This window comes from Amycolatopsis dendrobii, from assembly GCF_014145675.1.
Classification (GTDB): domain Bacteria; phylum Actinomycetota; class Actinomycetes; order Mycobacteriales; family Pseudonocardiaceae; genus Amycolatopsis; species Amycolatopsis dendrobii.
In genome coordinates this window covers 511,336-559,575 of the sequence record NZ_JACGZW010000006.1, presented here as the reverse complement: position 1 = coordinate 559,575, position 48,240 = coordinate 511,336, and the positions used below count along the sequence as shown (strand labels likewise).

Sequence of the window (48,240 nt, the reverse complement as noted above, 5' to 3'; positions counted from 1 at the left end):
ATCGGGGGCGGGGGAGGTGTGGGTGCTTCGAGGGGTGGGTGCTTCGGTGCGGTTTGCGGTGGGGCTAGCGCTCCACTGGGCGGTTTGCAGTGGATTCGCTGAGGCGGTGTTGAGAGTCGGCAGGTTGGAAGGGGGCGCGGTTCTCTCCCTTGCGGGCTTGGGATCGCGCGTGGGCACTCCGCGTGCTCGGGGGTGCGCGGCTTCGCTCCCGTGCGGGCCTTGGCATCGCGAGCGTCGGGTACTCGCGCGATGCTGAGAAAACCCCGGTGGGCGGGCCGGATTCGTGGCTGGATGTGCGTGCGGGGAACCCTGTGGGAAGCAGAGTTCCTCAGGGTTCCCCGTACGGCTGGTGCTAGCCGCGTTCGATGAGGTGGCCTACTACTTCTGGGCCTGGGTGGGCGTGGCCCGAGCCGTCTCGCCGGAGGTCGATTTCCGGGAGTTCCACTGGGTCGCCGGTGCGGCTCGCGCCTGCTGGGCGGGGGCCCACCCAGGCGACCTGGACTTCGGTTTCTCCCTTGAGGAAGCGGTGGGTTCGCACGCCGCCGGTGGCGCGGCCCTTGGCGGGGTATTCGCTGAAGGGCGTGACCTTGACGCTCTGACCCGTTGCCGTCACGACCATCGGTTCGCCGTGTTCTTCGTCGTCGGTGCGGATGGCTCCGAAGAAGACAGCCTTGGCGTTCGCGGACAGTTTCACGCCTGCCATGCCGCCGCTCTTGGTGCCTTGCGGGCGGATCAGGCTCGCGGCGAAGCGGAGCAGGGACGAGTCGGACGAGATGAACGCCAGGGTTTCGTTTCCGTCGGTCAGCCAAGTCGCGCCGACGACCTCGTCGCCGGGCTTGAGGCTGATGACTTCGAATTCGTCCGAGCGCACTGGCCAGTCGGGAGCGCACACCTTCACTACGCCGCCGCGGGTGCCGATGGCCAAGCCTGGCGAGTTGCCTGCTTGTTCGCCCAGCGGGGCGATGCCTACGACGCGTTCACCCTTTTCCAGCGGTACCAGCTCTTTCGCTGCCATGCCGCCGCGCAAGGAGACAGTGCCTGCTTGTTCCGGCAGCACGGGCAGGGGCAGCACGTCTGTCTTGAACGCGCGGCCCCGGCTGGTCACCAGCAGCACCTGGCCGCGTGCGGTGGTGTGCACGACGGCTGACACGGCATCGTGTTTTACCCGGCCGTTTCGGCGGCGGACTTCCGACGCTTCTTCGGATTCCGCTGCGGTGCGGGCGACCAGGCCGGTCGCCGACAGGATCACCTGGCACGGGTCGTCCGCTACTTCCAGCGGGCCGGACGGCTTCGACGCGGCCAGGACTTCCTTCAGGTCGCCGTCGATGAGGCGGGTGCGGCGTTCGGTCGGGAAGTCCTTGGCGATCTTCGCCAGTTCCGTCGACACGAGCTTCTTCAGGACCGACTCGTCCTCGAGGATCGTGGTCAGCTCGGCGATTTCCGCGCGCAGCTTGTCCTGCTCGTTTTCCAGTTCCAGGCGGTCGTACTTCGTGAGGCGGCGCAGCGGGGTGTCCAGGATGTACGTCGCCTGGATCTCGGACAGCTTGAACTTCGTCATCAGGCCGTCCTTCGCGGCGGCCGCGTTTTCGCTTTCGCGGATCAGCCGGATGACCTTGTCGATGTTCAGCAGCGCGATCAGCAGACCGTCGACCAGGTGCAGGCGTTCCTCGCGCTTGCGGCGCCGGTAGCGCGTGCGCCGCGTGACGACCTCGTAGCGGTGCCGCAGGAAGACTTCCAGCAGCGCCTTCAGGCCGAGCGTTTGCGGCTGTCCGTCGACCAGCACCAGGTTGTTGATGCCGAACGACTGCTCCAGCGGCGTAAGGCGATAAAGATCCGCAAGCAGCGCCTGCGGATTGACGCCCACCTTGCACTCGATGACGAGCCGGGTGCCGTTCTCGCGGTCGGTGAGGTCCTTGACGTCCGCGATTCCGGTGAGCCGCTTGGACTTGTTGACCTCGTCGGTGATCTTCTCGATCACCTTTTCCGGGCCGACGCCGTACGGCAGCTCGGTGACCGTGATGGCCTGCCTGCCGCGGCTGCCTTCCAGCGGGCCGGTCTCGACGTTCGCGCGCATGCGGACCACGCCGCGGCCGGTTTCGTAGGCCTTGCGGACCTCGTCCAGGCCCAGCAGGCTGCCGCCGGTGGGCAGATCCGGGCCCGGGACGTACTCCATCAGCTTGTCGAGCGTGGCGTTCGGATGGTTGATCAGCCACCGCGCGGCGCCGATCACCTCGCCGAGGTTGTGCGGGATCATGTTGGTCGCCATGCCGACCGCGATCCCGGACGTGCCGTTGACCAGCAGATTCGGGTACGCGGCCGGCAGCACCGAAGGTTCCTCAAGCGAACCGTCGTAGTTCGGCCGGAAGTCGACGGTGTCCTCGCCGAGTTCGCCGACGAGCAGCATCGCCTCGTTCGACATCCGGGCTTCCGTATAACGCGAAGCGGCCGGTCCATCGTCTGGACTGCCGAAGTTTCCGTGCCCGTCGATCAGCGGGGCGTTCATCGAGAAGTCCTGCGCCAGCCGGACCATCGAATCGTAAATCGCGACGTCGCCGTGCGGGTGGTACTTGCCCATGCAGTTGTGGACGACGAAACCCTCGGCGGCGAATTCGTGGTCCTCGGTGCCCACCTGGATGTCGTAGGTGACCTCGGGCTCGACCCGTTCGACGGAAACGACTTCGAGGAACGAGAACCCGTTCAGTGCGTCGAGCCGGTCCGCGAGCGGGGATCCTATCCGGCGCAGCTTCTCGATCCAGCCGTCCTGACGCGCCCGGGAAAGCCGGAACGAGCGGTCGGCCAGCGCGGTGCCGTGCCGATCCTTTCCGTAGCGGACGGCGGCACCGGTCTCCGCCGACAGTGATGCCCGGAACGCGGATCCGGCGGTGTCGCGGAACCAGCCTCCGCCGCGATGCGCGGCGGAGAACTCGGCCATGATCCCCTTATTGGGCAGCCGGTCGTTCCCTTGCTTTCCGCCGTACTCGTAAGCGATCTCGGTGAGCTTTTCGAGACTGCTCTTCTTGTAACCGATGGTGGTCCACGGCAGCATGACGCGGGCCAGCACCGCGGCATCGGATCCGCTGACGGACAAGCCCAAAAGCGTCTTGTGACCGTTTTCCTTGGGGTTGCTCCAGTGGTGGCCGTGGATGCCGAGATCCGCGAGCATCGAGTAGACCTGCCGCACGAGTTTTTCGCTCGTGCTGACGTAGACGATCTCCCGGTGGTTCTTCCGGATGTAGCCGTCGCCGTCGAAAAGACCGGCGAGGTACGGGGCCCACGAGGCCCGGTCCGAGAGGACTTCCGCTGGGACGTGCTTCGCGTCGCTGAGCGGCTCGCCTGCCGCGAGCAGTCCGTCATGCCGGGCGAAGGTCAGGATGTGCTGGTCGCGCCATTCCGGTTTGGCCGCGACGCGAGTCCCGCGCGACACCCGCACGCCGTTGGCCGTCGCCCACTCGTGCACGGCGTCGAGGGGTTCGATGTCGCACATGTGGATCCGGACGCGTCCGTCCGCGGGGCGATTCCGGTCGACGGCGAATCCTTCGGCCGTGATCAAGCCGAGCAGATAGCTGTACCGGTCACCGCCTTGCGGCAGGCTTTCCCGGCGGCCGCTCCCGTAGGCGACGGTCAGCCGCCCGGTGAGATCGCGGGCGGGCGTCCAGTCCAGGGTCGAGTCTTCGGCCACCGTGCGGAACCGCTGCCCCGGGGTGACAGTCATGGTGTGGCCGTTCGACCAGGTGACGCGGACGAGTTCGTCCGGCGGGTTCTCGTAGACCTCGGCGACGGGCACGGCGTTGCCGTGGCTGTCGAGCACCTGGTCGCCGATCTCGATGGATTCGATCGGCCGGAGACCGCCCGGGGTCGACACCAGCGCGCCGCGCACGAAACAGTCCCCGACCACGCGCGACGACTTCACGTACGCGTGCGTCGGGCGGTAGCCGTTCTCGTTCATCGAGAACAGGATCCGGCGGTGCACCGGCTTCAGGCCGTCCCGCGCGTCCGGGAGGGCGCGCGAGTGGATCACCGAGTACGCGTATTCCAGGTACGAGTCTTCGATCTCCGTCTTCAGCGGGTTGTCGAAGACCTGCGCGCCCGGCGAGTCGAACGCGCTCGGGTCGACCCGGGTCACCGGGCTCTTGCTACGGCGAGCCATGGCTCACAACTCCTTGGGAACGAACGGAAAACTCAGACGTCGATGGCGTCGCGGTCGACGCGGTCGGACGATTCGACCAGCCAGTTGCGCCGTGGCTCGACCTTTTCGCCCATCAGCAGTTCCAGCGCCAGCTCCGCGGCCTCGACGTCCTGGAGCGTGATCCGCCGGACCGAGCGCGTCGCCGGGTTCATCGTGGTTTCCCACAGCTCGTCGGCGTCCATCTCGCCGAGGCCCTTGAACCGCGGCACTGGCGTGACGACCGTCTTGCCCGCCGCTTCGAGTTCGGCGACCTTTTGCTCCATCTCGCGCTGGGTGAAGGTGAAGATGGTCTCCGAACCGCGGCCCTTCGTGGTGATCTTGTGCAGCGGCGGCATGGCCGCGTACAGCCTGCCGTCCTCGATCACCGGGCGCATGTACTTCGCGAACAGCGTGATCAGCAGCGTGCGGATGTGCGAACCGTCGACATCCGCGTCCGCCATCAGGATCACGCGGCCGTAGCGCATCGTCGAGAGGTCGAATGTGCGGCCGGTGCCCGCGCCGAGCACCTGCACGATCGAGGCGATCTCGGCGTTCTTCAGCGTGTCGCCGAGAGACGCCTTCTGCACGTTGAGGATCTTGCCGCGCAACGGCAGCAGCGCCTGGTACTCCGACACTCGCGCCATGCGCGCCGAGCCGAGCGCGCTGTCGCCCTCCACCAGGAACAGTTCGCTGCGCGAGACGCCGGTGGTGCGGCAGTCGACCAGCTTCGGCGGCATCGCCGCGCCCTCGAGCGCGGTTTTGCGCCGGGCGGCGTCCTTCTGCTGTTTCTGGGTGAGCCGCACGCGCGCCGCGTCGACCACCTTCTGCAGCACGATCTTGGCCTCGGACTTGGTTTTCCGGTCCTCGGTCCAGGCGCGCACCTGCTTGTCGACGATGCCCTGGAGGACGCGCGTGATGCCCGCCGTCGACAGTTCGTCCTTGGTCTGCGAGGTGAACTGCGGTTCCGGCAGCCGGACGTGGATCACCGCGGTCATGCCCTCCAGCACGTCCTCGGTGGTCGGCGGGTCCTCCTTTGCCTTGAGCAGCCCGCGCGTCTTGCCGATCACGTCCTGCAGCGCACGGGTGACCGCGCGGTCGAAGCCGCGCCGGTGCGTGCCGCCGTGCACGTTGCGGATCGTGTTGGTGAAGCACTCCACGGTGCGCTCGTAGCCGGTGCCCCAGCGCAGCGCGACCTCGACCTCGGCGTGTCGCTCCACATTGGACTGCATGACGCCGTTGGCGTCCGCCGCGTTCTCCTTGTACGTGCCCTCGCCGGTGATCATCAGCGTGCCGCAGACGGGTTTTTCGCTGTCCGGGGCGAGGAAGTCGACCATGTCCGCCAGCCCGTTCGGGAAGTGGAAGGTCTCCTCGTTGATGGTGTCCTCGAACGTGGTGCGCAGCACGTACGTGACGCCCGGCACGAGGAACGCGGTGTTGCGCAGCTTCGTGCGCACGCCCTCGACGTCCAGCGCCGCGCCGGTTTCGAAGTACCGCGCGTCGTACCAGTAGCGGATCGACGTGCCGCTGCGCTCGCCGCGCTTCATCTTGCCGACGAGGTTGAGCCCGGAGCGGCGAGTGAACTTCGCCTTCGGGCCGGGGCCGTCGAACACGCCGGGCACGCCGTGCGCGAACGACATCTGGTGCACCTTGCCGTCCTGCTTCACCGTGACGTCGAAGCGGTGCGACAGCGCGTTCACCGCCGAGGCGCCGACGCCGTGCAGGCCGCCGGACGTCTTGTACCCGGAACCGCCGAACTTGCCGCCGGCGTGCAGCCGGGTCAGCACCAGTTCGACGCCGGAAAGGCCGGATTTGGCGTGGACGCCGGTGGGGATGCCGCGGCCGTCGTCGTCCACCTGGACGCTGCCGTCGGCGTGCAGTGTGACGACGATGCGCGAGGCGTGGCCCGCCACGCCCTCGTCGGTGGAGTTGTCGACGACCTCGGAGAAGAGGTGGTTGATGCCTCGGCTGTCGGTGGAGCCGATGTACATCCCGGGGCGCTTGCGGACCGCCTCGAGTCCTTCGAGGTGGGTCAGGTCGTCGGCCCCGTACAGAGTCTCAGCGGTCACGAGGTCGTTCTCCCGGATCGAGGCGTGCTGTTCGGTGGGCAAACAGGCGGCCGGAGCAGGGGCCCCGGGCCGTCACCGTACTGCAGGATATCCGCACCCCCTGACAGGAACTGGCCGCTGCGCCCCGGACGGTGTCCGGCAGCGTGTCCCAGGTCACCGGTATAGTCCCGTAGGAATACATCTTCCACGCGAGTAGTTGTGCCGACAAGCAAGGTAGGAAGCAACCGGCTAGGGAGCGGTCATGCAGTTCGGAATCTTCTCGGTGGGCGACGTCACGACCGACCCCACCACGGGCGTTACGCCCTCGGAGCACGAGCGCATCAAGGCGATGGTCAAGATCGCGCTCAAGGCCGAAGAGGTCGGTCTCGACGTCTTCGCCGTCGGAGAGCACCACAACCCGCCGTTCGCCGCGCCGGCGAACCCCACGGTGCTGCTTTCGAACATCGCGGCGCGGACGGAGAAGATCGTCCTCTCGACGTCGACCACCCTCATCACCACCAACGACCCGGTGCGCCTGGCCGAGGACTACGCCATGCTGCAGCACCTGGCCGACGGGCGGCTCGACCTGATGATGGGCCGCGGCAACACCGGCCCGGTCTACCCGTGGTTCGGCAAGGACATCCGCGAGGGCATCCCGCTGGCCGTCGAGAACTACGCGCTGCTGCACCAGCTCTGGCGCGAGGAGGTCGTCGACTGGCAGGGCAAGTTCCGCACCCCGCTGCAGGGCTTCACCTCGACGCCGCGCCCGCTCGACGGCGTGCCGCCGTTCGTGTGGCACGGCTCGATCCGCAGCCCGGAGATCGCCGAACAGGCCGCCTACTACGGCGACGGGTTCTTCGCGAACCACATCTTCTGGCCGACCTCGCACTTCCAGCAGTTGATCGCGTTCTACCGGCAGCGCTTCGAGCACTACGGGCACGGCAAGGCCGACCAGGCCATCGTCGGGCTCGGCGGGCAGGCGTTCATCCGGCCGAAGTCGCAGGACGCGTGGAACGAGTTCCGGCCCTACTTCGACAACGCGCCGGTGTACGGGCACGGCCCGTCGCTGGAGGACTTCACCGAGCAGACGCCGCTGACTGTCGGCAGCCCGCAGGAGGTCATCGACAAGACGCTGACCTTCCGCGAGCACTTCGGCGACTACCAGCGCCAGCTGTTCCTGATGGACCACGCGGGCCTGCCGCTGAAGACCGTGCTGGAGCAGCTCGACCTGCTCGGCGAGGAGGTCGTGCCGGTGCTGCGCAAGGAACTGGACGCGAAGCGGCCGGCGCACGTGCCGGACGCCCCGACGCACGAATCGCTCAAGGCCGCTCGCGAAGCGCAGGCCGTCACCGCTTGACCTGGGTTTCGCCGGACTTAGTGGAGAGGTCATGACTGCACGCACTATCGCCGTGGTCACCGCGGGTTTGAGCCAGCCGTCGTCGACGCGGCTGCTGGCCGACCGGCTGGCCGAGGCCACCCGCGCCGCACTGGTCGACGAGGACGTGACGGTGAAGGTGTTCGAACTCCGCGACATCGCGGTGGACGTCACCAACAACATGCTCACCGGGTTTCCCAGCCCGCAGCTGCGGGAAGTGATCGACACCGTGACGCGCGCGGACGGCCTGATCGCCGTGACGCCGGTGTTCACCGCTTCCTATAGCGGGCTGTTCAAATCGTTCTTCGACGTGCTGGACAAGGAAGCGCTCGACGGCAAGCCGGTGCTGCTCGCCGCGACGGGCGGTACGGAACGGCATTCGCTCGCGCTCGACTTCGCGCTGCGGCCGCTCTTCGCCTACCTTCGCGCGACCGTGGTTGCGACAGGCGTGTACGCGGCGTCGTCGGACTGGGGCAGCGCCGAGGCGACAGGTGCGTTGCAGCAGCGCGTGGAGCGGGCTGGTCGCGAGCTGGCGCAGCTGGTCGCGGCGGCGCCTGAGGCGAAGCCGGACGACGAATACGCGTCGGTGTCGTTCGAGCAGTTGCTGGCTGGTCACTAACGGCGGCTCCTAGCGGTCAAGAGTGCCTGCGGCGCCGGGGTTTCCGGGTTGAGGAGCAGTTCGGCCTCGACGGTGAACCCGGCGTCTCGCAGCCATGTCGTCATGCGTTCTCGTGGGCGGCGGTGCACCTGGACCTTCATCGGGTGGCCGCCGTAGCCCTCGGTTTTGAGCCGGGTCTCGTCGCCGACGTGGAAGAGCAACTGAAGCAATCCGTTCGGACGCAGTGCCTGGCGGAAGTTCGCGAGGACGGCCGGGAGCAGGTCGTCGGGCAGGTGGATGACCGACTGCCACGCCACGATCCCGGCCAGCGCCGCGGCAGGCAGCGGATCGGTCATCGACCCGACCTCGAACCGCAGAGCCGGATAGTCGCGCCGGGCGACCTCGATCATGCCGGGGGAGAGGTCGACGCCGTACGCGGCTACGCCGAGGTCGTTGAGGTGGGCGGTCACCTGGCCGGGCCCGCAACCGACGTCGGCGACTGGGCCGTCGTCGACTTGTTCGGCGAATAACCGCAGTGCGGCAAGCAGATACGGCTGCTTGCCGAGCGCGTCGCGGACGAACGTGGCGTAGTCCTCCGCCACTGCGTCGTAGGACGTTCGGGTGTCGGTGAGCCATTCCATGTCAGCCCGCCGGACTCTGGGCGATGAGGACGGTGGCGCGCGTGCTCCAGCCCAGCGCCGAATACAGCTGGCGCCCGTCCGCTGTGGCGATGAGGATGCCGGTGGTCGCGCCGTGTGCCATGACGTTTTCCGCGAGCGAACTCATCACCACGCTGCCGAGACCGCGGCGGCGATGCTCGGGGACGGTTTCGATTCGGTCCGCGATCGCGTCGGCGCCGACCACGGCCATGGTCCCTCGTGCCGCGACGCCCGAGCCGGGATGTCGCAGCACGGTTTCGCACACCGCCCCGTTCATGGTGGTCGCCCCTGTGTAGGGCGGCGGGGCTGGACGCGGTGGATGTCGGCGCAGGGGAATGGTCATGAGCGCTTCGCGTGCGTCCCGCAGCTTCAGCCCAGCCTCGCGCACGATCGCCGCGACTTCCTCCGGCCGGTTCGTGGGCACGGTCAGCCAGGTCGGGCGTTCTGCTGCGGCGACCTCTTCGGCAAGACCGCGCAGGATGTCGGGTTCGGCGGACAACGCGATGACCTCGCGGTGCCGATCCGGTTGTTCGAGCAGGACGTGCAGCCCGCCGCGCGTTTCTCCGGCGGGCCGGAATCCTCGGGACGTGCCCCATCCCGCCTGCCAGCGGCGGATGAGGTCAGGCAGTGATTCGACCACGCTGAGCAGCTAACCACCCGGCACCGACAAAAACGTCCCGCTCCGCTGCCGGGGTCCAGTATGGACAGTCCGGCTGGCAGTACCGCGAGCCCGGCGGCACACTGGCCCGATGGGATTGGGCAAGCCAGTGCGCCGGGTGCTCCTTTCGGTCGTCGGCGGGGCGCTGGTGATCGTCGGAGTCGTGCTCCTCGTGCTGCCGGGGCCGGGGTTGCTGCTGGTGCTCGCCGGGCTGCTGGTGCTGGCGTCGGAGTTCCCGGCGCTGCAGCGATTTGTCGACCCGGTGCGGACGCGGGCGATGCGAGCCGCGGAGGAAAGCGTGTCCTCGCCGCTGCGCATCGCCGGCTCGGTGCTGGCCGGGCTGGCGCTGCTGGCCGCGGGGATCGTGTGGGGGACGGTGCGGTCGTTGCCGTTGAGCGGGTGGAGCACTGGGACCAGTTTGATCTTGTCCAGCTTGATCTTGTTCGCGTTGCTGATCTGGAGTTATCGGCGGGTGCGGGCGAAGCGGGAAGAGCCGTGAAGGACTCCTCGAGGGAATCTAATTCCCTCAAGGAGTCCTTCACGGAGGTCAGGACGCGTAGAGCTTTGCCACCTCAGCAGCGGACAGCGCCCGGTCGTACAGATGCACTTGGTCCACTGCCCCGTTCAGGAAGTCGACCGGGTTCCCGCCGTACTTCCCGCGGCCGATCACGGTGTGGCCAGTGGACGCCTCGCCGAGACAGACGCTCTTCGACGCCGCCAGCTGACCGTCCACGTATAGCGCCAGCTGCCCAGTAGCGGCATCCCGAACCCCGACCAGGTGGTACCAGCGTCCTGCTTCCGGAGTGATCGGCGCGAGCGCCCGCGTACCCACGAAGCTGAACGCCAGCTTGTGGTCCGCGCCGGAATACTGCAGGAAGAACGCGCTGTGGTCGTTCCCGTCCTGGCTCACCACGGTCTGGAAACCGTCGCCGACCGCGTTGAACTTGACCCAGGCGGCGACGCTGTAGCTGAGGTCGGTCTTCACCAGCGGTGCACCGGCGTCCGCATACTGGCCGGAGCCGTTCACCGCAAGGGCCGAACCGCTGTGGCCAGCGGTCCAGGAAGCGCCGCCGACGAGGGTGGCGTCGTGGTGGCCCACGGTGTCCGCCGCGGTGGTGCCGCCGTTCTCGTCGAACGGGTAGGCGGCGATTCCGTCGATGCCCGGGGTGCCTGGCGGGATCACCGGACCCTGTTGTGGCGAGCCGTCGACGCCGTTGATCACCGACAGATTCGCGGCCCGGACGGCGGCGAAGTCCATCTTCTTCACCTGACGGTCGTAGGTGAAGAACCCGTTGACCTCCTTCTCCACGTCGGTGGTCTGCGTGTACACGCCTGCCGACACGCCGCATTGCCGTCCGGCGAGCAAGAGGCGTTGCTGGAGTTCGGCGTAGCGGCGGGTGAGCGTGGCGCTGTCTGGTTCCATCTCGTAGGCGAAGCTGCCTGCCGGGTCGAACTGGTGTCCGTCGACCTTCAGGCCCAGGCCGCCGTATTCGCCGTCGACCGCGGCGCGGTTCCCGTCCGGCACGGGGGTTCCGGGACCGGTGTAGGTGTGGTCGTCGTAGAGATCGCCGCGGCCGCTGTCCGGTTCGGAGCGACAGCAGTTGACGCCGGATTCCGCGTCCACGAGCCGGGTCGGGTCCCAGGCCTTGACCTGGTCGGCGATCCGGCCGACGGCGTAGTCGCCCCAGCCTTCGTTGAACGGGACCCAGGTGACGATCGACGGGAAGCTGCGGTGCTGGTCGATCATCCGGTGCAGTTCGGATTCGAAATTCGCCTGGGACGCGGGTGTCGCCTCGATGTCGTCCTTCATCGCGGGCATGTCCTGCCACACCAGCAGGCCGAGTTTGTCCGCGTAGTAGTACCAGCGGTCCGGTTCGACCTTGATGTGCTTGCGCACCATGTTGAATCCGAGCGCCTTTTCCTGTTCCAGGTCGAACTTCAGCGCCGCGTCGGTGGGCGCGGTGTAGATGCCGTCCGGCCAGAAACCCTGGTCCAGCGGGCCGAGTTGCATCACGAACTTGCCGTTGAGCAGCATCCGCTGCTTGCCGTCGGCGGTCTTGCCGATGGAAACCGAACGCAGGCCGAAGTACGAACTGACGCTGTCCCCGGACGTCAGTGACACGCGCAGGTCGTACAGGAACGGATCGTCCGGCGTCCACAGGTGCGGCTTGTTCACCTTGAGCTTCAACGGGGTGTTCGCCGGCCCGGACGCGAAGCCGACGACGCGGCCGTGGTCGTAGGCGACGGCTTGCACGCGTTGTTTCGCCGGCCCGCCCACCACGGCGTTGACGGTGACCGATCCGCTGGCGACATCGGGAGTGGTGTCCACTCGCGAGATGTAGGCCGGGGTCACCGGTTCCATCCAGACGGTTTGCCAGATGCCGGACGTCGGGGTGTAGAAGATTCCGTCGCCGGGTTTGCGTTGTTTGCCGAGCGGTTGCCCGCCCGCGTCATTGGGATCCGTGACGCCGACGACGACTTCCTGGTCTTTCCCGGTGGTCAGCGCGTTGGTGACGTCCGCGGAAAACGCGTCGTAGCCGCCGGTGTGGCGGGCGACCTGATGGCCGTTGACCCACACCGTGGTGTCGTAGTCGACCGCCTGGAAGTGCAGGATCAGCCGCTGGTCCCGGCCGCCGACGTGCCAGTTCTTCGGCACCTGGAACGTCCGCCGGTACCACATCGACGTTTCGTGCCGCATGATTCCGGACAACGCCGATTCGACCGGGTACGGCACGAGGACGCGTTCGTCGAGACTGCGGTTGATCGGCGGGGAATCACCGGGTTTGGCGGCGGAGAATTCCCAGACGCCGTTGAGGTTTTGCCAGTTGTCGCGGGTCAGCTGCGGCCGCGGGTATTCGGGAAGGGCGTTGTCCGGCGAAACCTGGTTGGTCCACGGGGTGGTCAGGGGAGGGGTGAGGCGATGCCACTGCGGCGGATCGGCCGCGGCGGCGGGGACACTCGACAACCCGGACACGGCCACAGCGAGCGCGGCGGCCACCGTGGCCAAACGGCCGGGTCTGCGGGCAGGACGGACCATCGTCGAACCTCCTAGTGACAGGTGGATCAGTACGAAGGGGGAACTGCGCGGGTCAGGATCGGCGGGAACGGGCCAGCAGTCGCTGGATCACGACGACGACCAGCAGGAACGCGCCGCTGACCACCGTCTGGTAGTTGGAATCGAGAGTGCCGACCTGGTTGATGACGTTCTGGATCAGCGTCTTCAGCAGCACGCCGACGAGCGTGCCGATGACGGTTCCCGCGCCGCCGGTGAGCAGCGTTCCGCCGATGACCACGACGGAAATCGCGTCCAGTTCCGTGCCGACGCCGAGCACGGTGACGCCCGATTGCAGGTACGCCGCGGTGAGCACGCCGGCGAATCCGGCGAGCGTGCCGCTGAGCGCGTAGAGGGCGATTTTGGTGCGGGCCACCGGAAGACCCATCAGCAACGCGGACTGTTCCGAGCCGCCGAGCGCGAATACCGACTGGCCGAACCGGGTCCGGCGCAGCAGCACTCCGCCGAGTCCGAAAAGGACCAAAGCGAGATACACCGGTACGCCGATGCCGAAGATCTTGCCTTGCCCCAGCCAGAGCAACGCCGAACCTGGCTCCACTTTGTACGTTGTCGCGCCCTCGTTGGTCAAGGCCAGCAAGAGCCCGCGAGCGAACAGCAGCGAGGCGAGCGTGACGATGAACGGCGCCATCTTCGTACGGGCGATGAGGAGCCCGTTGACGAATCCGATCAGCCCGCAAACGACCAATGGCAGCAGGATCGCGACGACCAGGCCGTACCGGGAACCGTACGCGGCCAGCACGCCGCCGAGCGCGTACACCGAGCCGACGGACAGATCGATCCCGCCGGAAATGATCACGAACGTCATGCCCAGCGCGATCACGGCCAGAAAAGAACTTTGCAAGGCGAGATCGCGCAGGTTGTCCGCGGATCCGAAGCGCGGGAAGGCGAACCACGCGGCGGCCACGCCGAGCACGAGCACTACGGCCGCGCCTTGGCGTTGCAGGACTGCCGCGAACGCCGCGCCGCGTTCCGACGGCGGGGCGGCGGTGGTCGCGATCATCGCGTGCTCCGTTCCCGGGCGACGTACACCGCGGCGACGATGATGGCGGCCTGCACCATTTGCGCGGCGGAATCGGGCAGGTTGTGCTTGATCAGCGTGGCGTGCACCAGTTGCATGAGCAGCGCGCCGAACACCGTGCCGAGCACGCGCACGCGGCCGCCGGTGAGCGGAGTGCCGCCGACTACCACCGCTGTGATCGCCGAAAGTTCCATCAGCAGGCCGAGATCGTTGGGATCGCTCGCGGCGAGCCGTGCGGTGGACAGCACGCCAGCGATGGCCGCCAGCGCGCCGGACATGGCGTACACGCCGATCAGGACGCGTTTCACCGGCAGTCCGGCGAGCGTCGCAGCGGGACGGTTGCCGCCGACCGCGACCAAGTGCCGGCCGAAGGTGGTGCGCCGCACCAGCAATCCGGCCAGCACCGAGAGAACAGCGGCTACCAGGACCATGATCGGCACGCCGAGCACGTCGCCGGTGCCGAGCGCGAGGAAGTCCGGGTTGTGCAGCTGAACCAGTTGTCCGTGCGCGATCACGAGCGCCAGCCCGCGACCGCCGACGAGCAAGGCCAGTGTCGCGATGATCGGCTGAATACCGAGTTGAGCCACCAGGAATCCGCTGAACAGCCCGGAAGCGACCCCGGCGATCAGCGCGACCACGATCACCATCACCGGCCCGGCACCGAGATACAGCGGGACGAGCGCCGCGGCGACCGACATCACTGAGCCCACCGACAGGTCGATGCCCTCGGTGCCGATCACCAGCGCCATGCCGAGCGCGACGATGCACACCGGCGCGGCCTGCACCAGCTGCGTGCGGAAGTTGGCTGCGGACAGGAAGTTCTGCGTGAACGCGATGTTGAACAGCAGCAGCACGACCACGGCCAGGTACACGCCGTAGTTCTGCAGCCAGCTCGTGACGCGAGCTCGGTCAGGTCTCGTCAGTGTCGCGGTCGACATCGTTGTCACCCCCTGCGGCTATCGCCGCCAGCACGTTGTCTTCGGTCACCGCGTCGCCGGCCAGTTCGGTGGCGACGCTGCCGTCGCGCAGGACGACCACCCGGTCCGCGCCGTCGAGAATCTCTTCCAGCTCGGACGAAATCAGCAGCACGCCGAGCCCGTCCTGCGCCAGTTCGTCGATGAGCGCCTGCACCTCGGCTTTGGCCCCGACGTCGATGCCGCGGGTTGGCTCGTCCAGCAGCAGCACTTTCGGCCCGGTGGCGAGCCAACGCGCCAGCAAGACCTTCTGCTGGTTGCCGCCGGACAGCTCGGACACCTTCTGCTCCGGACTGGACGCCTTGATCCGCAACCGTTCCATGAACGTCTTCACCACCCGGTCCTGTTTGGCCCGGCTGACAAAGCCGAAAGTGGACAGTCTCGGCAGTGCGGCGAGCACGATGTTCTCCCGCACGGACAGATTGGGAATGATCCCGTCCGCCTTGCGATCCTCGGCCAGCAGAGCGATCCCGGCCCGCATCGCGGCGGAGATCTTCCCGCGCTTCAACGGCTTTCCGGCCAGCAGGACAGTACCGCCGTCGAGCGGGAACGCTCCGACCACAGCCCGCGCGGTCTCGCTCCGGCCGGACCCGAGCAGCCCGGCCAGCCCGACGACCTCGCCCGGCCGCACGCTCACCGAAACGTCGTGCAGCTTGTTCCCGCCGGACAGATTCGAGGCCTGCAGCAACGGTTCCTTCTCCGCGTGATGCTCCTCGCCGAACGCGGTGACGCCCTCAGCGCGGATCTGCCGGATCTCCCGGCCGAGCATCATCGACACCAGTTCGATGCGCGGCAATGGCTTCAGCGGTCCACTGTGGACAAGGCGGCCGTCGCGCAACACCGTGACGCTGTCGCACACCCGGTACAGCTCGTCCATCCGGTGGCTCACATAGAGCACCGCGATGTCGTCGGCGTGCAGCCGGGCCAGCACCTCGAACAGGGTGTCCACTTCGCGCGGTTCGAGCGACGACGTCGGCTCGTCCATCACGACCACGCCAGCCTTCGCCGACACCGCGCGGGCCAGCGCGACCATCTGCTGCGCACCGACCGCGAGCGTGTGCAGCGGACGCCGTACGTCGGTGTCGATTCCGTACCCGCTGAGCAGTTCGCGCGCCTGCTCGTTCATCGCGGACCAGTCGATCAATCCGGTGCGGGTGCGCGGTTCCCGGCCGAGGAAGACGTTGCTCGCCACGCTCATCAGCGGGACGAGGTTCACCTCCTGGTAGATGGTGGAGATCCCGGCGCGCTGCGCGTCGATCGGCCTGCGGAACTCGACCGGTTCGCCGAGGTGGCGCACCTGGCCCTCGTCCGGCCGGTACACGCCGGTGAGGACCTTGATCAAAGTGGACTTGCCCGCGCCGTTTTCCCCGACCAGCGCATGGACTTCGCCGCGCCGCAGGCTGAAGGAGACGTCGTCGAGGGCCACGGTGCCGGGGAACCGTTTGGTCACCCCGGTCACCTCGAGCACCGGTGCGGTCATGGTCGCCACCTGGGTGTCGGCCGTGCTCGTCATCAGTACGCGTTCCCGACCTTCTGGGCCGCGTTCGATTCGTCGTAGGAGTCGTCGGTGATGACGATGCTCGGCGGGATCGGCTTGCCGTCCTCGAACTGCTGCAGCGTCTGGAAGGCCAGCTGCCCGAACCGCGGGTTGGACTCGACGACCGCGTTGTAGCTGCCGTCGACGATCAGCTGCACCGCGTTGCGGGTGCCGTCGACCGACACGACCTTCACGTCCTTGCCGGGGTTCTTGCCCGCGGTCTTGAGCGCGTTGACCGCGCCGATGCCCATCTCGTCGTTCTCCGCGTACACCGCGGTGAGGTCCGGATGGCTCTGGATCAGCTGCTCCATCACCGACTGGCCCTTGGACCGGTCGAACTCGCCGGTCTGCTCGGCGACCACGGTGAGGCCGGGCGTCTTCGCGAGTTCGTCCTTGAACCCCTTGGTGCGGTCGGTGGTCACGTTGTTGCCCGAGGAGCCGAGCAGGATCGCGACCTTGCCGTTTCCGCCGGTGGACTTGGCCAGCGCGGCGGCCGCGCGGTGGCCCTGTTCGATGAAGTTCGACCCGATGAAGGTGAGGTAATCGGTGCACGGCTTCGACGTCACCTGCCGGTCGATGGTGACGACCGGGACCTTCTTCGCCTTCGCCGCGTCGAGCGCGGGCTGCAGGCCGTCGGAGTTCAGCGGGGCCACGATGAGCAGCTGCGCACCCCGGTCCAGCAGCGATTTGATGTCCGAGATCTGCTTGTTGAGGTCACTCTGCGCGTTCGTGGTGAGCAGGTGGTCGGCCGGGATGCCGAGCTTGCCCGCCTCGGTGCGGATGGACTGCGTCTCGGCGATCCGGAACGGATTCGCCTCCTTCTCCGACTGGGAGAAGCCGACGATCGCGGTCTTCGGGTCGAGTTTCGGGTAGCCGGTCTTGCCGATGGTGCAGCCGTCGGCGCTCGGCGCGGCGGACGCGGCCGAGGCGGCCGGACCGGAGCCATTGCTTTGCGCGGCAGGGGTTTCCTCGCGGCTGGTGCACCCGGCGAGCACGAGTGCCGTGGCGGCGCCGGCGACCAGAGCGAAGCGGGCAGGGACGGACGGGGACACGGCGGACTCCTCGCAGCCGACGACTGGGGCAACCCGCTCGGCGGAGTGACGACCGTCACCCCGCTGAGCTCCGGCTATTTTTACATCGTTGGAACAACGTTGTAAACAGGCAAAACGTCGCTACACTACGTGGTCGTCGGGGCTGGTGCCGAGAGCCTCGCGGGCTCGTGATGGGCTCTGGGCGGACGAGATGAGGAGTCGGCGTGGCCGTGACCCTGAAGGACGTCGCGACGCTGGCGGGCGTTTCGGTGAAAACCGTGTCGAACGTGGTGAACGGCTACGCGTTCGTGAAGCCCGAGAACCGGCGGCGCGTCGAAGAGGCACTGGCCGCGACCGGGTACCGGCCGAACGTCGGCGCGCGCAACCTGCGGCGCGGGCGGACCGGGTTCCTGGCGTTGATGGTGCCGGAGCTGAGCATTCCGTACTTCGGCGAAATGGCCGGCCTGGTGATCACCGCCGCGCAGCGCCGCGGCTGGAGCGTGCTGATCGAGCAGACCCAAGGCACTCGCGACCGGGAGCGGGCCACGGTGGACTCGCTGGGCCCGCATCTGGTCGACGGCGCCCTGGTGCATCCCGAAGCGCTCGAAGCGGACGATTTCCCTGACGCGGAAGGGAAAATCCCGCTGGTGCTGCTGGGCGAACACGCGGTGGACGTCGCACTGGACCGGGTGGCGATCGACAACGTGCGGGCCGCGCACGTCGCGGTGTCGCATCTGGTGTCGCTCGGCCGTCGCCGGATCGCGGCGATCGGCGCGAACCCCAAGCGCGGGACGTCGTCGCTGCGGCTCGCCGGTTATCGGGCCGCGTTGGCGGACGCTGGTCTGCCGTCAGCGGATTCTTTGGTGGAGCCGGTGGCGAAGTACCACCGCGCCGAGGGTGCGGCGGCGATGAAACGCTTGCTGGCACAGGAAGAACCGCCGGACGCGGTGTTCTGCTTCAACGACCTGCTGGCTGTCGGCGCGTTGCGTTCGGCGGCGGAACACGGGCTCCGGGTGCCCGGCGACGTCGCGATCGTCGGTTTCGACAACACCGAGGAGAGCGCGTTCAGCCTGCCCGCGCTCACCACGATCTCGCCGGACAAAGCGGCTATCGCCGAGGCCGCGATCGACCTCATCCACCGCCGCCTCGCCGGTACCGAGAGCGCTGCGCCGCGTTCGGTGCAGCCGCCGTTTTCCTTGGAGGTAAGGGAAAGCACGGTCGTTTCTTAGCCGGCTCAGCCTTCGGCTTTCACGAGTTCGCGGTACGCCCGCCGTTCGGTGAGCAGCGGGACGAAGTCGCGGACACGGGCGTCGTCGAAGGTGCGATAGCTGTCGCCGACCACGTCGGCGATGTGCCCGGCCGGATGGACGGCGGAGAACTTCGCGGTCAGCCGCTGAACGACCAGCCGGATTTCGAGGCGTTCACGGGGAGAACTGCGGGCGGGCATGATCCGGGCTCCTTCGGTGCGGGCAGTGGCCTCACCCTCAATCGTAGACACTGTCTACCTCGGGGAACGTGGGCTTGTGCCCCGGCGGCAGAGACTTTCGTCGTCAGCCGCCAAGGGCGAAAGGCTTCTCGATCGGCCCTCCGGCGCCCTGGTTCCGGCGCGAACGGATCCGGGATTCTGAGCGCGTGACGAAGGCACCACCCGGCAACGGACCCTCCACGGTCACCGAAGAAATCCAGCACCTGTTCGCCGTGCTCGCCGACGCCGAGTCCTACTGGGCGGAACGAGTCAGCGAAGTCGCCCCCGCCCATGCCGACGGCGCACGCAACCTCGCCCACTACTGGGCCGTGCGCCAGTTGGACCTGCGTGACCTCCAAGCTCGCCTGGCCGAGCAGGGCCTGTCCTCCCTGGGGCGCAGCGAACCGCACGTACGCGCCAGCCTGGAAGCCATCGCTTCGGCCGCCGCTGCCCTGGCCGGCACCGATACTCGCGAACGTCTGTCTCGCCAAGATTTCGCCACCGGCCCGCGCAGTCTCAACAGCAACTGCACGGCCTTGCTCGGTCCCGAACCCGCGCGGCGACGCACGCGCATCATGGTCACCTTGCCCACCGAAGCCGCACACGACCCCACGCTGACCCGCGCACTCGTCCGCGCGGGCATGGACCTCGCCCGGATCAACTGCGCCCACGACGGACCTTCGGAATGGGCGGCCATGGCAGCCCACGTCCGCGCCGCTGCCGAGGACGCCGGGCGGCGCTGCCTGATCGCCATGGATCTCGGCGGCCCGAAACTGCGCACCGGTCCGCTGGCCGACGGTCCGCGTGTCGTCAAACTCCGGCCGCGCCGCGACGAACTGGGCCGTCCGACCGCGCGGGCCTGGTGCTGGCTCACCAGCACCGCGACCCCGCCGCCGCGGCCGGATGCCAAGCTGATTCCAGTCCACGCCACGGGACTCGGCGCGCTGCGCCCCGGCCAGAACCTGAGCTTCCGAGACACCCGGGGCTCCCGCCGTCGCCTCGTGGTGGCGTCCGCGAGCCCGGCCGGTGTGCTGGCCTCTGCTCGCCGCACCGCCTATCTCGCCACCGGAACCGTGCTGCGCGCGCAGGACGGCACCGAGGCCGAAGTCGGTGCACTGCCTCCGGTCGAGCAGTTCCTCACCTTGTACGAGGGCGACCTGCTCACCCTGACTCGCGACTGCACCCCGGTGGAAATCCAGCGGCCGCCCCGAATCGGTTGCACCCTTCCCGCTGTCTTCGCCGCGGCAGTGCCAGGCGACCCAGTCCTGTTCGACGACGGCCGGATCGGCGGCACTGTCGTCAAGACCGGTGAAGACGCCCTCACCGTCCGGATCACCAGCGCGCGCGACGGCGGTTCCCGGTTGCGCGCGGGCAAGGGCATCAACTTGCCGGAGACCGCGTTGCCGGTGCCCGCGCTGACCGAGGCCGATCGAGCCTGTCTGCCGTTCGTGCGCACGCATGCCGACCTGGTGCAGTTGTCGTTCGTCCGGACCGCGGGCGATGTCGAGGACCTGCTCGCCGAACTCGGCGGGCAGGACGAACTGGGGGTGGTCCTCAAAATCGAGACCAGGCAGGCCTTCGAGAACCTGCCCGAGCTTTTGCTGACCGCGATGCGCCGCCCGCGCACCGGCGTGATGATCGCCCGCGGCGACCTCGCGGTCGAATGCGGTTACGAACGGCTCGCCGAGTTGCAGGAGGAAATCCTCTGGCTGTGCGAAGCCGCGCACCTGCCGGTCATCTGGGCCACCCAGGTCCTCGATCAGCTGGCCCGCACCGGCCGCCCTTCCCGCGCCGAAATCACCGACGCGGCCATGGGCGTCCGCGCCGAATGCGTGATGCTCAACAAAGGACCGCACATCGTGGCCGCGGTGCTCACCCTCGACGACATCCTCCGGCGGATGGCCGACCACCACTACAAGAAGACCGCGCTGCTCCGGCCTTTGCGGTCGTGGCGGCCGTCTGATTGATCAGAGCAGCCGCACCGCCAGCACGAGGATCACCACGCTGGACAGCAGAGCGGTGCCGAGCCGTCCGCGCGGACCGGTGAGGCCGCGTCCGAGCAACGCTCCGCCGACGGCAAGCAGCAGTTGCCAACTGGCCGAAGCGGCGAACGCGGCGGCCGTGAAGACGGTGCCGTTGGCCGGTCGGTCGCCGAGGACGAGCGCGGTGAAGTAGATGATGGTGGACGGGTTGAGCAGGGTCAGGCCGAGCAGGGTCGCGTATGCCCGCAGCGGGTGCGGTTGCGTTGCCGGCAAAGGCGTTTCCGGGGCTCGATAACGCCGGATCGCCCGGATCGCGGTCCACGCGGCGAGCAGGAACAGCGCGGCGGCCGAGGTCAGCCGGAGCGGCGTGGTGATCGGGGCGAGCAACGGGGCCAGCGCGGCGCCGCCGGTGGTGGCGAGAACGGCGTAGACACCGTCCGCGGTGGCCACCCCCATCGCCGCGGCCGCCCCGACCCGCCACGACGTGCGGGCGGTGAGTTCGACCAGGTAGACGCCGATCGCACCGACCGGCATGGCGATCCCGTACCCGGCGACGAGCCCCGCGACCAGCGCGGCGCTCATCGCACGGCCTGGGCGGTCCCTTTCTGCGCCGTCTGCTGCTTGCCGCGCGCGGCGAGACAGTCGGACGGGCGGTGGCGGGCGGGTTCGGTGGTCATGGCCGGAATACTCGGCTGTCCGGCCAGGACTGGGCAACTGGATTTCCGCCGTGCCAGGATGGGCGGACGCCGGTTGAACTGCCTGTCTCGTTTGTGGTCCGGTACCGGGCGGCGGACCGGGAAACGGCGGGATCCGCGCTGGTGGACACTCCGCGCCACCTCGACGCCCTCGCCGAGGACATCGCGCGGCACGGAATCCGGACGCCGTTGCGGCTCGGGTTCTGCGAGGAGTTCGGCACGATCGAGGGCAATCACCGGATCGCCGTCGCACTGCGGCTCGGCCTGACCACGGTGCCGGTCACCGTGGTCAGGGAGCCGAACACTCCGCGTCCCGCGCACGCGCGACCGGGGCGGGCAGCCGATTTCGCGGTGCTCGCGGCCGCAGCGGGGAAGTAGCCGCTACTTGCCGCGCGCCGCCACCTTGTCGATCACCGCGGCCACCGCCTCCGGCTGGGACAGCAGCGGATAGTGGCTGGCCGTCAGTTCGACGCAGTCCGCCCCAGCCCGCTCCGCGAGCCAGCGCTGCAGGTCCGGGTGGAGAATTCGGTCCTCTGTGGACACTGCGTAAGCAGTCGGCAGGTCGCGCCAGGCTCCAGGACCCGCGGGTACGGCGAAGCATTCGGCGCGAGCGCGGCGTTGCACCGAGGCCAGCGCGGCGGCCCGTTCGGGAGCCACATCGGCGGCGAAGGCGTAGTGGAAGCGGTCCGGGTCGATCGACGACCAGCCGTCCTCGCGGAACACCATCGCGTCGTTGCCGGGCGAGGCGGGGAACTTGCCGTTCAGCGAAGGCACGTTCTCGCCTTCGTCCGGGACATACGCCGCGAAGTAAGCCAGCGCGCTGACCTGCGGATTGTCCTTCGCCGCACCGGAAATCACCGCGCCGCCATAGGAATGGCCAGCCAGCACGACCGGGCCGTCGAAAGCCGCGATCTCCCGGCGAACCTCGGCGATGTCGTCCGCGAGCGAGGTCATCGGCAGGTTCGCCGCACGGACCCGATGTCCTTGCCGATGCAGCGCTGGGATCACCCCCAGCCACACCGACCCGTCGCCCCAAGCGCCGTGAACCAGAACGATCTCCGCCATGAATGCCTCCCCTTCGTCTGAAGGCAAGCCAACCACCGGCGGTGCCCGGGGATTCCCCGTCCCCGCGAAAAGAGGAGGATTCCGACCGCGACCAGGGCCCGAACGGCGCTATCTGACAACGAAGCCTTGACCGGCGAAGCGGCGGCCGGGACGCACCCGGCCGCCGCCCGCTCAGCTGTGCGTCAGCCGACCGGCGAGTGGTCGTAAATCCGCTGCTGCGGTCCGGAGACCGCGCTGAGCCCGTTGGCCCACAGCCGCTGCACCCGGGACGCTTCCTGCGAGTTCGGGTTGGCGTTGTGGCAGGACGGGCCGGGGCCGCCGCCCGACATCAGTTCGGAGCACGGGCCCGAGTAGTGGTCCGGCAAGCCGAGCGCGTGGCCGGTCTCGTGCGCGGTGATCCGCGTGTTGTCGTACTGGCGGGCCTGGGTGTAGTCGATGAAGATGGTGCCGTGGCCGTGCCCGTCGGTCTGCGCGTACGAGCCGCGCGGGTCGTTGCCCTCGACGTACCGCAGCGTGGCTCCGGACGAACGCTCGACCAGCTTCACGTTGGTCACCGCGCGGTTCCAGTTCGCCGCGCCCGCGTTGATCGCGGCCCGGAACGACGGTGCGCCGGACGTCGAGTAATAGACCGTGGCGGACGCGACGGCGGACGGAGCCGGAGCGGCGACCGCTACGGCGCCCGAGAGCGGGGCGGCGGCCAGCGCGAGCGCGACCGCGCCGGACAGCACGAACTTCCTGGACATAAGAAAGCTCCTGGGGGGATGGGGGGAGTTTGCCGGGTTTGCGCGCGCTCAACCCAAAGTAGGCAGAAGCTCCCGTTATGTGACCCCCCATTCGTACGGTCCGGCAAATGGTGATTTCCCAGCACTAACGACGGGTTGACAACCCGGTCACCACGGCTGCATTTCGTCGTCGTCCTCGCCCGCGGCGCGCCTGCGGTGCGGACCGGACGTCGGCCGCGGCGGTTCGGGAGCCGGCGCAGGGGGCGGCGGGGTGGTGCCGGGAGGCGGCATCGGCGGACGGCTGTGCGTCGCGCCGCCCGGCGGGGGCATCGGGCGTCCGTAGGCCGCGCTTCCCGGCGGCGTGGTGCTGCCCGGCGGAGGTCCCGCGTAGCGGGCGGGGGGTTCGGACCGCGGCGGCTCCGGGGCGGGTTCCGGCTCTTCCTCGGGCTCCGGCAGATACGACTTGACCACGTTCATCATCTCGCTGTCGCCCGCGATCGGCTCGAACGCGTCGATGACGTCGCGCGACACCTGGCGCTGCGCCTTCCCGTAGGCGTCCATGATCGACGCGGTCAGCCGGGCGCCGCCGTGCCGCAGGGCGCGGTCGTCGATCTCGAGGTTCTTGAGCGCGCCGTTCGGGGCGACCGAAACCGACACCAACCCGTCGCCCGATTTGGCGCGGCCCTCCGCGGTGCTCAATGTCTCTTGCAGGGCAGCGCTTTTCGCCTGCATTTCGTCAATCCGCCGCTGGAAGTCGTCCAGCCACCCCTGATCGTCCACCGGCGAACGCTATCGACCGCCCTCGCCCAGCTGGTGAACCTCGGATGGCTGACGGGCTACGAAACGATCGACATCCGCGGCGGGCCGGAGCGGTGCGGGGCAACGCGAGCGGTAACAATGGGCAAGTGTCCGAAGAAGTCCAGGCCCGCACGCGCAACCGCTGGGGCGAGGGCGAGCGGCTGCGCGGGGAAATCCTCGCCGCGGCCAGCAGGCTCCTGTCGGAACTCGACGGCGAGGACGCGCTCACCATCCGCGGGGTCGCGCGTGCCGTCGGCATCGCCCCGGCCAGCATCTACCAGCACTTCAGCGACCGGGCCGCGCTCGTCACCGGGCTCGCCGAGCACGAGTTCGGCCGGTTGCGGCTCGCGATGGAAGCCGCCGAATCCCGGGTTCCCGCCGACGACGCGGTGGGCAGGCTGCGTGCGCTGCTGCACGCGTACTGCCGGTTCGCGATGGACAACCCCGGCCATTACCGGCTGATGACCGCGAACGGGTCGAGCCGCACGTCGCCGGACGTCCGGCCGGAGGGTCCGACGATCGATTTCGTCGACCGGATCTCCGCCGCGTTCGCCCGCTGCGCCGAGTCCGGGGCGGAGCTCCGGGTGCCCGCCGAACGGGCCGGGGTGATCGCGTTCGTCGGCGCGCACGGCCGCGTCGCGCTGTTCCATTCGTCTGGAAGGCAGCCGGGCGAGGACGCCGTGGTGAACTTCGCCGACGAGCTGCTGTCGCTCATTTTCGCTTGAGCCACGGGCGTTTTCTCCCGTTTGCCATCCTCGTCCACGGCCATCCCGGTGATCTTTGGACCCGGGTCTGGGCAATCGTTCACCAAATCGCCTAACATGTGTTCGGTAAGTATCCGAACACTCGTTTGGTGACTTCTCCAGGAGGCTGTGATGGCCGACGCCCGGCCCGTAGAGCAGTTCCCGATGTCGCGCGGGCGCTGCCCGTTCGACCCGCCGCCCGACCTCGACCGCAAGCTGCGCGACGACCCGGTGTCGCGCGTACGGATCTGGGACGGCAGCGAACCGTGGCTGATCACCCGCTACGAAGACGTCCGCGCGATGCTCACCGACCCGCGGGTGAGCGCCGATCCCACCCGCGCCGGCTATCCGTCGCAGACGCCCGGGGTCAAGGCGCGGCGCAGCCGGTTCCGGTCGTTCATCGGCATGGACGACCCGGAGCACGCCGCCCAGCGCCGGCTGCTCACCGGCGATTTCATGGTGAAGAAGGTCCAGCGGATGCGGCCGCGGATCCAGCAGATCGTCGACGAACTGCTCGACGAGATGCTGGCCGGCCCGAAACCCGCCGACCTCGTGCAGGCGTTCGCGCTGCCGGTGCCTTCGCTGGTGATCTGCGAGCTGCTCGGCGTGCCGTACGGCGATCGCGAGTTCTTCCACCGCTGCAGCAAGATCCTGGTCTCGCGGGAAGCGACCGCCGAACAGGCGCTCGCCGCGACCGAGGAACTGCTCGACTACCTCGCGCGGCTGGTGGAGAAGAAAATCGACGACCCGGCCGACGATGTGTTCAGCCGCCTCGCGACCGGTCAGGTCGCCACCGGCGCGATGACCGTCGAGGAAGCGGCTTCGATGGGCCAGCTGCTGCTTGTCGCCGGGCACGAGACCACGGCGAACATGATCGCGCTCGGCACTGTCGCGCTGCTGGAGAACCCGGACCAGCTCGCCGCGGTCCGCGACGGCGACGACGCCTTGCTGGCCAACGCGGTCGAAGAGCTGCTGCGCTACCTGACGATCGTCCACTCCGGACGCCGCCGCGTCGCGCTCGAAGACCTGGAGATCGGCGGGCAGACCGTGCGCGAGGGCGAGGGGCTGATCGCAGCCACGGACGTCGCCAACCGCGATGAGACGCAGTTCCCCGAGCCGGACAAGCTCGACGTCACCCGCAAGGCACGCCACCACGTCGCGTTCGGCTACGGCGTGCACCAATGCCTCGGCCAGCCGCTCGCGCGGGTCGAACTGCAGGTGGTCTACCGGACGCTCTACCGGCGGATTCCGACGCTGCGGCTGGCCGCACCGCTGGACGAGCTGAAGTTCAAGCACGACATGGTCGTCTACGGGGTGCACGAACTTCCCGTGACCTGGTGAAAGGAGTCGCGAAATGAAGGTGGTCGTCGACCAGTCCCGCTGCGTCGGGGCCGGACAGTGCGTACTCGTCGCGCCCGAGGTGTTCGACCAGCGCGACGAGGACGGGATCGTGGTGCTGCTGCGGGAAAACCCGCCGGAGGAACTGCACGCGCGGGCGAAGGAGGCGGCGCAGCTCTGCCCGGCGCTCGCGATCGAGGTGGACGGCTGAGCCAGCGGCCCCGGCGGTCCTTTATCCTGTAAGGGGAAAGGGGTCGCCGGTGGTCGTGTTCGCGGGGCAGGGCGACGCCCGCCGTTCGCTGGAGCTGCTGTGGCGCACGGGCAGCGAACCGCGCAGCGCGCCGGGGCCGAAACCCGCGCTCAGCGTGGATCTCATCGTGGCCGCCGCGATCGAGCTCGCGGACGCCGAGGGCATGTCCGCACTGTCGATGCGCGCGGTCGGCGAGCGGCTCGGGCGCACGGCGATGGCGCTGTACACGTACGTGCCGAGCAAGACCGAGCTGATCGACTTGATGTGCGACCAGGCGTTCGGAGATCTGCGCGACGACCACGACCTGTCCGGCGGCTGGCGTCCCGCGTTGCTCGAACTGGCCGGCGACCTGTGGGAATTCCATCTGCGCCACCCGTGGCTGCTGCAGGTGTCCTACGCGCGTCCGGTGCTGGGGCCGGGGGAGTTCCGGATGCAGGAAACGGTGCTGCGGGTGCTCTTCGCGACCGGTCTGCCCGCCGGTCAGGTGCGGCGGCTGGTGGGCGCGCTGCTCAACGTCGTGCGCGGCGCGGTGCAGATCGCCGCCGAATCGCGGTTGGCGCTCAAGGAAACCGGACTGTCCGATGAGGACTGGTGGCGCGCGCGGACGTCCGCGCTCGGCGAGCTGGCTCCGGATCTGGCGGAGCGGTACCCGAATGTCGCACGGCTGGGCGAAGAGAGCGCGCCACCGCCTGCCGGAGTGTCCTATTTGGAGCATGAGGCGCGGCTGAGCTTCGATGCCGGGGTGGCGGTGCTGGCGGACGGCATCGAGGCGGCGGTCTGCAGGGGGTCGTGAGTGTTTATGCCGGTTAGAACCGGCATTGCCGCTCACGAGGACTTGCGCGCCTCGATCAGGTATCGAGTAGTCGTCGCCACGAACGGCCCCTCCCGCAGTTCCTCGTGCAGTTCGCGCAACCGCGGCAGATACTCCTTCACAGTGAACCCTGGCACCATCCAGATCACCTTGCGCAGGAAGTAGATCACCGCTCCGATGTCGTGGAACTCGGTGCGCAGTTCCTCGAAGCGCAGGTCCACCACTTCAAGCCCAGCCTGCTCCGCTTCGGCCTTCGCCCGGTCCGGATGCCGGCTGTCGCGCACTTCCGGCGTCTGCGGCCCGAGGAAGTACTCGACCAGCTCGAACACACTCCACGGCCCGACCTGCTGCGACAGATAGCTGCCGCCGGGCTTGAGGACGCGGACGATCTCGTCCCACCACACCGTGACCGGATGCCTGCTGACGACCATCTCGAACGTGTTGTCCTGAAACGGAAGCGGCGGCTCGTCCGTGTCCGCGACGACGGTCGCGCCCCGCGGTTCCAGCAACGCGGCGGCCTTCTCGAGGTTCGGCGGCCACGATTCGGTGGCGACCGTCAACGGCGGCAGTACCGGCACGCCCGCCAGCACTTCGCCGCCGCCGGTTTGGATGTCCACAACGGACTGGACGTCCCGCAGCCGTTCGCCGAGCAGCCGCTGATATCCCCAGGACGGCCGCTGCTCGCTGGCCCGGCCGTCCAGCCAGGAGAAATCCCAGCCGTCCACCGACACCGACGCTGCCTCGTCCACCAGTTCGTCGAAGGTGCGCATCCGGTGATCGTCACAAATTCGGCGCGGGCGGGCCACTCGATTTCCGCTGCGGCGCCGGCGGCACGGGTTTGGCGGCGACCACCGCGGCCAACGGGACGACGACCAGACCGCGTTTGGTCTCGACGGTGCACGTGTCGGCGTCGCGGGCACGCAAGGGACCGAGGGCGTCGGTGAACCCGCCCTCGATCCGGTATCGCACGACCACCCGCGTGCCCAGTGGGAGTTCCGTCAGCGGAGTCACTTCGCGAGGTGCGCGTTCAGCTCGTCGTCGCTCGGTTCCACGAGGTGGCTGCCGTCCGCGAAGACGATGGTCGGGATCCGGCGAGCGCCGTCCTGCAGCTCGCGTACGCGAGCTTCGGCGGCCGGGTCGGCCTCGACGTCCACGTAGTCGTACTCGACGCCCTTCGCGTCGAGCAGCGCGCGGCTGCGTTTGACGTCCGGGCACCAGCTCGCGCCGTAGACGATCGGGTTGCTCATGACACTACCTCCGAGGGGACGACAGCGGGTTTGCCTTCGGCGGCACCGGGTTCCGGATGGCCGAGGAAGGTGAGCCAGTCGCGGAACACGCGGTGCACGGATTCCGCGCCGACGGGCTCGCCGGGTGCCGGGAACTCTCGCGGATGCAGCAGGAAGCCGCGCTGCTGCGGTCCGCCGAGCCCGCCGTGCGAGCCGACGTGCCGTTCGAACGGCGAGGACTGGTCGGAATCCGCGTCGTACCGGCTGTTGATCATGATGTCCGCGCAATGCGGGAAACTGTCGACGCGCTGGACGAGCTCGGCGGCGTACGGACCGTAGCCGGCCAGCGGGTCTTCGCCGATCACGACCCCGGTGGCCAGCCGCTTCAATCCGTCGCGGCCCAGCACTACCGGGCCGAACTCGCGGCTGCGGACCAGCAGGAACCCGACGCCGTCGTGGTCGACCAGCGTCGGCAGCAGGTCCGGGTACTCGCGTTCGATCGTCTCCAGCTCGACCCGGCCCTCGTGTTCGGTGAACGACACCATCGCCAGATGCCCGGACACGACGGCGACCACCCCGGGAGCCACCCGCGTGACCTGCCCCGGAGAGCCAGTCGCGGTGCGCGGCCGGTTCTCGGCTCCTTCCGCGCCTTCGACCCTGGCCCGCAACCGTCGCGCGATCAGGCCGCCGGTCGCGGTCGCCTCGGCGAGTGCCGCGTTGACCTGCCAGCTTTCCGCCTGCCGACGCTTTCCTTGCTCGGCAACGGGTTCGCCGCCGCAGAGCCGGCCGACGAGCGCCTCGACGGTCTCGCCGAACCGGTCGACGAACGCCTGACCCTGGGTTTGCCCGTGGTCGGACAGCCCGACGATGTGGTACTTCCGCGGCGAGAGCCGACCGGCCCGCAGCAGCCGGGCGAACTGCTGGTCGATCGACCGCAGCACCTCCAGCGTGTCGAACCGTTCGATGCCGGAGTGGTGCGCGACCTCGTCGTAGCCGAGGAAATCGGCGTACACCACCGGTCGTCCGGCGAGCATGTCGCCGATGATCGCGGACACCACGACGTCGCGCGCGATCACCGTCGTGCCCGGCCGGGCGAGCGGGTAGACGCCGCCGCGCGGGATCCGCGGCAGCACACCGGCGCGCCGCTGTTTGGCCGCCGCGGACAGTTCGCGGACGACGTCGGCGAGCGCGACACCGAACGTGCGCAACACGTTGACCGGGTTGGCGAAGTAGGCGCGATACCCAGCGCCGACCCGGCCCCGGCGCTTGCGCGGCGTGAGCACCGGCACCGAACTCATGGTCAGGCTGACGTGCGCGGCGTCGCCGGAGAACAGGTTGCCGTGGCTCGCGCCGCCGATCGACAGCAGGCCGCGGCCGTCGCTGTGCCGCCGTTCGATCTCGGCCGCGTCGGACGGATGCGCGCACGCCATGACGTGGTCGCGATCCTTTTCGTACCAGCGGAAACCGAGGATGTCGTGGTTCGAGCCGTGCAGGATCCCGCAGACGCTCGCCCCGGTCTGCGAACTCCAGTCGGTGTGCCAGCGGGTGAGCGAATGCGTGCCCTCGGACAGCCACTTGGCGAAGGTCGGCATGTCCCCGTCCCGCACGGCGCGGCGGACGGTGTCGTAACCGAGCCCGTCGATCTGCAGGAAGACCACACCGGGCGGTTGATCGGCGAAATCGGTGCGGTGCTTCGCTTTCCGGCGACGGCGAGCGGCGCGCCGGAAGAAGATCTCGTCCTCGTCGACGGCCAGCACGCTGGAGATCACCGCGCCTACCGCGGACATCGCGACGGTGATGACGACCGCCGTCGAAAAGCCGTGCAGCTCAACGCCGGGTACGGCCTGGAGAATCGCCAACGCCGCGGCGCTGAGCAGGATGTACGTGCCGACGCCGAGGGTGAAGTACGCGATCGGCCACGCCACCCGCACCACGAGCGGCCACACCACCGAGACGAGCAGGCCGAGGATCAGCGCGCACACCGTCGGCTGCCACCACGACTGCATCGTGAAGCCGTCGAGCCACGCGTCGAGCAGCCGCAACGCGCCGGTGACCGCCACCCAGACCAGCAGGACCCGCGCGACGACCCGGCCGCCGCGCAACAACCGGCCCTTCGCCGGAGCAGGTGTGCTCATCGGTGTCCTCCCGCCTGGTGGGCCGCCCGTTTCTTGGAGATCAACGTCGTCACCACGGTCACCAGCAGCACCAGGACAGTGGCGAGCAGCGTCGCGATCAACGGCGAGTCGAAGATCCCGCCGCTGAGGATGCCCAGCAACGAGTACGCCACCGCCCACAGCACACACGCCAGCAGGCCGGACGGCAGGAACTTGCGCCAGGGATAGCCGAGCGTGCCCGCGGCGAGCAGCACCGGGATGCGCCCGGCGGGCACCAGACGGCCGATCACCACGAGCTGCCAGCCGCGTCTCGCGAACTGCTCGCGGCCTTTCGCGAGGCGTTCGGCCTGCTGGCGGCGTTCCACGAAACGCAGGAGAGGTTCACTGCCGAAGCGCGGGACGGCGAAGGTGATCACGTCGCCCAGGTACGCGCCCGCTACCGCCAGCAGGATCACCAGCGGGAGCGAGAGGTGGTCGGTGGTCATCGCGACCGCGGCGGCTGCCCCGACGACCGCGCCGGTCGGGACGATCGGGATGACGGAGCCGAGCAGTACTCCGCCGAACAGCGCCGGGTAGCCGATCGCTGACGGGTCAGTCCAATTCACCCGCGCTCCTCGCGAGTGGGGAGCAGGACGTCGGAACCAGGGCGGGTGTGCAGCACCTCGGTGTCCAGGCCTTTGCAACGGACGTGGTGCGCGAAGGTGCGCGGGGGTTCCACGAGGAGCTGGCGCATCTTGGCGGTGCGATGGATGCCGGGAACGGCGAGGGTGCCCCAGTGGACCGGGACCGCCGTGCGGGCCTGGAGCAGGGCGGCGGCCTCGGCGGCTCGCTCCGGGGTGAGGTGGCCTGGGCCGAGGTTCGGGCCCCAGCCCCAGACGGGGAGGAGGGCTACGTCTACCGGGCCCAGGTCGGCCATGCCGGGGAAGAGGTCGGTGTCGCCTGCCGAGTAGAGCCGGTGGTTGTTTCCCTCCAGGAGGTGGCCTAGGGCGGGGCTCTGGGGACCGTGGGTGAGGCGCGGGCCCCAGCGATGGCCGGAATGGACTGCTTCGGTGGCGGTGATGCGGAGGTCGCCGGAGGTGATGGTTTGGCCTGGGGAGAGTTCCTCCACCTCGGTGAAGCCTCGTTTGGTCAGCCAGGAGCCCGCGCCTCGCGGGACGACGATCCTCGTGGCTTTGCCGAGGAGGTTCAGGGAGGGGAGGTGGAGGTGGTCGCCGTGGAGGTGGGAGATGAGGACGATGTCCACGGCGGTCCAGGCGGAGATGTCCGGCTTCGGTGCTACTCGGGTCAGGGGGCCGACCCAGCGGGTGAGGACTGGGTCGGTGATGGCGACCTGGCCGGCTAGTTCCACGCGGGTGGTCGCGTGGCCCAGGAAGTGAAGGTTCGGGCTGGTCACGGGTTCGAGTATTGCTGGATGTGCGGTGGGATGCTCGGTGGAGTGGTGGGGGGCACCCTTTGGGGCTGCTCGTCGCCTGGCGGCGACATCGGGCCCTTGGTGGCGTGGGGCACCCCGAAGGTTGATTGTGCTGACGGTTCGGGGGTGCTTGTCAAGGCGGGAAAGATGCCTTGACAAGCACCCCCGAACCGCAGGGCGGCTTTGTATCGGGGTTGGGGGAGGGCTGGGTGTCTCGATGGGTGGGTGCAGTGGCTGCGGTTTGTTGCGCGGCTTGGGTGTGTGGGTGCGTGAGGGGGGCGGGGTGCGGTTAGCGCCCCAATGTGGCATTGGGTGCGTGGGACGCACCCAATGTGGCGTTCGGTGCGTGTGGCGCACCCAATGCCACATTGGGGCGCATCCGGGCGGGTGTTGGGCGGCGGTCTGTGAAGGGGTCCTTGAGGGAATCCAAGTCCGGGAAGGGGCCCCTCACGACCGGTGGCTGGTCGTGAGGGGCACCCCAGGGAGTCAGCGTTCCTCAGGGGCCCCTCACGGCATTCGTCAGTGCGGGGTGGAGTTGGCTGGGGCCGGGATGTGCAGGGATTTGGTGCCGAGGCCGGTTGCGGTCAGGCGGAGGCGGGGTTTCGCGTCGATCGGGACGTATGGGGTGCCGGTGCAGCCTGGGTGTTCCATGGCTTTGGCGGCCGGGGGTTTTGTCGGCTCGCTCGGTTCGGCGGTGACCGGTACGTCGCGGACTCGGTCTAGTTCCTCGTCCGTGTACCGGGCGCTTTCGTGGTGCCAGTTCGCGATGCCGGTCATCAGGTTCTTCAGCAGGTCCGCGTAGCCGGTGAGCGTGTCGCGTGCTTCCGCGTCCAGGCCGTAGTCGGCGAAGAGGCCGGGCAGGCCTACGTCTGCTGCGTGGCGGAACTCGGCGAGTCGTGCTTCTGCCAGGTCGGCGACGATGCGGATGGCTCGGTCTTGCCCGACGTCCAGGAAGGACCGCACCACCAGCACTGCGTTGTGCAGGCCGCCTTCGTACTCGATTTCCTTGCGGTAGGAGAACAAATCGTTGATCAGCCAAGCGTAGTCGGCGGCGGAGTCTTCCAGTGCTTCGATGACTCGGTTCCGGTGGATTTCCTTAGGCACGGTGCGGCTGTTGGTCAGCCTGCTGATGCTGGTCACCAGGTCGGAGCCGAAGGTGCGGCGGCGCATTTCGACGTAATCGATGGGGTCGGGTATGCGGTTTTGGACCTGGCCGGCCACTTCCCACACCCAGGCGTCGATCATCGACTCGACCGTCGCGCGGAAGGCTTCGCGTTCGGCGGGGCTCAGCGGGCCGGTGGTGCGTTGCCACAGGTCCGCCAAGCCGGTTTCCAGCGCGGTTTGCGGTGGGGGCGGAGGTTCTCCGTCGGTGGGCATGAAGAGTTTGAGGCGTTCGGTGGTCAGCCTGGCGGCGGGCAGGTCGTGGGCGAGGACCTCCGCGTAGTAGTCGTCGGCGTAGGTGCCCCAGGTGAGCCAGTCGTTGGTAAGGGACACCTGCTCCGCAGGCGCGTCGGGGCAGAGGCCCGCGGTGGCCAGCGGCACGTCGGACGCGCGCAGGCGGACGATGTCCCAGATTCCCTCGGACAGGATGCCCATCCGGCGAGGCCAATCGGCGATTTTCTTGCGTTCCGCGGCTAGCTGCGGGCTGAGTCGCAAGGCGAAAGGCAAGGGCAGAGAGGGCAGAGTGACTGGGCCAAGCTGTTCGTGCGGTTGGTGCGTGAAAGCCCGTGTGCGTTGCGGGGCGGTAGTGGCGATGGAGCGGAAGATCCGGGCGGCGGAGGTGCCGAGGCCGGACGGGCCGCCGAGCAATTCCGGGCCGCCGCGGGCGTCCAGGGCGCCTTTGTTCATGTAGCGGCTGGAGCGCAGGTGCCATTCGTGTCCGCCGGATTGCCAGTCTTGCAGGCCTTTGACGTAGGCGAAGGTTTCGGCTCGTCCGGGTAGTTGCACGCCGTGTTCGTCGAATAGGGCGGGAACTTCGGTCAGGGCAGTGTGTTCGAATTGATGCAGGCGCGACGTCAGCAAGTCGTTTACCGCGTCCGCGGCCTCTTGGGTGGTGCAGCCCAGGAACTTTTCGAAGACCAGAACACTATTGGACAGTTCGCCTTCGTCCTCGACTTCGCGCTGGTAGGAGAAGAGGTCGTTGCGGAGGTGCACGGCGTCGGCGAAGCAGTCGCGGAGGACTTCCATGGGGCGTTTCGCCGCGATTTCGTCGGGCACCTCGGCGTTCAGGGAGTGTTCGATCAGGTTCGCGGACCAGGGTGCGCCGCCGACCTTGCGGCGCATGGCGACGTATTCGATGGGGTTCGCGACGCGGTTTTCGTTGATGTTGGCCAGTTCCCAGAGAGATTCGTCGAGGAGGTTGCGGGTGCTTTCGCGGAAGCGTCGCCGCCAGGCCGCTGACCGGTGCGGGACGGTGCGGTTCCACAGGTCGGTCAGGCCGCGTTCGACGGGGTTTTCCGGGGTTTCGGTGATTTCGCCTTCGGCGGGCATGAAACGCGCGATCCGGTCGAGGTAATCGCGTGCGTGTTCGATGTCGCCGGTGCGTTTGAACAGTTCCAGGAAGTGGTCGTCGAAGTAGAATACCCAGACGTACCAGTCCGTGACGAGGTCGAGTTCCCGCGGGGCGGCGTCGGGATGGGTGTAGGAGCACAACAGGGCGTAATCGTGGGAGTCGAGGTCGTGCTCGTTCCAGATGACGGTGCCGTGCTGGGGCACGTCGACCATGTCCATCGTGTACGCCCACGCCTTGCTGTGCTTCCGCGCGCCGTCCAGGTGCGGATTCAGCCGGGCCGGGTACGACAGATAGAACTCGGGCAGGACGAACGGCTGCACGCGGGCTCCCCTCGCGGTCGCGGGTACCGACACCACGAGGCAAACAGACCGCACCGGCGCGGCGGAAGGCCCGCGCGGGCACGCCACTCCCGCGGTCGTGGCGCATCGCTCATGCGGCCGAGGGCGAGGGCTGTTTTGATGGGCGCTGAGTACATCCGCGTCGCTCGATGGTGGAGATCGAGGCGCCGACCAACGAGGAGCCGAAGATGAGCGAGGAAGAGCCCCGGGTCTCCCGCAACGACAGCGAAAACCGCTACGAAGTGTATGCGGACGGCAAACTCGCCGGCTTCGCCGAGTTCACGCCGAAGGACACTGAAACCGTTTTCACGCACACGGAAATCGGCGACGAGTTCGGCGGTCGCGGGCTCGGCAAGGTGCTGGCGAAGGCCGCGCTGGACGACGTCGTCGCGCGGGGCGGCGTGATCGTTCCGGTGTGCCCGTTCATCGCCGGGTACCTGCGCAAGAATGAGGGCTACGCCGGGCACGTCCGCTGGCCAGGAGAGCACTGACGCAGGTCAGCAGCGCCGTTCGGGGTATTCCAGGTGGCCCGAACGGCGCAGCGGTGTCCGATTGGTCCGCATTTTTTGGTTATTAACCAACCTTCGTCGGTTTCGCGTTGGTTGCCGGGCAACAAAAGTGTGGGGCGTCCCACCGGTCGGTTTCAGCCCACCTGGAGGAAGATCCATGACTTCCCGGAAGACGCTCGTCGCGGGATTCACCGCACTGTCGGCCGCGGCCTTGACCGCGGGCATGTGCGTGAACGCCGCCTCGGCAAGCCCGATGGCGTTCGCCCAGATGCAGGCACAGGCGATCACCCAGGCGACGCAGGTCGCCGACACGCTCGGCGCCGGAAACGGCGGCATCTACCTCGAACGCGGCAAGGCGGTGCTGAACGTCACCGACGCCGCGGCGCAGGAGAAGGCCGAGGCCGCGGGCTTCGCGACGAAGCTCGTCAAGCACAGCTTCACCGCGCTCACCGGCGCGAAGAACCAGATGGACACAGTCAAGAACGTGCCGCAGACGTCGTGGGGCATCGACACCAAGACCAACCAGGTCGTGGTGAAGATCTACGACTCGGCGTCCCAGGCCACGAAGGACAAGGTCGCGGCGGCCGCGGCGAAGCTGGGCGACGCGGCGCGCGTCGAGCACCGCTCCGGCAAGCTGTCCACCTATATCGCGGACGGCGACTCGATCAACAACGGCCAGTTCACCTGCTCGCTCGGCTTCAACGTGACCAAGGGCGGCCAGCCGTACATGCTGACCGCGGGCCACTGCACCAACGAGGGCGGCACCTGGTCCGGCGGCGACGTTTCCGGAGCCCAGGTCGTCGAAAGCGACTGCCCCGGAGCCGACTCCGGCCTGCTGACCCGCCCGAACGGCACCGGTGACGGCGCGATCAACACCGGCCAGAAGATCAGCAGCGCGGGCACTCCGACCGTCGGCGAGCAGATCCAGAAGATGGGCCAGACGACCGGCGGCGGCAGCGGCGAGGTCACCTCGGTGGACGAGTCGGTCAACTTCGACGTCGGCGTCCTGAACCACGAGTTCGGCACCACCGCCCACACCGACCACGGCGACTCGGGCGGCCCGGCGTACGACGGCGAGAAGGGCCTCGGCACCCTCTCCGGCGGTGACACCCAGACCAGCTACTTCTACCCGCTGACCCTGGAACTGCAGTCCTACGGCCTCGAGCTCGCCTGAGGCTTTCAGCTCCACGGCCCGCCGTCCCGCTTTCGGGGCGGCGGGCTTCTTCGCGCGGCGGTTTTGTCGTACCCGGGGCTTAGAGTTCCCCGCATGAAGCCGAACCCGGCCCGAGACCTCTGGACAGCCATAGAACCCCTCCACGCAGTCGTCTACTTCGCCCCGGAACCCGCCGCGGCGGCGAAGGACGTCGGCCTGCGCGGCTGGTGGATGGGCTACTTCGCGGGCCGGGCGGCGCCACTCGGCCCGATCGGACCGGAACCGGTCACGTCGATGTTCTTCGGGTTCGCGCCGCGGATGGTCGAGCGAGCGCTGCCGGACGCGTGGACGTTCGCTTCTCCCGCCGACGTGCTGCGCACCCGAGTGGAAGCGGTCGAAGCGGCACTGACGCGGCTGCTCGGTCCGGACACTGTGGACGAACTGGTGACGCTGCTGGAACAAGCCGTCGCAGCCTGCCGATTCGACGCCCGTCCGCTCGCCGCGGCCTGGTCCGCGGTGCCTCGTCCCGACCGGCCGCTGGCCCGGTTGTGGCTGGCGACTGCTGTCCTGCGCGAACATCGCGGTGACGGCCACGTCCTGGCCGCCGTCGCCTCCGGGCTGAGCGGGCTGGAAACCACCCTCACGCACATCGCCACCGGAGCCACCGGTCGCGAGCAAGTCCAGCGCACCCGAGGGTGGACTGACGAAGAATGGTCTGAGGCAACGGAAAAACTGGTCGAGCACGGCCTGCTCGACGCTGGCGGATTGACCCCAGCAGGCGCGGAAGTCCGCCGCACCATCGAAGAAACCACCGACCGGCTGGCCGCCGCCCCGCTCGACGCACTGGGCCCGGCAGGCGTCGACCGGGTGCTGGAACTGGCAGTCCCGCTCAGCCGGCGGATCATCGACAGGGGAGGTGTTCCCATCCCCAATCCGATGGGCGCGAAACGTCCCTGAGCACGATGTCGATTCCCCGGTTCCCCGCTCGACGCACTGGTGACAGGCACGAGAAGGGAGCCCGGAAGATGCTGCTCGAAGGCAAAAACGCGGTCGTGTACGGCGCCGGCGGAGGAATCGGCGGCGCGTTCGCTCGAGCGTTCGCCGAGGAAGGCGCGCGAGTCTTCCTCACCGGACGCACCCGCGAGAAGCTGGACCGAGTCGCCGACGACATCCGCGCTGCTGGCGGCACCGCCGACGTCGCCGTAGTCGACGCGCTCGACGAGAAGTCCGTCGACGCCCATGCCGACGCGGTCGTCGAAGCCGCGGGCAGTCTCGACATCTCGGTGAACGTGATCAGCCACGGCGACGTCCAGGGGACCCCCATGGTCGAGATGTCGTTGGCCGACTACGAACAACCGGTGGTCAACGGCGTGCGCACCACATTCCTCACCATGCGTGCAGCGGGCCGGCACATGAAACGCCAAGGCAACGGCGTCGTCCTCCTCTTCGGCGGCGACGGCGACCCGGTGCGCAACCACGCGGTCGGCGGCCTGCAAGTGGGCTTCTCCGCGCTGGAAGCGATGCGCAGGCAACTCGCCGCCGAACTCGGCCGGTACGGCGTGCGCACCGTGACCCTCCGGACCGGCGGTGTCCCGGAAACGCTCCCCGCGGATTTCCCCGGAGCCGAGGAACTCACCGCGGAACTCGCCGAGCCGACCATGCTCGGCCGCACCGCGACGCTGGCCGATGTCGGTGCGGTAGCGGCGTTTGTCGCGTCCGACCGAGCCCGCACGATGACCGCCGCGACGGTGAACGTCAGCTGTGGCGCGCTGGTGGACTAGGCGGACGAGTACAAACGCGACAGACGGAGACGCCGGACCTCGGCCCGGGAGGGCGGGTGCTGCGGATTCGGCCGAATGCGAAGGCTCGGTCTTGAACAGCATCCAGGCGCCCGCCCCTGTCGCCGCGCCACGAACCACGAGCTACTGCGGTACGAGAACCAGTTGCCGCAGCGCGGCGACTCCGGGCTACCTCTTGGCGCGGGCGGAGATCTGCTGGACTGACCAGCTGTTGCCGTCGGGATCGGCGAAGTGGATGAACCCGATGTTGTCGAGGTCTTCCAGCGCCCCGGTGCCCGGATCCGAGCCGTAGACCTGGAGCTCGCCGACGTCGACGCCGCGTTCGACCAGTTCCTCGCGGGCCTTCCGCACATCGGCGACGACCAGTTGCAGACCCTTCAGCGACCCCGGCGGCATGTCCGGGACCATGCCCTTGCCCAGGACGATCGAACAGCCCGATCCCGGCGGCGTCAGCTGCACGAGGCGCTGGCCCGGTCCCGGGTTGATGTCGTGGTCGAGGTGGAAGCCGACCTGGTCCACGTAGAACGCTTTCGCCCGGTCCACATCGGTGACCGGGACGACGACGACCTCGAGAGTCCAGTCCATGAGACGAGTTCTAGCGGGGGCCCGAGCAGGCGGTCAAGCGCTCGCCAGCTCCACCCGGTTCCGGCCTGCCTGCTTGGCCCGGTAGAGCGCGGCGTCGGCGGCCACCAGCACGTCGTCGACGCTGGAGAGGTGCTTCGCCGGGTACAGCGCGCAGCCGATCGAGACGGTCAGGTCGCTGATCACCGAATCCTGATCCGGCAGCGCGACGACCACCTGCGGGATCCGCCGCCGGATGCGGTCGGCGATGTGGCCGAGGTGCTCGGCGCTCGGGATGTCCGGCAGCGCGATCGCGAACTCCTCGCCGCCCCAGCGGCCGCACACGTCCTGCTCGCGGACTTCGTCGCGCAGCGACAGCGCGATCTCGCGCAGCACCAGGTCGCCGGTGGGGTGGCCGTAGGTGTCGTTGATCGCCTTGAAATGGTCGAGGTCGAGCAGCAGCACGCCGACGCTGTCCTGGTTCGCCCGCGCGCGTTCGAGGTAGCGCTCGGCGACCGTGCGCCACCAGCGTTTGGTGGCCAGCCCGGTGGTGACGTCGGTGCGCGCGTCGCGCTGGAACTGGGTGAGCAGCAGCCCGCGGTGCAGTGCCACGAGCGCGATCACGACGCCCGCCAGGATCAGCGGGTTGGCGAGCAGCAGGAGCGCCGCGGTGACCAGGCCGAGGCCGATCGCGCCCGCTTCGAGAAGCTGGTCGCCGAAGCCGGAGAACAGGTCGGCGAACGACCGCGGCGGGCTCGACAGCGCGATCGCGACCATGACGAGCGCGGTGTTGATCGCCCAGCGCAGTCCGGCGGCGAGCACGAAGACGATCAGGTCGACCAGGCCGGGCCCGAAGCCGTCGGCGAGCACCCCGGGGTATTCGTGCATCCCGAGCGCGAGTACCGCGACGGCGGCTTGCGTTCCGCACAGGACGGACGCGCAGGAGAAGATCCAGCGGTGCGGCAGAACCGGCCGTTCACGCGGCCAGATCCGCCACCACGCGACGGCGTAGGTGAGCACGACCATCGCCGAGGCGAGGATCGCGGGCAACGCCACCACGGCGGCGATGCTCCACACGGCCTTGGTGTCGACGTACGCGACTGTGGGCGCGCGGCTGTACTCGCGCTGCCGTTCGATGTGCCGGGTCGCCTCGATCGCCAGCGCCGCGCACACGGCGAGAACCCCAAAGCGGATCAGGTCGATCTGACGCACTGGCGCGAGCCACGCGGTGGCGAGGGTGGTGCCCACTGCCACGACGTTCACCAGCAGCACGTACATGCGGACGTGAGAGGGCAACCGCCATAGGCGCCAGCCTGTGAACCACCCGGCAACTCGTCCGCGCACTCTTCACCTCACCCGATTGGCTTCTACGGTAAACGACGAGGCGCGTTGTGTGCTGCCTGTCGTCCGGACTCTGGGAAGCACCGGGGCGATTTCGCCCGGACAGCCCAGCGCCAGACGGCCGGCGAGGGGAGGTGGCCACTGTGAGTAGCGGCCGACTGCTCCGAATCCGGGCCGGACCAGGGGATCCACGAGGGTCCCTTTTGGACCCCCATGGCCACTTTCGGTGACCAGCCTACCGGCGATGACGTGCGAAAACCGCCGAAGGCGCGACTCTGAAACGGAGGTGACGACAGTGCGCGACAACAACTGGACGGCTCTTCGGTGACCTCGGTCTCCCTCACGGTCTCGACTCGAGGTCGAGACTTCGGTCTTCGCAGATGAGAGGAGGTGCCCACAGTGCGGGACAACAACTGGTGAATGGCGCCGAGCAGGGAATCCGGGATGCGGAAAGGAGGCGGCGAGATGCGCGACAACAACTGGACCCGCTGAGGACCGTCGGCCGATCGGAGTCGTTCGAAAAGGAGGTGGCCGCGGTGCGTGACAACAACTGGGCCCGCTGAAACGGCTGAAACCACGGAACGAAATGCAGTCGGAGGAGGTGAACAACTGCCATGCGCGACAACAACTGGACTCGCTGAACCTGCTGATCGCCGACCGTCGATTCGGGAAGGAGCTGCCGTCGTGCGCGACAACAACTGGAACCGCTGAAGCCCGCTGGCTGATCGCTGAGGAGGAAGGAGAGCGCTGTGCGTGACAACAACTGGACTCGGTGAGTTCCGCTGATTACTGGCCGTCGAGCTGCGAAGGGAGTCGCCGCGATGCGCGACAACAACTGGACCCGCTGAGCCCCGCGATCACTGACCGCCGACATCGCGAAAGGAGTCGTTGCAGTGCGCGACAACAACTGGGCTCGCTGAGCCTCGCCGATCGCCGACCGCCGAGCCATGAAGGGAGTCGCCGCGATGCGCGACAACAACTGGACCCACTGAACCCCGGCAACCACCGCCCGTCGAGCCACGAAAGGAACCGTCCCGTGCGCGACAACAACTGGACCCGCTGAGCCCGCTGACCACCGCCCGCCAACTCGTGAAGGGAGCCGCTGCCGCGATGCGTGACAACAACTGGGCTCGCTGAGTCCCGCCGATCACCGCCCGTCGAGCCGTGAAAGGAGCTGCCGCGATGCGTGACAACAACTGGACCCGCTGAGCCCCGCCAACCACCGCACATCAAGCCGCGAAGGGAACGCCGCCATGCGTGACAACAACTGGGCTCGCTGAGCCCCGCCGTCCATCACCCACCGAGCCATGAAGGGAGCCCCGCCATGCGTGACAACAACTGGACCCGCTGACCGACCCCCAGCCCGCCCCACGAGGAGGTGAGAGGGCATGCGTGACAACAACTGGACGTGACCGAAGCCAGTCCCGCGGCGCACCCGTCCCGCGGATTACGGCGCGGGAGGTGGGGTGGCCCCGTCGAGGGGAGTTCGGCGGGGCCGCACCTCGCGGTCGGCTCGCACCGCCCGCGCCCATGCGGTCCCGGCCACCGCGGCGCACCCTGCCCCGGCTACGGCGGCGATCGCGACCACCGTCGTCGGCGCGAAGGCCAGCGCCAGCGCGCCCGCGGCCGCGATCGTCAGGCCCTGCGCCGCTCGCAACGCCGCGATCGCGACCCCGATCACCTGGCCGCGTTGTTCCGGCGGCGCGGCGAGGCTGTACTGCACCTGGGTGATCAAGTCGTGCGCGGAGAACATCCCGGACACTGTCCAGACCACGACGACCACCGGCAACGCGGGCGTCCAGCCGGTCGGCAGCAGCACGAGGCTGCTCGCCACCGCGAGCGGACCCAGCCACCGCACCTGCCGCGCCCGCGGCAACCGGCTGATCAGCAACGCGCCGAGCAGCGTCCCGACCGGGTTCGCCACCAGCAGCCAGCCGAGCACGCCCGTGCCGCCGAGTTGCGCGGCCACTGGCACCGCCAAACCCTCCGGCACGACGTAAAACCCGCAGCAGCACGCGATCGCCAGCAGCGACCGCAGTTTCCGGTCCCGCGCGACCAATCGGCACCCGGCCTTCAACGACGCCCACTGCGGCGCGTGTTCGGTCGCCTTCGAGACCGGGTACGGCCGCAAACCCCAGCGCAGCGCGGCTGCCGACACCGCGAACGTCACCGCGTCCGCCCACAGCGCGCCCGAAACCCCGAGCCACGCGACCACCGCGGCACCCGCGCCGAAGCCGATCACCAGCGCCGCCTGGTACGTCGAGGAGAGAATCGCTTGTCCGGTCGCCAGTTTCTCCTCGCCCAGCATGTCCGGAAGGACCGCTTGCCGAGCCGCCTGAAACGGGCCTGCCGCGAGTTGCACGATCACGAGCAGTCCCGCGGCGACCGGCCAAGGCATGCCGGGAATCGCCATCAACGCGACCAGCAGTGCGCGCACGACATCGGCGACCACGAGCACGGTGCGGCGCGGGAACCGGTCGGCGAGCCCGCCGAGTGCACCACCGAGCAGGTCCGGCAAATAGGTGAGCGCATACGTCCCAGCGGCCCAGCCCGCGGAGGCCGTTCGGTTGAACACCAACACAGTCAGCGCGACTCGTGCTAGTTGGTCACCTGCCACCGACAGCACGTGCGCGAGCCAAAGCGCACGAAATTCGCCTATCCGGAACATGCTCCGGAAAGACGGCGCTGTCGTGGTCATGTGCTCACCCTGTCGTGACTCGGCCACCCGGAGCAACCCGGGCCTGGCGCGGGTGGGTCGCGGATCCGGCTCCGGCCGTCCGTGGAAAACTGGGTGATCGCCGTCCGTGGATGATGTCGCACCGAAGGGTTTTCCGTTGACCGAGGAGAGCCGGCAGGTCGCCGGTCGCTACGAGCTCGTCGAACTGATCGGCAGCGGCGCGATGGGGATGGTCTGGCGCGGGGAGGACAAGATCCTCGGCCGCGTCGTCGCGGTGAAGGAACTCCTCATGCCCGTGAACCAGGGCGAGGACAAGGTCGAGGAAGCCCGCAACCGCGCCATGCGCGAGGCCCGCATCGCCGCCCGGCTGCAGCATCCGAACGCCATCTCGGTGTTCAACGTGGTCGAGCACGAGGACCGGCCATGGCTGATCATGGAGTACCTGCCCTCGCGCAGCCTCGCGGTGAAACTGCGCGAGGACGGCCCGCTGACCGTCGACGAGGCGATCCCGTTCGCGGTGCAGCTGGCCGGCGTGCTCGCCGCCGCGCACCGGGCGGGCATCGTGCACCGCGACGTCAAACCGGGCAACGTCCTGCTCGGCGACGACGGCAGCACGGTCAAGGTGACCGACTTCGGCATTTCGCGCGCGGTCGGCGACGTCACGCTCACCGCGACCGGCGAAATCTCCGGCACGCCCGCGTTCCTCGCGCCCGAGGTCGCCCGCGGCGAGGAGGCGACGTTCGCCTCCGACGTGTTCGCCCTCGGCGCGACGCTGTACATGGCGGTGGAGGGCGATCCGCCGTTCGGTACCGCGGACAACGCGATCGCCTTGCTGTACCGGGTTTCCAGCGGTTCGATCAACCCGCCGAAGCAGGCCGGGAAGCTGGAGCCGCTGCTGCTGAAGCTGCTGGAGCTCAAACCGGAGGACCGGCCGTCGATGGCCGAGGTCGTCACGGAACTGCGCGAACTCGACGGCGGCGTCACCCCGGTCGCGACCGTCCCGGAACCGCCGACGCTGCCGGAAGCCAAACCGCCGGTCGTGCCCACGACGGTCGCGGTTCCGGCCGCGGGTGCCCCCGCCGCGCCGCCCGCGGGCTCGGACCGAAGACGCCGCGGGATGATCTTCGCCGGGGCGGGCGCGCTGCTCGTCGTGATCGCCGTGATCGTCACCGTCGTCCTCACCCGCAACCACGGGGAGGAAAACCCGGCCGCGAACCCGCCGCCTGCTTCTGGAACTTCCGCACCTTCCAGCGCTCCGGCGACTTCATCCGCGTCGCAGCCTTCGCCGTCGACGCAGCCGTCCGCTCCGTCTTCGTCGAGTGCTCCTCCGTCTTCCAGTTCCGCGGCGAACTCTCCGGAGGCGATGGCTTCCGCGCTGCGCGCTTACTTCTCGTACCTGCCGGGCAATCTGGAAGCCGGCTGGGCGATGATCAGCGACAAGTTCCGCGCCGCGCACAAAAATCAGACTTTCGACGAGTACAAGGCGTGGTGGAGCCGGTTCAGTTCGGTGACCGCGAACGATGTGAAGGTCACCGGCGAGAACACGCTCACCGCGGTGATCACCTATCACCGCGCCGGCGGCAGCCCGACGACCGAGACGCACCGCTACACAATGTCGCAGCGCAACGGCACCTGGCAGATCGACGTGGAGAGCTAGCTCTCGAGCAGCAGCGCGATCGCGGCGGCGGTGTCGCGGTCCGGGCCGACTCGCACGGTGCGCAATCCGGCGGACCGTGCGGGTTCGACGTCCTCGCCGACGAGCCAGGCGTCGTCCAGGGTGGTTTCGCAGCGTTCGGCGGCGAGCGCGAACAGCTTCGGGTCCGATGTGGACAGTCCGTCCGGCCCGGCGAGCACCCAGCCGTCCACGAGCCCGGCGATTCCGGTGCACAGCAGCGTGGACAGCTGCGGTTCGCCCTCGCCGAGGACGCCGATCCGCCAGCCCGCCGCGCGCAGCCGGGGCAACCCGGACAGCACGCCGGGCGCGGCCGGGACGAGTGCGGGATGGCGTTCGCGGTAGGCGTCTTCGAGCTCGGGTTCTTGCAGGTCGAAGCGCTCGCGGAGGTTCTTGAAGAAAGCTGCCCGGTCGGCGCGCCCGCGGTCGTCGGCGGCGATGAGCCACGCGGCGTCCGCGTCGGCGAGCCGGTGCTCCGCGCAGAACTCCCACACCCAGCGGCGGAATCCCTCCGCGCGATCGACGAGCGCGGTGTCGAGGTCGAACAGGGCGAGCCGCACGGGGAGAGATTAGCGTGTTCCGTCCGGGCTCCGGGAGATTTTTCTACTCCGTTCGAGTGAACAGATCGCGGTTTTTGTCGGTGTTCGATGCGAACATATGTTCGTGACGAGCGAAGGACCGATCCTCCACGCCGACCTCGACGCGTTCTACGCCTCGGTCGAGCAGCGCGACGATCCCCGGCTGCGCGGCAGGCCGGTGATTGTGGGCGGTGGCGTGGTGCTGGCCGCGAGCTACGAGGCCAAGGCGTTGGGCGTGCGCACCGCGATGGGCGGGGCGCAGGCCAGGCGGTTGTGCCCGCATGCCGTGGTGGTGCCGCCGCGGATGTCGGTCTACAGCGCGGCGAGCAAGGCGGTGTTCGAGGTGTTCCGGCGGACGACGCCGGCGGTGGAAGGAGTGTCTATCGACGAAGCTTTTTTGGACGTCGGCGGTCTGCGGCGAATCGCCGGACGTCCGTCGGAGATCGCGGCGGGCCTGCGCGCGGAGGTGCTGGCGCAGGTCGGGCTGCCGATCACGGTAGGGGTGGCGCGCACGAAGTTCCTCGCGAAGGTGGCGAGCGGCGTCGCGAAACCGGACGGTCTGCTGGTGGTGCCGCCGGAGCGAGAGCTGGAATTCCTGCACCCGCTGCCGGTGGAGCGGTTGTGGGGAGTGGGAAAGGTGACGTCGGCGAAGCTGCGGGAACGCGGCGTCCGCACCGTGCGCCAAGTCGCCGAACTGCCCGAGGCCGCGCTGATCTCCATGCTGGGCCCAGGTTCCGGACGCCACCTGCACGCCCTGGCGCACGGCCGCGACCCACGCACGGTGCAACCAGGGAAACGCCGCCGCTCGATCGGCTCGCAACGCGCCCTTGGCCGCCGCTCTCGCTCTCCCGCCGAGCTGGACGAGATCGTGGTGTCCATTGTGGACCGGCTGGCGCGCCGGTTGCGCGGCGCGTCGCGGGTCTGCCGGACGGTGGTGCTGCGCATGCGCTTCGCGGACTTCACCCGCGTCACGAGGTCGCACACGCTCGCCGACAGCACCGACCACACGGAAACCCTGCTGTGCACCGCCCGCGGTCTGCTGTCCGCGGCGCAACCGCTGGTGTACGACCGGGGTTTGACGTTGCTGGGCCTGTCGTTCTCAAACCTCGACAGCCATGGCGCGGTGCAGTTGGCACTGCCACTGGACCAACCGTCCAGCCCGGCGATGTCCGCGGAGGCGACTGCGCTGGACTCAGCAGTCGACGCCCTGCGCAACCGCTTCGGCGCGGCCGCGCTGACTCGGGCGGCTTTGCTGAGTCATGAGGCGGGGATGGAGATGCCTATGCTGCCGGATTGATCGGATGCGGTGGTCCCGCGGGCGCTTCACTGCGGTTCGGACGACTTTGCGCGTAAGTGCGGGAAGTCGTTGGCCAGCATCAGGGAACGAGATGCTGGTGGTGCCGGGCCGGTCGGGTGTGGTGGTTTCGCGAGGGCTGGTTCCTGGGCCGGGTGGGTGATCCTGGTGGGTTGGGCTGGTGGTGCCGGGCCGGTCGGGTGTGGTGGTTCCGTGAGGGCTGGTTCCCGGGCCGGGTGGGTGATCCCGGTGGGCCGGGCTGGTGATCCCGGTGGGTTGGGCTGGTGGTGCCGGTGGGCCGGGCTGGTGGTGCCGGACCGGTCGGGTGCGGTGGTTCCGTGCGGCCGCTGTTCGAGTCGGCGGGCTGATCCTGGTGCGTTGGGCATCCGCGAGGCGGTGCCGATTGGGTGCGGTGGTCCGTGCGGGCTGGCTCCCGGGCTGGGTTGGGTGATCCGGGCGGGTGCTGAGGGTGCCGGGCCGTTTGGGTGCGGTGTTGCGCGAGGGCTGCTCCCGAGGCGGGTCGGGTGAGTCCGGCGGGTTGGGTGCTGCGCGGAAGTCCGGCCAGCCCGGGCCGAGGTGGGACGCTGCGGGTTCCGTCTCCCTGGTGCGGCTCTGGCCCAAGGCTCGTGACCCTCGCACCGCGCGCAGCAGCGGCCGGTGGAGATCGCGGCGGCTTGCTTCCTCGTTGAAACCGGAGCCGACGCTCTCGCCGGGAAGCGCCGGCCCAGGCGGGCGGAAACGCCGGGAGCTCAGCCGAGTGCGCGAGTCTCAGTCGCTGGCTTCTCCTGACTGGCCGCCCACGACGCCAAGAGGGCCAGACCGTCCGCGGTCGTGGTGCCGGCCGGGGCGGTGTAGACGTTCAGGATCAGACCGGGGTCGGTGGGCAGGTCCATTGACTCGACGTCCAGGTCGAGGCGGCCCACGACGGGATGGTGCAAGCGTTTGCGTCCGGAGCGGTGAAGCCGCACGTCCTGGGATGCCCATCGCTGCCGGAAAAGGTCGCTGCGTGTCGATAGTTCGCCGACGAGCGCGATCAGTTCCTCGTCGTGCGGATCGCGGCCTGCTTCCATGCGCAGTTTCGCGGCCACGTCGGAGGCGACCCGGTCGTAGTCGACGAAGAACGTTTGGGCTGCTTCGGGTTCCAGGTACACGAACCGTGCGGTGTTCGTTGGACGGCGCGGGTTGGCGAGCATGGGGGAATACAGTGCGCGGGCGAGGTGGTTCGTGGCCAGTACGTCGTAGTGGCCGTTGCAGATCCACGCTGGGGCGTCGGTGATGGCGGCGAGCACCTGCTGAAGCGCCGGGCGCACCGTCGCGGTGGGGCGTCGGCGGCGTGGGCTGCCGGGGGTCCTCGATTGCCGGGCGAGTTGGAACAGGTGATCCCGTTCGGCTTCGTCGAGGTGCAGGGCGGTGGCCACCGCGTTGAGTACGCCGTCGGAGGCGCCGGTGAGGCTGCCGCGTTCCATGCGCACGTAGTAGTCGACCGAGACTCCCGCCAGCAGGGCTACTTCTTCGCGGCGCAGGCCTTTGACCCGGCGGTTGCCGCCGTAGGCGGGGAGACCGGCTTGTTCGGGCGTGATCCGGGCACGGCGGGAGCTCAGGAACTCCTTGATCTCGGTGCGCAGATCGGTCATGGCCACCTCGTCACCGTAGCTGTTGTGCGCGGGCGGAGGGAGGTACTGCTAGTGCCCCGATGTGGCAGGGAAAAGGGTCTAGGTGCCTGACGCGGTCGTGGCGGTGCCGCCGTCGACCGGGATGACGGCGCCGGTCAGGTATGACCCGGCTCGGCTGGCGAGGAATACTGCGACGCCTGCCATGTCGTCGTCGCGGCCGAGTCGGCGGAGAGGGGCTTTCGCTGCGATCTGGTCGCCGATGGCATCGATCGTGGCTGCCATCATCTGCGACGGGAACACTCCTGGGGCTACCGCGTTCACCGTGATGTGCTGTGGGCCCAGTTCCCTGGCGAGCACCCTGGTGAGTTGATGGAGTGCCGCTTTGCTGCTGGCGTACGAGTAGTTGGGTGCCTCGGCGACGTGGATGGCGGCGATGCTGC

Annotated in this window: 44 protein-coding genes (1 of these 44 only partly in view); 17 read left to right on the top strand and 27 right to left on the bottom strand. The window is 68.7% G+C overall.

All coding sequences use genetic code 11. From position 1 onward, the window contains the following. Positions 1-352: 352 nt before the first annotated feature. Both H4281_RS20690 and H4281_RS20685 read right to left on the bottom strand, forming a co-directional pair. On the bottom strand, positions 353-4,147 hold the full coding sequence (locus tag H4281_RS20690; RefSeq protein ID WP_182892575.1) for a DNA topoisomerase (ATP-hydrolyzing): 3,795 nt from the start codon (positions 4,145-4,147) through the stop codon (positions 353-355). Positions 4,148-4,179: 32 nt separating this feature from the next. Next, positions 4,180-6,231, bottom strand: coding sequence for a DNA gyrase/topoisomerase IV subunit B (locus H4281_RS20685; protein WP_182892574.1), 2,052 nt, complete (start codon positions 6,229-6,231; stop codon positions 4,180-4,182). Between the two features lie 241 nt (positions 6,232-6,472). Here H4281_RS20685 and H4281_RS20680 point away from each other — a divergent pair, with 241 nt between their 5' ends. Together H4281_RS20680 and H4281_RS20675 are read left to right on the top strand one after the other, a co-directional pair. Beyond that, complete coding sequence (locus H4281_RS20680) at positions 6,473-7,567, top strand: LLM class flavin-dependent oxidoreductase (protein WP_182892573.1); 1,095 nt, start codon at positions 6,473-6,475, stop codon at positions 7,565-7,567. A gap of 31 nt (positions 7,568-7,598) precedes the next feature. Further along, positions 7,599-8,204 carry an FMN reductase gene (locus H4281_RS20675; RefSeq protein WP_182892572.1) on the top strand — a complete coding sequence of 202 codons (606 nt, stop codon included), beginning with the start codon at positions 7,599-7,601 and terminating at the stop codon, positions 8,202-8,204. Here H4281_RS20675 and H4281_RS20670 read toward each other — a convergent pair. Both H4281_RS20670 and H4281_RS20665 read right to left on the bottom strand, forming a co-directional pair. Further along, positions 8,201-8,824: a class I SAM-dependent methyltransferase gene (locus H4281_RS20670; protein ID WP_220507482.1), complete on the bottom strand. Its 624-nt coding sequence runs from the start codon at positions 8,822-8,824 to the stop codon at positions 8,201-8,203. The two genes, H4281_RS20675 and H4281_RS20670, sit on opposite strands and share 4 nt — an antisense overlap. 1 nt (position 8,825) lies before the next feature. Further along, the gene (locus H4281_RS20665; RefSeq protein ID WP_312872151.1) at positions 8,826-9,482 is read right to left on the bottom strand and encodes a GNAT family N-acetyltransferase; all 657 of its coding nucleotides are present in this window, start codon (positions 9,480-9,482) and stop codon (positions 8,826-8,828) included. Positions 9,483-9,591: 109 nt separating this feature from the next. Here H4281_RS20665 and H4281_RS20660 point away from each other — a divergent pair, with 109 nt between their 5' ends. Next, positions 9,592-9,999 carry a PGPGW domain-containing protein gene (locus tag H4281_RS20660; RefSeq protein WP_182892571.1) on the top strand — a complete coding sequence of 136 codons (408 nt, stop codon included), beginning with the start codon at positions 9,592-9,594 and terminating at the stop codon, positions 9,997-9,999. A gap of 48 nt (positions 10,000-10,047) precedes the next feature. Here H4281_RS20660 and H4281_RS20655 read toward each other — a convergent pair whose 3' ends face one another. From H4281_RS20655 to H4281_RS20635, 5 genes are read right to left on the bottom strand one after another with little or no spacing between them, the layout of a single operon-like run. After that, positions 10,048-12,537: a LamG-like jellyroll fold domain-containing protein gene (locus tag H4281_RS20655; RefSeq protein WP_182892570.1), complete on the bottom strand. Its 2,490-nt coding sequence runs from the start codon at positions 12,535-12,537 to the stop codon at positions 10,048-10,050. A 52-nt stretch (positions 12,538-12,589) separates the two neighbouring features. Beyond that, the gene (locus H4281_RS20650; RefSeq protein WP_182892569.1) at positions 12,590-13,573 is read right to left on the bottom strand and encodes an ABC transporter permease; all 984 of its coding nucleotides are present in this window, start codon (positions 13,571-13,573) and stop codon (positions 12,590-12,592) included. Beyond that, positions 13,570-14,529 (bottom strand): ABC transporter permease, encoded by a 960-nt coding sequence (locus tag H4281_RS20645; protein ID WP_037818333.1) that lies wholly within the window; start codon positions 14,527-14,529, stop codon positions 13,570-13,572. The genes H4281_RS20650 and H4281_RS20645 overlap by 4 nt, the downstream gene beginning before the upstream one ends. Continuing rightward, complete coding sequence (locus H4281_RS20640; protein ID WP_182892568.1) at positions 14,501-16,078, bottom strand: sugar ABC transporter ATP-binding protein; 1,578 nt, start codon at positions 16,076-16,078, stop codon at positions 14,501-14,503. Before H4281_RS20640 ends, H4281_RS20645 begins: the two co-directional genes overlap by 29 nt. Beyond that, positions 16,078-17,154, bottom strand: a complete 1,077-nt coding sequence (locus H4281_RS20635; RefSeq protein WP_182892567.1) for an ABC transporter substrate-binding protein — start codon at positions 17,152-17,154, stop codon at positions 16,078-16,080. Before H4281_RS20635 ends, H4281_RS20640 begins: the two co-directional genes overlap by 1 nt. Before the next feature lie 203 nt (positions 17,155-17,357). On the opposite strand from H4281_RS20635, the gene H4281_RS20630 reads away from it, so the two are divergent. Then, the gene (locus tag H4281_RS20630; protein WP_182892566.1) at positions 17,358-18,362 is read left to right on the top strand and encodes a LacI family DNA-binding transcriptional regulator; all 1,005 of its coding nucleotides are present in this window, start codon (positions 17,358-17,360) and stop codon (positions 18,360-18,362) included. Positions 18,363-18,367: 5 nt separating this feature from the next. Here the strand turns inward: H4281_RS20630 and H4281_RS20625 are convergent, their stop codons facing one another. Next, on the bottom strand, positions 18,368-18,580 hold the full coding sequence (locus tag H4281_RS20625) for a three-helix bundle dimerization domain-containing protein (RefSeq protein WP_182892565.1): 213 nt from the start codon (positions 18,578-18,580) through the stop codon (positions 18,368-18,370). 185 nt (positions 18,581-18,765) lie between these two features. Here H4281_RS20625 and H4281_RS20620 point away from each other — a divergent pair, with 185 nt between their 5' ends. After that, a complete protein-coding gene (locus H4281_RS20620; protein ID WP_182892564.1) occupies positions 18,766-20,565 on the top strand; it encodes a pyruvate kinase in 1,800 nt (599 codons plus the stop codon). Here H4281_RS20620 and H4281_RS20615 read toward each other — a convergent pair whose 3' ends face one another. Next, a complete protein-coding gene (locus tag H4281_RS20615; protein ID WP_182892563.1) occupies positions 20,566-21,162 on the bottom strand; it encodes a LysE family transporter in 597 nt (198 codons plus the stop codon). Positions 21,163-21,398: 236 nt separating this feature from the next. On the opposite strand from H4281_RS20615, the gene H4281_RS20610 reads away from it, so the two are divergent. Next, the gene (locus H4281_RS20610) at positions 21,399-21,653 is read left to right on the top strand and encodes a ParB N-terminal domain-containing protein (protein ID WP_182892562.1); all 255 of its coding nucleotides are present in this window, start codon (positions 21,399-21,401) and stop codon (positions 21,651-21,653) included. A 3-nt stretch (positions 21,654-21,656) separates the two neighbouring features. Here H4281_RS20610 and H4281_RS20605 read toward each other — a convergent pair whose 3' ends face one another. The 3 genes from H4281_RS20605 to H4281_RS46255 form a co-directional block, all read right to left on the bottom strand. Beyond that, the gene (locus tag H4281_RS20605; RefSeq protein WP_182892561.1) at positions 21,657-22,340 is read right to left on the bottom strand and encodes an alpha/beta fold hydrolase; all 684 of its coding nucleotides are present in this window, start codon (positions 22,338-22,340) and stop codon (positions 21,657-21,659) included. A gap of 182 nt (positions 22,341-22,522) precedes the next feature. After that, a complete protein-coding gene (locus H4281_RS20600; protein WP_037818340.1) occupies positions 22,523-23,083 on the bottom strand; it encodes a snapalysin family zinc-dependent metalloprotease in 561 nt (186 codons plus the stop codon). A gap of 147 nt (positions 23,084-23,230) precedes the next feature. Then, on the bottom strand, positions 23,231-23,842 hold the full coding sequence (locus H4281_RS46255; protein ID WP_182892560.1) for a YbaB/EbfC family nucleoid-associated protein: 612 nt from the start codon (positions 23,840-23,842) through the stop codon (positions 23,231-23,233). 125 nt (positions 23,843-23,967) lie between these two features. On the opposite strand from H4281_RS46255, the gene H4281_RS20590 reads away from it, so the two are divergent. The 4 genes from H4281_RS20590 (at position 23,968) to H4281_RS20575 (ending at position 26,984) form a co-directional block, all read left to right on the top strand. Then, on the top strand, positions 23,968-24,585 hold the full coding sequence (locus H4281_RS20590; RefSeq protein WP_182892559.1) for a TetR/AcrR family transcriptional regulator: 618 nt from the start codon (positions 23,968-23,970) through the stop codon (positions 24,583-24,585). A 150-nt stretch (positions 24,586-24,735) separates the two neighbouring features. Then, positions 24,736-25,944 (top strand): cytochrome P450, encoded by a 1,209-nt coding sequence (locus H4281_RS20585; RefSeq protein WP_182892558.1) that lies wholly within the window; start codon positions 24,736-24,738, stop codon positions 25,942-25,944. 13 nt (positions 25,945-25,957) lie between these two features. Further along, positions 25,958-26,152 (top strand): ferredoxin, encoded by a 195-nt coding sequence (locus H4281_RS20580; protein WP_182892557.1) that lies wholly within the window; start codon positions 25,958-25,960, stop codon positions 26,150-26,152. Positions 26,153-26,201: 49 nt separating this feature from the next. Beyond that, the gene (locus tag H4281_RS20575) at positions 26,202-26,984 is read left to right on the top strand and encodes a TetR/AcrR family transcriptional regulator (RefSeq protein WP_182892556.1); all 783 of its coding nucleotides are present in this window, start codon (positions 26,202-26,204) and stop codon (positions 26,982-26,984) included. 32 nt (positions 26,985-27,016) lie between these two features. Here H4281_RS20575 and H4281_RS20570 read toward each other — a convergent pair whose 3' ends face one another. The 7 genes from H4281_RS20570 to H4281_RS20540 form a co-directional block, all read right to left on the bottom strand. Then, complete coding sequence (locus H4281_RS20570) at positions 27,017-27,772, bottom strand: methyltransferase domain-containing protein (protein ID WP_182892555.1); 756 nt, start codon at positions 27,770-27,772, stop codon at positions 27,017-27,019. Between the two features lie 10 nt (positions 27,773-27,782). Further along, complete coding sequence (locus tag H4281_RS20565) at positions 27,783-28,013, bottom strand: putative acetyltransferase (protein ID WP_182892554.1); 231 nt, start codon at positions 28,011-28,013, stop codon at positions 27,783-27,785. Beyond that, entirely contained in the window at positions 28,010-28,249 is a 240-nt protein-coding gene (locus H4281_RS20560; protein ID WP_182892553.1) for a glutaredoxin family protein, read from the bottom strand. Before H4281_RS20560 ends, H4281_RS20565 begins: the two co-directional genes overlap by 4 nt. Continuing rightward, positions 28,246-30,363 (bottom strand): phage holin family protein, encoded by a 2,118-nt coding sequence (locus tag H4281_RS20555; RefSeq protein ID WP_182892552.1) that lies wholly within the window; start codon positions 30,361-30,363, stop codon positions 28,246-28,248. Before H4281_RS20555 ends, H4281_RS20560 begins: the two co-directional genes overlap by 4 nt. Continuing rightward, the gene (locus tag H4281_RS20550) at positions 30,360-30,947 is read right to left on the bottom strand and encodes a DedA family protein (RefSeq protein WP_182892551.1); all 588 of its coding nucleotides are present in this window, start codon (positions 30,945-30,947) and stop codon (positions 30,360-30,362) included. Before H4281_RS20550 ends, H4281_RS20555 begins: the two co-directional genes overlap by 4 nt. Next, complete coding sequence (locus H4281_RS20545) at positions 30,944-31,735, bottom strand: MBL fold metallo-hydrolase (RefSeq protein WP_182892550.1); 792 nt, start codon at positions 31,733-31,735, stop codon at positions 30,944-30,946. Before H4281_RS20545 ends, H4281_RS20550 begins: the two co-directional genes overlap by 4 nt. Before the next feature lie 537 nt (positions 31,736-32,272). Further along, complete coding sequence (locus H4281_RS20540) at positions 32,273-34,585, bottom strand: terpene synthase family protein (RefSeq protein ID WP_182892549.1); 2,313 nt, start codon at positions 34,583-34,585, stop codon at positions 32,273-32,275. A gap of 167 nt (positions 34,586-34,752) precedes the next feature. Here H4281_RS20540 and H4281_RS20535 point away from each other — a divergent pair, with 167 nt between their 5' ends. The 4 genes from H4281_RS20535 (at position 34,753) to H4281_RS20520 (ending at position 38,046) form a co-directional block, all read left to right on the top strand. Then, positions 34,753-35,094 (top strand): GNAT family N-acetyltransferase, encoded by a 342-nt coding sequence (locus H4281_RS20535; RefSeq protein ID WP_182892548.1) that lies wholly within the window; start codon positions 34,753-34,755, stop codon positions 35,092-35,094. Between the two features lie 175 nt (positions 35,095-35,269). Next, complete coding sequence (locus H4281_RS20530) at positions 35,270-36,286, top strand: S1 family peptidase (RefSeq protein WP_182892547.1); 1,017 nt, start codon at positions 35,270-35,272, stop codon at positions 36,284-36,286. A gap of 93 nt (positions 36,287-36,379) precedes the next feature. Further along, positions 36,380-37,222, top strand: a complete 843-nt coding sequence (locus H4281_RS20525) for an SCO6745 family protein (protein WP_182892546.1) — start codon at positions 36,380-36,382, stop codon at positions 37,220-37,222. Positions 37,223-37,290: 68 nt separating this feature from the next. Then, on the top strand, positions 37,291-38,046 hold the full coding sequence (locus H4281_RS20520) for an SDR family NAD(P)-dependent oxidoreductase (protein ID WP_182892545.1): 756 nt from the start codon (positions 37,291-37,293) through the stop codon (positions 38,044-38,046). Between the two features lie 186 nt (positions 38,047-38,232). Here H4281_RS20520 and H4281_RS20515 read toward each other — a convergent pair whose 3' ends face one another. Beyond that, positions 38,233-38,649, bottom strand: coding sequence for a VOC family protein (locus H4281_RS20515; RefSeq protein ID WP_182892544.1), 417 nt, complete (start codon positions 38,647-38,649; stop codon positions 38,233-38,235). Positions 38,650-38,682: 33 nt separating this feature from the next. After that, complete coding sequence (locus H4281_RS20510) at positions 38,683-39,969, bottom strand: GGDEF domain-containing protein (protein ID WP_182892543.1); 1,287 nt, start codon at positions 39,967-39,969, stop codon at positions 38,683-38,685. Between the two features lie 583 nt (positions 39,970-40,552). Between H4281_RS20510 and H4281_RS20505 the strand changes: the two genes are divergently transcribed. Continuing rightward, positions 40,553-40,723, top strand: coding sequence for a hypothetical protein (locus H4281_RS20505; RefSeq protein ID WP_182892542.1), 171 nt, complete (start codon positions 40,553-40,555; stop codon positions 40,721-40,723). 690 nt (positions 40,724-41,413) lie between these two features. On the opposite strand, the gene H4281_RS20500 is transcribed toward H4281_RS20505, so the two are convergent. Next, entirely contained in the window at positions 41,414-42,634 is a 1,221-nt protein-coding gene (locus H4281_RS20500) for an MFS transporter (protein WP_246412155.1), read from the bottom strand. Positions 42,635-42,800: 166 nt separating this feature from the next. Between H4281_RS20500 and H4281_RS20495 the strand changes: the two genes are divergently transcribed. Continuing rightward, positions 42,801-44,300: a serine/threonine-protein kinase gene (locus tag H4281_RS20495; protein WP_182892540.1), complete on the top strand. Its 1,500-nt coding sequence runs from the start codon at positions 42,801-42,803 to the stop codon at positions 44,298-44,300. Here the strand turns inward: H4281_RS20495 and H4281_RS20490 are convergent. After that, the gene (locus H4281_RS20490; protein ID WP_182892539.1) at positions 44,297-44,875 is read right to left on the bottom strand and encodes an HAD family hydrolase; all 579 of its coding nucleotides are present in this window, start codon (positions 44,873-44,875) and stop codon (positions 44,297-44,299) included. The genes H4281_RS20495 and H4281_RS20490 overlap by 4 nt on opposite strands. Positions 44,876-44,972: 97 nt before the next feature. Here H4281_RS20490 and dinB point away from each other — a divergent pair, with 97 nt between their 5' ends. Continuing rightward, positions 44,973-46,190, top strand: a complete 1,218-nt coding sequence (dinB, locus tag H4281_RS20485; RefSeq protein ID WP_182892538.1) for a DNA polymerase IV — start codon at positions 44,973-44,975, stop codon at positions 46,188-46,190. A gap of 746 nt (positions 46,191-46,936) precedes the next feature. Here the strand turns inward: dinB and H4281_RS20480 are convergent. Together H4281_RS20480 and H4281_RS20475 are read right to left on the bottom strand one after the other, a co-directional pair. Further along, the gene (locus tag H4281_RS20480; RefSeq protein WP_182892537.1) at positions 46,937-47,827 is read right to left on the bottom strand and encodes a helix-turn-helix transcriptional regulator; all 891 of its coding nucleotides are present in this window, start codon (positions 47,825-47,827) and stop codon (positions 46,937-46,939) included. A gap of 72 nt (positions 47,828-47,899) precedes the next feature. Next, a protein-coding gene (locus tag H4281_RS20475; protein WP_182892536.1) for an SDR family oxidoreductase crosses the window boundary here: on the bottom strand, positions 47,900-48,240 show its 3' end. The gene runs 451 nt beyond the window's last position; the window shows 341 of its 792 coding nt (coding positions 452-792); its start codon lies beyond the right edge, outside the window; its stop codon occupies positions 47,900-47,902.

Excerpts from the sequence above, each read along its gene's own strand:
- H4281_RS20690 (WP_182892575.1), bottom strand. The coding sequence starts at position 4,147 with ATGGCTCGCCGTAGCAAGAGCCCGGTGACCCGGGTCGACCCGAGCGCG.
- H4281_RS20660 (WP_182892571.1), top strand. The coding sequence starts at position 9,592 with ATGGGATTGGGCAAGCCAGTGCGCCGGGTGCTCCTTTCGGTCGTCGGC.
- H4281_RS20505 (WP_182892542.1), top strand. The coding sequence starts at position 40,553 with ATGCAGTCGGAGGAGGTGAACAACTGCCATGCGCGACAACAACTGGAC.
- H4281_RS20515 (WP_182892544.1), bottom strand. The coding sequence starts at position 38,649 with ATGGACTGGACTCTCGAGGTCGTCGTCGTCCCGGTCACCGATGTGGAC.
- H4281_RS20570 (WP_182892555.1), bottom strand. The coding sequence starts at position 27,772 with ATGCGCACCTTCGACGAACTGGTGGACGAGGCAGCGTCGGTGTCGGTG.
- H4281_RS20675 (WP_182892572.1), top strand. The coding sequence starts at position 7,599 with ATGACTGCACGCACTATCGCCGTGGTCACCGCGGGTTTGAGCCAGCCG.
- H4281_RS20560 (WP_182892553.1), bottom strand. The coding sequence starts at position 28,249 with ATGAGCAACCCGATCGTCTACGGCGCGAGCTGGTGCCCGGACGTCAAA.
- H4281_RS20525 (WP_182892546.1), top strand. The coding sequence starts at position 36,380 with ATGAAGCCGAACCCGGCCCGAGACCTCTGGACAGCCATAGAACCCCTC.
- H4281_RS20535 (WP_182892548.1), top strand. The coding sequence starts at position 34,753 with ATGGTGGAGATCGAGGCGCCGACCAACGAGGAGCCGAAGATGAGCGAG.
- H4281_RS20600 (WP_037818340.1), bottom strand. The coding sequence starts at position 23,083 with ATGTCCAGGAAGTTCGTGCTGTCCGGCGCGGTCGCGCTCGCGCTGGCC.
- H4281_RS20655 (WP_182892570.1), bottom strand. The coding sequence starts at position 12,537 with ATGGTCCGTCCTGCCCGCAGACCCGGCCGTTTGGCCACGGTGGCCGCC.
- H4281_RS20605 (WP_182892561.1), bottom strand. The coding sequence starts at position 22,340 with ATGGCGGAGATCGTTCTGGTTCACGGCGCTTGGGGCGACGGGTCGGTG.
- H4281_RS20585 (WP_182892558.1), top strand. The coding sequence starts at position 24,736 with ATGGCCGACGCCCGGCCCGTAGAGCAGTTCCCGATGTCGCGCGGGCGC.
- H4281_RS20530 (WP_182892547.1), top strand. The coding sequence starts at position 35,270 with ATGACTTCCCGGAAGACGCTCGTCGCGGGATTCACCGCACTGTCGGCC.
- H4281_RS20670 (WP_220507482.1), bottom strand. The coding sequence starts at position 8,824 with ATGGAATGGCTCACCGACACCCGAACGTCCTACGACGCAGTGGCGGAG.
- H4281_RS20500 (WP_246412155.1), bottom strand. The coding sequence starts at position 42,634 with ATGTTCCGGATAGGCGAATTTCGTGCGCTTTGGCTCGCGCACGTGCTG.
- H4281_RS20555 (WP_182892552.1), bottom strand. The coding sequence starts at position 30,363 with ATGAGCACACCTGCTCCGGCGAAGGGCCGGTTGTTGCGCGGCGGCCGG.
- H4281_RS20615 (WP_182892563.1), bottom strand. The coding sequence starts at position 21,162 with ATGAGCGCCGCGCTGGTCGCGGGGCTCGTCGCCGGGTACGGGATCGCC.
- H4281_RS20625 (WP_182892565.1), bottom strand. The coding sequence starts at position 18,580 with ATGCCCGCCCGCAGTTCTCCCCGTGAACGCCTCGAAATCCGGCTGGTC.
- H4281_RS20645 (WP_037818333.1), bottom strand. The coding sequence starts at position 14,529 with ATGTCGACCGCGACACTGACGAGACCTGACCGAGCTCGCGTCACGAGC.
- H4281_RS20640 (WP_182892568.1), bottom strand. The coding sequence starts at position 16,078 with ATGACGAGCACGGCCGACACCCAGGTGGCGACCATGACCGCACCGGTG.
- H4281_RS20650 (WP_182892569.1), bottom strand. The coding sequence starts at position 13,573 with ATGATCGCGACCACCGCCGCCCCGCCGTCGGAACGCGGCGCGGCGTTC.
- H4281_RS20520 (WP_182892545.1), top strand. The coding sequence starts at position 37,291 with ATGCTGCTCGAAGGCAAAAACGCGGTCGTGTACGGCGCCGGCGGAGGA.
- H4281_RS20580 (WP_182892557.1), top strand. The coding sequence starts at position 25,958 with ATGAAGGTGGTCGTCGACCAGTCCCGCTGCGTCGGGGCCGGACAGTGC.
- dinB (WP_182892538.1), top strand. The coding sequence starts at position 44,973 with ATGTTCGTGACGAGCGAAGGACCGATCCTCCACGCCGACCTCGACGCG.
- H4281_RS20680 (WP_182892573.1), top strand. The coding sequence starts at position 6,473 with ATGCAGTTCGGAATCTTCTCGGTGGGCGACGTCACGACCGACCCCACC.